This is a genomic window from Rathayibacter sp. AY1B6 (assembly GCF_002932755.1).
Lineage (GTDB): Bacteria > Actinomycetota > Actinomycetes > Actinomycetales > Microbacteriaceae > Rathayibacter.
In genome coordinates this window covers 55,782-112,454 of record NZ_PSWL01000002.1, presented here as the reverse complement: position 1 = coordinate 112,454, position 56,673 = coordinate 55,782, and the positions used below count along the sequence as shown (strand labels likewise).

Here is a 56,673-nt window from a genome sequence, read left to right as displayed (position 1 = left end):
GGATCGTGGCCGGAGTCGTGGACTCGGTCGTGAACGTCGTCGTCCCCTGCTGGTACGAGATCGAGCCCGGACGCAGCAGCACCGTCCGGTCCGGGGCGACCATGCGCACGAAGCCCTCGATGAGGAAGCTGAAGGTGAGGAAGGAGGTGTCGTCGGCCGGCCACGTCCCGCGGAGGACGCGCAGCGGGGAGACCGTCATCAGCACGACGCTCAGATCGGCGGTGCCGAATCCCGAACCGGTGATGCTCGGAACAGTGCCGGGTTTGACGACGATGCGCGGACCGAGATTCTCGAGTTCGCGGATTCCCGAGAAAGCCCAGGAGATCGATGCGACCATCAGGTCCCCCCGGACTTCTCTTGTGGCGCCGACCCCCTGCCGACGCCCTCTGATTATGCAGGGAAAAAGGGTCGCATCCTCCGCCGGGGACCCGTCAAATCCCGCCACCTGATCGGGGGGTGCGCAAGGGGGTGGACAAGGTCGCACGCATACCCTGTCCGGACGAGCCCTCCCGCTCACCTCCATTTAGCCGTCATGTGACGGTTTTCTGCGTGAGAACGCGCTCAGGGCGGCATCCCCTTTCGGGGGACGGTGGTCGCAGATCATTCTCACCGATCCCGACTCGATAAGCAGCCCGATAAGCCCGGCGAATTCCGCCTCACCGGGCCGGGATCGAGAGTCCGGGCGTGTCGTCGGCCGATACGGACGCTCCGCCCGACCTCACTTCGCGCAGCCAGTTCCCGAGAAGGCGCCGCCCGCCCTCAGTGAGGACCGACTCCGGATGGAACTGCACGCCGACGAGCGGAGCACTCCGGTGCCGGACGGCCATCACCACTCCCTCCGGTGTCCGCGCCGTCACCCGCAGCTCCTCGGGAAGGCTCTCGCCGTCGACCGCGAGCGAGTGGTACCGCATGGCGGCAAAGCCGGAGGGCAGGCCGTCGAAGAGCGGATCTCCGTCGTGGAGGACGGCCGACGTCCGGCCGTGCAGCAGCTCCGGTGCCTCCGTGACGGAGGCACCGAGGGCGTGGGCGAGCACCTGGTGGCCGAGGCAGACTCCGAGCAGCGGCTGCCCGGTCGCCTCCGCCCGCTGCACCAACGCCGTCGACGCGGGGACGTCCTCGGGGCGGCCCGGTCCGGGCGAGACCAGGACACCGTCCGCCTCCTCCGCGCGAGCCAGGAGCGCCGCCCTCCCGAGCTCGTCGCCCTCGACCACGTCGACCTCCGCGCCGAACTCGCGGAGGTACGAGACCAGCGTGAAGACGAAGCTGTCGTGGTGGTCGACGACCAGGATCCGCGGGGCCGCGCCGGCGGTCACGAGCCGACGGTCACGTTCCGGTCCAGCACGAGCGACTGCACCCAGGGGAACACCCACTCGTCGAGAGCGACCAGGACCGCCGCGACGAGGACGAGGACGATCAGGAGCCGGACCCACCACGGCCCGGGCAGGAGCCGCCACAGCGCTGCGTACACAGTCAGCCCTCCTGAGCCAGCGAGGCGGCGATCTCGGCGGGGGCGCCCGCGGACCGCGGCTGGAACGAGTCGAAGACGCCGTAGGCGATGATGCGCTCGGCCGTCGAGTAGAGGGGGTTGCAGCTCGTCAGCGTGATCAGGCGGTCGGTCGGAGCCGCGTCCGGAGTCCACGGGACGGGGTCGATCACCTGGACGTCGGAGGGCTGGACGTACTCGAGGTTGCGGAAGCGGTAGGTGTACCAGCCGTCCGCCGTCTCGATGTAGATCGGGTCGCCGAGCTGGAGCTCGTCGATCAGGTGCATGCCTCCGCCGTACGCGCTGCGGTGCGCGGCGAGCGCGAAGTTGCCGGCCTGGCCGGGCATCTGCGTCCCCGGGTAGTGGCCGATGCTCCCCTCGTCGAGCACGTTCTCGGCGTCGATGCCCTCGGCGATCGTGCGCACCCACCCCTCGCCGTACCGCGGGATGTAGAGGTTGCCGAAGGAGGTGTCGAGGGCGGCGGCGGTCGCGATCACCGGTTCCGCCGGAGCGGCCCCGGTCGGAGCGGCCCCGGTCGGCTGCGGGGCCGGAGAGGAGTCGCCCCAGGTCTCGCGGAGCTCCGCCGCCTGCGTCGTCTGCCGGCCGGCGATCACCGCGTCGTTCCACCAGAGCTGCCAGGCCAGGAAGAGCAGGACCAGGACGCCGGCGGTCATCAGGAGCTCGCCGACGACTCCGAAGAACGAGAGTCGTCGGACCGGGCGGGCCCTCCGTCGCTTCCCTCGCGGCCGCAGAGCCGCCCCGTCGGGGTTCTGGGCGGTCATGCGACGAGTCTAGGCGCGAGCCGTGACCGGCTGTGGCGCGTGCTCCGGACCTGTGGAGAGCCCTCCCCAGCCTCCGCCCGAGGAGGGCCGGTGGGACCGCTCGAGCGCCCGCACCGGCCGCTCCGCGAGCGCGCACAGCACCCGTGCAGCCCCGGCGCTCCCGGCCTGGAGCCTCCGCCCGGTACAGTGGTCGGCATGGCACGAGCGACGAAGAGCCCGAAGCCCGAGCGCGACGAAGCCCGGACCGGCGAGAACGCACCGAATCCGGTCTGGTTCAAGCCGGTGATGTTCGGCTTCATGCTGCTCGGGCTCGCCTGGATCATCGTCTTCTACGTGAGCCAGGGCACCCTGCCGATCCCCGATCTCGGCAACCTGAACATCCTGATCGGCTTCGGCATCGCGTTCATCGGCTTCCTGATGACGACGCGCTGGCGCTGAGCCTCCCCGAGTCGTGAACGATGCCCCGTCCGGTCCGCCGACGGGGCGTTCGTCGTCGGTGGAGCGGCTGCGCGCCGTCGGCTGCGTCTTCGCCGAGGAGGAGGCGGGCCTGCTCGAGGAGGCCGCCGGCTCCTCCTCCGACCTCGAGCTGCTGCTCCGCCGCCGCGAGACGGGCGAGCCCCTCGAGCAGATCCTCGGCTGGGTCGCTTTCCGCGGATTGCGCGTCCCCGTCGCACCCGGCGTCTTCGTGCCCCGCGTGCGCACCGAGTGGCTGGTCGACTGCGCCCTGGAGGTCCTCTCGGACGGCGCCGTGGTGCTCGACCTCTGCTGCGGATCCGGCGCCCTCGCCCGGTCGATCGCCGAGGAGCGGCCGGACGTCCGCCTTCTCGCGGCCGACCTCTCCCCCGCCGCCGTCGCCTGCGCCCGCCGCACGCTCGCAGGCCGCGCCGACGTCCACGAGGGCGACCTCTTCGACGCGCTTCCCGCGAGCGAGCGCGGGCGGATCGACGTCGTCGTCGTGAACGCCCCCTACGTCCCCACAGCGGCGATCGCGCTCATGCCGCCGGAGGCCCGGGTGCACGAGCCGGTGCTCACGCTCGACGGCGGCGCGGACGGGCTCGCCCTGCACCGCCGCATCGCTCAGGAGGCGGGCGCGTGGCTCGCACCGCACGGCGTCGTCGTGATCGAGGTCGGCGCGGATCAGGCCGCGGCGAGTGCCTCCGCGTTCCAGGCGGCCGGGTTCGCCACCTCGCTTCGCCACGACGACGACCGTGAGGCGACAGCACTCGTGGCCGTCCGCCGGAGAACTACACCGCTGTAATTATCCCCAGCTGTGGAATCTCCTGTGGAGAACTCCGCGGTCCCCTCCACGCTGCACTCCTCGAGGCGAGGAGGGCCCGGATCCGCGCCAGTGCGCCGGTCTTCCGATGCGCCGCCGTCCCCGAGTCGTCATCCCGAGGAGGACACTCGGGACGTTCTCCCCAGTGTTAACAACTCTGTGGATAACTTCCTCCCCACCTGGTGAGAGCACCTGTGGACAGTGGTGGGGACGGTCGCCGCGGGAACGACGGAGCGGCGGGCCCGGGAGTGCGCGAGGCACTGCCGGACCCGCCGCTGCGGGAGGGAACGGGATCAGCCGAGGACGTAGGCGCCCGCGGTGATCGCCACCAGGCCGACTCCGATGAGCCCGACGAGGAGGTTCTGCGTGCGCCGCTGGGCGCGCTGCCGGGTCTTCGTGAAGACCAGCCCGATGAGCGCGCCCGCCACCAGGCCGCCGACGTGCGCCTGCCACGCCACGTTCATCCCGGGCAGGAAGCCGATGACGAGGTTCAGTCCGACCAGCACCAGCAGCTGCGACGCCTGACCGCCCAGGTGCCGGAGGATCACCAGGTACGCGCCCATCAGCCCGAAGATCGCTCCGGAGGCGCCGATCACCGGGGTCAGCGGGTTCGCGAGGAGCAGGACGCCCACCGAGCCGGCGAACCCGCTCAGGAGGAAGAGGGTGAGGTAGCGCCCGCGGCCCAGCATCCGCTCGAGCACCATGCCGAACACCCACAGCGTGTACATGTTCAGCACCAGGTGGAACGGGATGACGATGAAGAGAGAGGTGCTGTGGAGGAACACCGAGGTGAGCATCCGCCACGGCTCGAACCCGGCGCCGAAGCCGGGGAGCGTGTAGGCGGGGGCGTACAGGAGCGCGTTGACCGCCGGGCCGCCGACGACGGGGAGGATCTCGACGATCCACAGCACGATGCACAGCGCGATGATCGCGTAGGTCACGGTCGGCTGGTCGGCGCGGGTCATCGCCCGCACGCGGGAGAGGAGGGGACCGCGGGTGCGCGGCGCGGTGGCGCGCTGCTGCGCCATGTCGTCCGGGCAGATCACGCCGACCGGAGCGGGCGTCTGGCACTCGCCGCAGATGGTGCGGCCGCACCGCTGGCAGCGCACGAAGCTCTGCCGGTCGGGGTGTCGGTAGCAGGAGTAGGTGCTGCTCGGCGGGACCTGGGTCACGGACGTGCCTCCGGGGAGAACGAGGGCCGGGCCCTCACGGACCCGGCCCTCGAATGAGTGGTGGATGAGGCGATCAGACCTCGGTGATCTCGACGCTCTCGATCACGACGTCCTCGAGCGGCTTGTCACGGCCGTCGGTGGGGACCGCCGAGAGGGACTGCACGAGCTTCTTCGACTCCTCGTCGGCGACGGCGCCGAAGATGGTGTGCTTGCCCTGGAGCCAGGTGGTCGGCGCCACGGTGATGAAGAACTGCGAGCCGTTGGTCCCGCGGCCCGCCTGCTTGCCGGCGTTCGCCATCGCGAGGATGTAGGGCTGGGTGAAGTCGAGCTCCGAGTTGATCTCGTCGTCGAACTGGTAGCCCGGGCCGCCGATGCCCTGGCCGAGCGGGTCGCCGCCCTGGAGCATGAAGTCGGGGATGATGCGGTGGAAGACGGTGCCGTTGTAGAGCGGCTCCTTCGTCTTCGCACCCGTGGCCGGGTGGGTCCACTCGATGTCGCCGGTCGCGAGACCGACGAAGTTGCGGACCGTCTTGGGAGCGTGGTTCCCGTAGAGGTTGACGACGATGTCGCCCTTGTTGGTGTGGAACGTCGCGACTGCGGTGTGCAAAGGCATGCTCGGATTCTCGCACAGCGCGTCTGTAGGCCCCTGCAACGCCCGGTGTCAATGCGCTGGGTGCGCGATGCGGACGCCGATCGATGAGTGGCAGTATTGAGGCGTTCGCTGCTCGTAGCCGATGGAGGACCAACATGGGTCTGTCACGTAAGCACAAGAAGGACCTCAAGCGTCTTCGCAAGAACGCCGAGGCGGTCTGGGGCGAGCAGCAGGAGGTGCTGGCGCACGCGGCCTCCGTGCTCGAGAAGAGCCGCCGCCACGCGTCGAAGTACGCCAAGAAGGAGCTCGTCCCCTTCGTCAAGGACACGTACGACTCGCGCGTCAAGCCGGTCTACGACAACGGTGTCTCGGCCGTCGAGGGCACCTACTCCTCGGCCCGTCACGCCTACAAGCACAAGGTCGTCCCGACCTTCGCCGCTGTGGGCGGCACGGCCGCCGCCGCGTTCGAGGCCGCCAAGGACTCGAAGAACCGCGCGAAGCTCGCCGAGATCTCGAAGGCGCGCTGGGAGGAGCTCACCACTCCCCCCAAGAAGAAGAACAAGGTCGGCACGGTCTTCGCGATCGGCGCCGCGCTGGTCGCCGTCGGCGGCATCGGCTACGCCGTCTGGCAGACGTTCCGCGCCGACGACGAGCTGTGGGTCGCCGAGGACGAGCCGCAGAGCGCCGCGCAGAACGCGGCCTCGACCGCTTCCTGACGTCCTCGTCGCTGGAGCCGGGCCCCTCCGGGGGGTCCGGCTCCTCCGCATGCCCGGGTTAGGCTTCTGCGGTGGACATCCGGGTCGCCGCGTACGGCGTGATCATCGACGGCGAGCGGATGCTGCTCGCACACTGGAGCCAGGGGCCCTGGTCGGCCTGGACGCTTCCGGGCGGCGGGATCGACGAGGGCGAGTCGCCCGCCGACGCCGCGGTCCGCGAGATCTTCGAGGAGACGGGCTACCGCGCCGAGCTCGAGGCCCTCATCGGCGTGGACTCCCACGTGATCCCCGCGCACCGCCGCAGTGATCCCGAGGCCGGACCTCTGCACGCCATCCGCGTCGTCTACCGCGCCCGCATCGTGGGCGGCGAGCTCACCCACGAGGTGGACGGCTCCACGGACGCGGCCGCCTGGTTCCCCCTGAGCGACGTCGAGGAGCTGGAGCGCGTCGAGCTCGTCGATGCGGCCCTCACCATGAACGAGGCCTGGCTCCTCCGCTGACGGTGCCCGGGAATCCCCGGCCGGGCCCCGACGTTCCCCTCGTCGTGATCGTCGAGCTCTACACCTCCGCCTTCTGCGGCGCCTGCCATGCCGCGCGCTCGGTGCTGGAGCGTGCCGCGGAGCTCGTCCCTGCCGCCGAGATCCGCGAGCGCGACGTGGCCTTCCACCCCGTCGAGGCCGAGGCCGCCGGCATCCGCTCGACCCCCACGGTCGTCGTGCGCGGCACGACCGGAGAGGTGGTCTTCCGAGCGGAGGGCGCCCCCTCCCTCCCGCAGGCTCTCGCCGCGCTGGCCCTCGCCCTGCCCGCGTAGGGTGGCCGCGGGAGGACCCATGCACCGTCGCGCCGCGCTCGCGAGCACCGTCGTGCTGCTCGGCGCCCTGGCGCTCTCGGGGTGCGCCTCCGAAGAGCCGGTGACCACGGCCACGGTGGGGCTCGGACGGGGTGGCGAGCGGGGAGAGGTCCTCGGAGTCGTCGTCGTGTGCTCGGGGTCCGTCGACGGCCTCGACCTCGCCGCCTCCGACTCCGCCCCCCTGACCATCGGCGACGGACTGCGGAGAGTCACCCGCTGGGTCTCCCCGTCGCCCGTCACGCAGCTGGGCGCGACCGACCTCTCCGGCACCACGGTGTGGCCGGCCGACACGGTGATCGAGCGGTTCCCGCTCGGCGTCGACCTCGCGCTCGGCGCCTACGCGACCGACCGCTCCGTGCTCGCCCGTCCGGTCGTCTTCACGGCCGAGCAGTTCGACACTCTCTCCGTCGGCGAGATCATCGTCGGCGACATCCGCGACGGGACGTCCGAGACCCTCTCGGTGCAGCAGTTCCTCGGTCTCGCCTGCACGGACCGCTGAGCGGGCGGCTCGGCTGTCCGAGCAGAGGATCCTGCGAAGGGGCGCACCCGTGAGGGGAGAGGAAGTGTGGAGCCTAGGAGATTCGAACTCCTGACATCCTGCTTGCAAAGCAGGCGCTCTACCAACTGAGCTAAGGCCCCGGGCCGGAGACGGGATGACCCGTCTCCGAGAGTCGAACGGCCCGCCACCGCGAGGTGACGGGCCGTTCGGACCGGGTGGGGGTACCAGGACTTGAACCTGGGACCTCTTCATTATCAGTGAAGCGCTCTAACCGCCTGAGCTATACCCCCGGAATGGCCAGAGGAGACTCTACCCGACATCGAGCAGGAATCCCAATCGGCCGGACCGTGCGCCCTACTGGTTGGTGAAGCCGACCAGGAGGCCGCCGGTGATCTTGACGCTGAGGTTGTACAGCAGCGCCACGATCGCGCCGAGCGCGGTGGTGACGATGGTGTTCAGCACCGCGACGACGATCGCGAAGCCCATGACCTGCGGCAGCGAGATGATCGTGTTGAGGTCGAACGCCTCCGCGCCGGCGATGTCCTGCACGAGGCCGTTGACCTCGTCGAACACACCCGTCTGGGCCAGGACCGTGTAGACCAGGTAGACGACGACGATCGTGATGATCGCGAGCGTCAGGCCCAGCAGGAACGAGAGCTTCACGGCCGACCAGAAGTCGACGTAGACGAGCTTCAGGCGGACCTGCTTCGCCGCCGGGCTCTTCGCGGACTTCCTGGCGAGCTTCTCGGCGACGGTGCTACTCATCTACGGACCCATCCTCCTCCGACACCGGAGCGGACTCGGCCGGCGCCGCGGCGTCGGGATCCTCGTCCTGGGCGTCGAGATTGCGTTCGGTGTTCTTGGCGAGTGCGATGATGCGGTCGTCCTCAGCGAATCGTGCGAAGACGACTCCCATGGTGTCGCGACCCTTGGCCGGTACCTCGGCCACCGCAGAGCGTACCACCTTGCCGCTGGCGAGCACGACGAGCACCTCGTCGTCCTCTGCGGTGATGATGGCGCCCACGAGGTCGCCGCGCTTCTCCTCCAGCTTGGCCACCTTGATGCCCAGGCCGCCGCGTCCCTGGAGTCGGTACTGGTCGACCGCGGTGCGCTTGGCGTAGCCGCCCTCGGTGACCACGAACACGAAGCCCTCGTCGCTGACGACGTTGGCGTCGAGGAGGCGGTCCTCCCCGCGGAACGACATGCCGCGGACACCGGAGGTGGAGCGGCCCATCGGACGCAGCGCCTCGTCGGACGCGGTGAAGCGGATCGACATGCCCTTGCGGGAGACCAGCAGCACGTCGCTGTCCTCCTCGACCAGGAGCGCCGAGACGAGCTCGTCGCCGTCGCGCAGCTTGATCGCGATGATGCCGCCGGAGCGGTTCGTGTCGTACTCCGAGAGGGCCGTCTTCTTCACGAGGCCGTCGCGCGTGGCGAGCACGAGGTAGCGGGCCGCCTCGTAGTCGCGGATGTCGAGGATCTGCGCGATCTGCTCCCCCGGCTCCAGCGCGAGCAGGTTCGCGATGTGCTGGCCCTTGGCGTCGCGGCCGGCCTCCTGCAGCTCGTAGGTCTTGGCGCGGTACACGCGGCCGGTGTTCGTGAAGAACAGGAGCCAGTGGTGCGTGGTGGTGACGAAGAAGTGCTCGACGATGTCGTCGGCCTTCAGTTGCGCACCCCGCACGCCGCGGCCGCCGCGGTGCTGGGCCCGGTAGAAGTCGCTCCGGGTGCGCTTGAGGTAACCGCCGCGGGTGACGGTGACGACCATCTCCTCCTCGGGGATCAGGTCCTCGACGCTCATGTCGCCGTCGAACCCGAAGAGGATCTCGGTGCGGCGGTCGTCGCCGAAGCGGTCCACGATCTCGTCGAGCTCGTCCGAGATGATGGTGCGCTGGCGCTCGGGGCTCGCGAGGATCGACTTGTAGTCCTCGATCTCGGCCTGGATCCGGTCGTGCTCGTCGATGATCTTCTGGCGCTCGAGGGCCGCGAGGCGGCGCAGCTGCATGTCGAGGATGGCGCGGGACTGCACCTCGTCGATGTCGAGCAGCTCCATCAGGCCGTCGCGCGCCTCCTCGACGGTGGGGGAGCGGCGGATGAGGGCGATGACCTCGTCGAGCGCGTCGAGCGCCTTGAGGTAGCCGCGCAGGATGTGGATCCGCGCCTCCGCCTCGTCGAGGAGGTACTGGGTGCGGCGCACGATGACCTCGACCTGGTGGTCGACCCAGGCGCGGATGAAGCCGTCCAGCGAGAGCGTGCGCGGGATGCCGTCGACGATCGCGAGCATGTTCGCGCCGAAGTTCTCCTGCAGCGGCGTGTGCTTGTAGAGGTTGTTCAGAACCACCTTCGCCACGGCGTCGCGCTTGAGGACGACGACGAGGCGCTGGCCGGTGCGACCGGAGGTCTCGTCGCGGATGTCGGCGATGCCCGAGACGCGCCCGTCCTTGACCAGCTCGGCGATCTTGATCGCCAGGTTGTCCGGGTTCACCTGGTACGGCAGCTCGGTGACGACGAGGCAGGTGCGGCCCTGGATCTCCTCGATGGAGACGACGGCGCGCATCGTGATGGAGCCGCGGCCGGTGCGGTAGGCGTCCTGGATGCCGCGGACGCCGAGGATCTGCGCACCGGTGGGGAAGTCGGGTCCCTTGATCCGCTGCAGCAGCGCCTCGAGGAGCTCCTCGCGCGTCGCGTCCGGGTTCTCGAGCGCCCACTTCGCACCGGCGGCGACCTCGCGCAGGTTGTGCGGCGGGATGTTGGTCGCCATGCCGACCGCGATGCCGACGGAGCCGTTGACCAGCAGGTTCGGGAACCGGGCCGGCAGGATCGCGGGCTCGCGCGTGCGGCCGTCGTAGTTGTCCTGGAAGTCGACGGTGTTCTTGTCGATGTCGCGGACCATCTCGAGCGCGAGCGGCGCCATCTTGGTCTCGGTGTACCGGGGGGCGGCCGCGCCGTCGTTGCCGGGGGAGCCGAAGTTGCCCTGCCCGAGCGCGAGCGGGTAGCGGAGGCTCCACGGCTGCACCAGGCGGACCAGCGCGTCGTAGATCGCGGAGTCGCCGTGCGGGTGGAACTGGCCCATCACGTCGCCGACGACGCGCGAGCACTTCGAGAACGCCTTGTCCGGGCGGTAGCCGCCGTCGTACATGGCGTAGATCACGCGGCGGTGCACGGGCTTCAAGCCGTCGCGCACCTCCGGCAGGGCGCGGCCGACGATGACGCTCATCGCGTAGTCGAGGTAGGAGCGCTGCATCTCGAGCTGCAGGTCGACCGGCTCGATCTTGTCGTGACCGTGGATCACCACACCGGTCTCGGTGACGATGTCGTCGCTCTCGTCCGGGCCGGTGGGGGTGGTGGGTTCTTCTGCCATGGTCTCTGGTCTCTCAGGTGGGTCCGTGCCCCGGAGGAGCGGGGGCGGCGGTCGCGCTGGGTGTCAGGTGTCGGTGGGTGGTGTGGGGCGAGCGGGTGGCGGTTCGGCGGTGTTGGTGCGGCCCATTGAGGGCCGCCGTCACGTCCTGCAGGTGGCCGGGGCCGCGGCCGTGTGCCGCGGGGCTGCCGCCTTTCGGATCGCGGTGCGATCCGGGCGCCGCCACGCTGAGCGGTCAGATGTCCAGGAAACGGACGTCCTTCGCATTCTTCTGGATGAAGGAGCGGCGGGATTCGACGTCCTCGCCCATGAGGGTGGAGAAGATCTCGTCGGCTGCGGCCGCGTCATCGAGCGTGACCTGGAGGAGGGTCCGCGTGGCGGGGTCCATCGTGGTCTCCCACAGCTCCTTGTAGTCCATCTCGCCGAGGCCCTTGTAGCGCTGGATGCCGTTCTCCTTGGGCATGCGCTTGTTGGTCGCCGAGCCGTGCGCGATCAGGGCGTCGCGCTCGCGGTCGCTGTAGACGTACTCGTGCGGGGAGTTCGACCACTTCAGGCGGTACAGCGGCGGCTGCGCGAGGTAGACGTAGCCGAGGTCGATCAGCGGGCGCATGTAGCGGAAGAGGAGCGTCAGCAGCAGCGTCGTGATGTGCTGGCCGTCGACGTCGGCGTCGGCCATCAGGATGATCTTGTGGTACCGCGCCTTGTCGGGGTTGAAGTCCTCGCCGATGCCGGCGCCGAACGCCGTGATCATCGCCTGGACCTCGTTGTTGCCGAGAGCGCGGTCGAGTCGGGCCTTCTCGACGTTGAGGATCTTGCCGCGCAGGGGGAGGATCGCCTGCGTCTCGGGGTTGCGGCCCTGCACTGCGGATCCGCCGGCCGAGTCGCCCTCGACGATGAAGATCTCGGAGATCGACGGGTCCTTGGACTGGCAGTCCTTGAGCTTGCCCGGCATGCCGCCGCCCTCGAGCAGGCCCTTGCGGCGGGCGGTCTCGCGCGCCTTCCGCGCCGCCATGCGGGCCGAGGCCGCCTGGATCGCCTTGCGGATGATGTCCTTGGCCTGGCTCGGGTTGCGGTCGAACCAGTCGGCCAGCTGCTCGCCGGCGACGCGCTGCACGAACGCCTTCGCCTCGGTGTTGCCGAGCTTGGTCTTGGTCTGGCCCTCGAACTGCGGCTCGCCGAGCTTGATCGAGACGACGGCGGTGAGGCCCTCGCGGATGTCGTCGCCCGAGAGGTTCTCGTCCTTCTCCTTGAGGAGGTTGTTCGCGCGCGCGTAGCGGTTGACCAGCGTGGTCAGCGCGGCGCGGAAGCCCTCCTCGTGGGTGCCGCCCTCGTGGGTGTTGATGGTGTTCGCGTAGGTGTGGACGCTCTCGGTGTAGGCCGTGGTCCACTGCATCGCGACCTCGAGCGAGATGCGGCGCTCGGTGTCCTCGGACTCGAAGTCGATGATCTCGGAGTGCACGAGGTCCGACTTCTTCAGCGAGTTGATGTACTCGACGTAGTCGACGAGGCCCTTCTCGTAGTGGAAGACGTCGGTCCGGTCGCCCTCGGTCTCGTTCTCGCCCTCCCCCTCGAACTCGACCTCGTTCTCGTCGGTCAGCGCGATGCGCAGCCCCTTGTTGAGGAACGCCATCTGCTGGAAGCGCGCGCGCAGGGTCTCGTAGTCGAACTCGACCGTCTCGAAGATGCCCGCGTTGGGCCAGAAGGTGATCGTCGTGCCGGTCTCGTCGCTGGCCTCGCCCTTCTCGAGCGGGGCGTCCGGCACTCCGTCGGTGAAGCTCATCCGGTACACGGCGCCCTGGCGCTTGACCTCGACGTCGAGGCGCGTCGACAGCGCGTTGACCACGGAGGAGCCGACGCCGTGCAGGCCGCCGGAGACCGCGTAGCCGCCGCCGCCGAACTTGCCGCCGGCGTGCAGCACGGTGAGGACCAGCTCGACCGTGGAGATGCCCTCGGTCGGGTGCATGTCGACCGGGATGCCGCGACCGTTGTCGGAGACGGTGACGCCTCCGTCTGCGCGCATCAGGATCTCGATGTTGTCGCAGTAGCCCGCGAGCGCCTCGTCGACGGCGTTGTCGACGATCTCGTAGACCAGGTGGTGCAGACCGCGCGGACCCGTGGATCCGATATACATGCCGGGGCGCTTGCGGACGGCCTCGAGGCCCTCGAGGACCTGGATCTGGTTCGCACCGTAGTCGCCGGACGACTTGGTCGACATGCTCTCGTGCGGAGCGGAGGGGGCTGCTGAGCCGTTCGCGTCCAGGTCGTTCGCTGCGGGTGACGTGGAGTCGTTCGGCTCGTGAGTCATAGCTGTGGAGTTCTCCTCTGACGGTCCGTCGCGACGCGCACGGTGATCTGGAGATCGCCCGCGCGGCGGCGTCACTGCGGTTCGGCGGCCCTCCATTCTACCGCGTACCGGGTCGATCCGAAGCGCTGGACGGCGATCTGAGGCGCGAAAGATCGGCGGTCGACCGAAAATGCGTCCTCAGCCGTAGGTGTCGCGCGGACCACGCCCTGGAATCGACCTGGGACCCTTTTTCCAGTTCGGGACGTCCGGGCCCTGGAAACGGATCGACGCGATCCCCGCCTCGGGGAAGTTCACCGCGATGTGGTTCATGATCTCGATCCGCATCAGCCGGAGCTGCGTCGACCACGCGGTCGACTCGCACGCGACGGTCAGCACGCCGTCGACGACGCCCACCGGAGTCGAGTGCTTCGCGGTCTCCTCGCCGGCGATCGCCGTCCACGACGACATGAGGTCGCCCTGCGCCAAGGGCGCCGTCCAGCCGAGCTTCACGGTGAGGGAGTCGAGGACGTCGCCCAGGTCGTGCGGGTCGCGGCCCTTGCCGAACGGGATCGCGTCACCCTTGGGCTCGGCGCGCTCGACGGTCTTCCGGATGCGGCGCGGGCCGTCGGCGCCGAACACCTCCTTGAGGTGGCGGTAGACGCGGGCGGCCTCGATCCGCACGGTGTGCGCGGCCAGCGCCTCCGGGACGTCGTCGAAGACGGCCGCGGTGATCAGGACCTGCTCGTAGTCGGCGACCACCGAGGCGAGGCGCTCGCGTCGACGCGCGTCCAGCTCGGCGAAGACGTCGTCGAGCATCAGCACTGGATCGCCCATGGGGGAGTCGCGCCGGAGCAGCTCCGCGGCGCCCAGCTTCAGCGCCAGCGCGAACGACCAGCTCTCGCCGTGGCTGGCGTAGCCCTTGGCCGGCAGCGCGTTCAGCTCGAACTGCACGTCGTCGCGGTGCGGGCCAACGAGGGAGACGCCCCGGTCGAGCTCGCGCCGGCGCACCCCGGCCAGCGCGGACGCGAACGCCTCCGCCAGTCCCTCGCCCGCCGCCGGTGACGCGGCGCCCGGCTGCTCCACGGGCTCGCCGTCGTCGTCGACCGCGCCCTCGATGCTCAGGCGGGAGCGGAGCACCGGACGCTGATCGGCACCGGCGACCGCCTCGTACGCGGCGCGCACCGGTCCGCTCAGCTCCTCCACCAGGGTGAGGCGCGACTGCATGATCTCGGTCCCGAGCGCGATCAGGCGCTCGTCCCAGATGTCGAGGGTCCCGAGCTTCGAGGGGTCCCGGACGCCGCTCGCCCGTGCGGACTTGAGCAGCGAGTTGCGCTGGCGCAGCACCCGCTCGTAGTCGGCCTGGACGGCGCTCATCCGCGGGGAGCGGAGGATCACCAGCTGGTCGAGGAAGCGGCGGCGGGCCGACGGGTCGCCGCGGATGAGGAGCAGGTCCTCCGGGGCGAACAGGACGCTGGAGAAGAAGCGCGGGAGCTCGCGCGGCTTGATCCCGCCGCGGTTGATCTGCGCGCGGTTGGGGGAGGAGCGGTTGATCTGCACCTCCGCCAGCAGGTCGCGCTCGCCGTTGCGGAGGCGGGCGCGCACCACGGCGCTGTCCCGGCCGGCGCGGATGAGCGCCTGGTCGCTCGACACGCGGTGCGAGCCCAGAGTGGAGAGGTAGCCGAGCGACTCGACGAGGTTGGTCTTGCCCTGGCCGTTGCGGCCGACGAAGAGGTTCGGTCCGGGCACGAGCTCGACGTCGACCGACTCGTAGTTCCGGAAGTCGCTGAGCGCCAGCTGCGTCACCTGCACGTCGCGCTCCTCTCCTCCACCCGTCGTCGCGGGCCTTCACTGCACCCCCGCGGGCTCCTCGCCCGTCTCGATCGGGCCGATCCGCCCGTTCCGGCGCCCGCCGACCGCTCTCCCACTGTCGGCCAGGCCTTCGTCCCGGATCTCGGTACGCCCCTGCCGGGCTACTCGATCGCCATGACCGGCGGCACCCGTCCCTGCCCTGCGAAGGCGGCCGAAGGCCCGCCGCCCGGTCCTCCCCTGCGAAGGCGGCCGAAGGCCCGCCGCCGCCCGACGTCCGGAGCGAGGTGGAGGCGGCCGGAGGCCCGCCGCCCCCGTGAGAGCATCCCTGCCTCACGGGGGCGGCGGGCCGCAGACCGCCGTCCGTCACCGGCTCTGCAGAACGCGCCCGCCTCCAGAAGCCGACCGCCGTGAGGACTGCCGGAGGCAGTCCTCACCAGCCGACTCAGTCGACCGCTTTCACGGAGTGCCCGCCGAACTGGTTGCGGAGCGCTGCGACGGCCTTCATCGCGGGGGAGTCCTCCTGGCGGGAGACGAAGCGGGCGAAGATCGAGGCGCTGATCGTGGGCACCGGGACTGCGTTGTTGATGGCCTCCTCGATGGTCCAGCGGCCCTCGCCCGAGTCCTGCACGTAGCCCTCGATGTTCTTGAAGTCCGGGTCCTGCTCGAGGGCGCGGACGAGGAGTTCGAGCAGCCAGGAGCGCACGACCGTGCCGCGCTGCCAGGCCTTGAAGGTGCCGGTGACGTCCTTGATGATGTCGCTGCGGGTCTCGAGCAGCTCGTAGCCCTCGGCGAACGCCTGCATCAGGGCGTACTCGATGCCGTTGTGGACCATCTTCGCGTAGTGGCCGGCGCCGACCTCGCCGACGTGGACGAAGCCCTCCTCGCGGGGGCCTTCCGGGCGCAGCGCGTCGAAGACGGGCATGGCGTACTCGACGAGCTCCTTCGGGCCGCCGACCATCAGGCCGTAGCCGTTCTGCAGTCCCCAGACGCCGCCGGAGACGCCCGCGTCGATGTAGTGGATGCCCTTGGGCTTCAGCAGCGCGTCGTGCTTGAAGTCCTCGGTGAAGCGGGAGTTGCCGCCGTCGATGACGAGGTCGCCCTCGCTGAGCTTCTCCGACAGGTCCTTGACGACCGCGTCGGTGATCTCGCCCGCCGGCACCATCACCCAGACGATGCGGGGCGAGGGGAGTGCGGCGATCATCTCGTCGAGAGAGGCCGCGTCCGAGACGTCGGGATTGCGGTCGTAGCCGGTGACCTCGAGCCCCTTGGAGCGGAGGCGGGAGCGCATGTTGTCGCCCATCTTGCCGAGGCCGACGAGTCCGATGTGCATGGTGAACCTTCCTGGATTCGTTGTCCGGCGGGCGAGCGCTCGTCGGGAGCGGGGCGATCGCGGCTCTGCGATCCGGGGAGTGGTCAGCGCAGCAGCAGGTTGGGCTGGAGCAGGTAGCGGTAGCTGTCGCTGCCGGGCTGCTCCCGCGAGGTCTGCGCGGTGATCAGGACGGGGCCGGGCTTGTTGGGGTTCTCGGTCTTCGTGAACGCGATGCGCACGAACTCCGAGTGGACGGCGGCGAGGCCGTCGAGCAGGAACTGCGGCTTGAGGGAGACGACCACGTCGTCGCCGGTCACGATCGCGTCGATGCTCTCGGACGCCTGCGCCTGCTCCGAGCCGATCGCCTCGAGGGTGAGGCCGTCGCTGCTGAAGCTGAAGCGGAGTGCCGCCTCGCGCTCGAGCACGAGCGAGACGCGACGGGTGGCCTCGATGAGGTCGCTGGTCGACATGACCGCGTAGTTCTCGACGGAGGCGGGGAAGAGGCGTTTCACGGGCGGGAAGTTGCCCTTGATCAGCAGCGAGGTGACGGTCTTGCGGTCAGCGGTGAAGGCGATCAGCTCGCGCTCGTCGCGGTTGGTGATCGCGACGGAGACGGTGCCGGAGTGGCCGAAGGTCTTGCCGACCTCCTGCAGCGTGCGCGCGGGAACGAGGGCGGTGAGCGGCTGAGTGGGCGCCGGGTTGTCCCCGTTGTCCCAGTCGATCTCGCGGACGGCGACGCGGTAGCGGTCCGTCGCGACGAGGCCGATCGTGTTCTCGGTGATCTCGAGCTGCACGCCGGTGATGACGGGGGTCACGTCGTCACGGGAGGCGGCGACCGCCACCTGCGAGACGGCGGCCGCGAAGGCGTCGGCCGGGACGAGGCCGGTGGAGGCGTCGATCTCGGGGATGCTCGGGTACTCCTCGACGGGCATCTGCAGGAGTGTGAAGTGCGCCGAGCCGGCCGAGACCGAGACGCGCGACTCCTCCGTGGCGATGCGCACGGGAGCGTTGGGGAGGCGGTTCGCGATGTCGGCGAGCAGACGGCCGGAGACGAGCACAGTCCCCGTCTCCTCCACGTCGGCGGCGATCTGCGTCTGCGCGGACACCTCGTAGTCGAAGGAGGACAGCGTCAGACCCTCGGCGGTCGCCTCGATGAGGACTCCGGAGAGGATCGGCAGGGTCGTGCGCTGCGGAAGCAGCTTGACCGCGAAGGACACCGCCTCGCTGAAGACATCGCGGTTGGCTTGGAACCTCACGAGTACACCCCTGACGAGTCGCGGACGAAGACCGTCGCCCATCGTACCCGCCGGGCTCGGCGAGCTCGGAAGGGGGTGGACCGCCGAGCACTGCCGAGCCGCTGTGGAGAGGTTGCCGGTCGAGGCTTCATTAAAGAGAGAACTGCGTTAACAGTGTTAACACGTGTGGAAACTGTGGAAAACGTTCGAGACCCCTACTCCTGGGTGGGATCGGAGGGACCCGTCCCTGTGGAGGGAGTGTGAGCGCGCCCGTGGACGCCCTGTGGAGCGATCCGGGCCGACCGGTCGCCCTCCACAGGCGGGCCCTCCCGGCGCACAGTCCCGAGGCGGTTGTCCACAGTTATCCACAGGTTCCTCACACTGTGGAAATCGGCCTTCGGAGGCGCGCGAGGCGGCGTGTCCGAGGCGCGCTCGACAGGTCGAGGGAGTCAGCGGACGACGTCTCCGGTCACGACGGAGGCCGTCGAACGCGGCCCCCGCCGTCCGAGCGGCGCAGAAGACGACGGCCGCTCCCTCTCCCCCGCGCTGCTCCATCGGTCGCCGTGAGCGCCACTCCGTGCTGGTCGAGGCGCCGCAGCGCGGCGTACCGGGACCCTCCGACAGGACGGTCTCTCCGATCTCGACGCGCGCCGACACCGTTCAGTGCGTCCTGCTCCTCGCGGCGCGACCACCGTCGCCTCCCCTCAGGCGAGGAGGGATGCGGCGACAGCCGACCAGCGGGCACGGACGTCGATCGGCCCCGGGGCGCACCACCTCACGACGGGCGGTACCGGGGGCCGTCCGACCGCCGGCTAGCGGTTCGTCTTGATGCGGGTGGTCAGCTCGGTGACCTGGTTGTAGATGCTGCGGCGCTCCTTCATGAGCTCCGAGATCTTCTTGTTCGCGTACATGACGGTGGTGTGGTCGCGGTTGCCGAACAGCTGGCCGATCTTGGGCAGAGAGAGGTTCGTCAGCTCACGGCACAGGTACATGGCGATCTGGCGCGCGGTGGCGACGGCCTGCGAGCGAGACGAGCCGTAGAGGTCGTCGACCGTGAGCTTGAAGTAGTCCGCGGTGTGGTTGATGATGTCGACCGGCGAGATGACGTTGTCCTCGTCGAGCGTGATCAGGTCCTTCAGCACGGTCTGCACGAGCGACATGTCGACCGGTGTCCGGTTCAGGCTCGCGAACGCGGTGACGCGGATGAGCGTCCCCTCGAGCTCGCGGATGTTGCTCGACACCTTCGACGCCATGAACTCGAGGATGTCGTCGGGCACGAGCAGCTTCTCGCTGACCGCCTTCTTGCGGAGGATCGCGATGCGGGTCTCGAGGTCGGGAGCCTGCACATCGGTGATGAGGCCCCACTCGAAGCGCGAGCGCATCCGGTCCTCGAAGCCCGTCAGGGCCTTCGGCGGCAGATCGGACGTGATCACGACCTGCTTGTTGTGGTCGTGCAGCTGGTTGAAGGTGTGGAAGAACGCCTCCTGCGTCTCCGCCTTCCCCTGCAGGAACTGGATGTCGTCGATCAGGAGGATGTCGACGTTGCGGTAGCGGCCGTGGAAGGCGTTGCCCCGGTTGTTCGCGATCGAGTTGATGAAGTCGTTCGTGAACTCCTCGCTCGAGACGTAGCGCACGCGGATCCCCGGGTAGAGGCTCATCGCGTAGTGGCCGATGGCGTGGAGGAGGTGCGTCTTCCCGAGCCCGGAGTCGCCGTAGACGAAGAGCGGGTTGTAGGCCTTCGCGGGAGCCTCGGCGACGGCGACGGCCGCGGCGTGCGCGAACCGGTTGGAGCCTCCGATGACGAAGTTGTCGAAGCTGTACTTCGGGTTCAGCCGGGTGTCGGTCGCCGGCACGGTGCGCAGCTCCTCGACCCCGCGGGTCGGCGCGACCGTCGCCGAGGAGGCGGTGATCGGCTCGAACGGGTTCACCGACTCCTGCGACGACGGGGAGCTGAGGGGCTCGTGCTCGATGTCGGGGTTCACCACGAAGGCGAACGTGGTGACGCCGAAGGAGTCGTCGAGGGTCCCGATCGCGCTGAGCAGGGGCACGCGCACGCGCTGCTCGAGCATCCCGCGGGTGAACTCGTTCGGGACCTCCAGGTAGAAGGTGCCCGCCATGATGCCCTTGGGCTCCACGAGCGAGACGAACCCGTAGAGGGGAGCGGTGATCCGCTCGTCCTGGGACAGTGCGCCGAGGATCACGTTCCAGGCGTCGACCATCGACGTGTCGTCTGCCATCTGTCTCCGGTCCTGGGTGCTGTCGCTGTGAAGTCGCTGCGGGATCGCCGCCTCCGCCGGACCCGTCGCCGCCCGCTGCAGGGGCGTCGCGGACCGGGCGCGGAGCCGGGGTCTCGAGTGCCGCTCTCTCCACAGGGTTGTCCACCGGCCTCGAGCGATGCCTGTGCGGGCGCGGGAGGACGCGGATCCCACCTGTGGATAACTGCGGCTCAACACCGTAACGAACGGAGCCGACGGGAGACAAATCCACCACAGCGACACCCGCGTGTCAATGCGCGGAACCCCGTGCCCCGTGTGCATGATCGAGGTTTCGCGCCGTCCACATTTGACCGGTGGCGGAACAGGCCGTAGTTTAAATCAGTTGACGCCTGCCCGGTGTCGTCCGTGCGGCCCTCGCAGGCCGAGCGGATTCCGCAGCCGGGCACCCCTTCTTCCCGGAGGATCCGAGTCTCCGCCCGAGCGGGTGGTGCCGGTTCGCGCCGCGGAACACGTACGTGGAGATCTGATTATGAGCAAGCGAACCTTCCAGCCGAACAACCGTCGTCGCGCCAAGGTGCACGGCTTCCGTCTGCGCATGCGCACCCGTGCCGGCCGCGGCATCCTCAGCGCGCGCCGCGCCAAGGGGCGCACCGAGCTCTCCGCCTAGCAGCGAGCGGTACCGACCAGCGGTGCTGGCCAAAGCCAATCGCATCGTCCACGGAGGCGAGTACCGGACAGTCGTCCGTCGCGGTGTGCGGTCCACAGGACCGCACACCGTCACGTATGTCCGCCGGTCCTCCGCGGGCGGTCCGGCGCGGTTCGGGTTCATCGTCGCGAAGACGGTCGGCACCGCGGTGACGCGCAACACCGTCCGCCGTCGGCTCAAGGCCGTGGCGTTCGAGCTCGTCCCCGAGATCGACCCCGGCACCGAGGTCGTCGTCCGCGCGCTGCCCGGCAGCGCCGACGCGCCCTGGTCCGAGCTGCGCTCCGAGGTGTGGTCCGCGATGGCGCGAGCCGCGCGGAAGAGCGGGGCGTCCTCGTGACCGTCGTACTCCCCCGCCGCGAGGCGCCGCTCGTCCGGCTCGGGTGGGCGATCCTCCTGCTGCCGAGGAACATCGGCGTCCTGCTCCTGATCGTCTACCGGGCGGTCGTGTCCCCTCTCTACGGGGACGTCTGCCGTTACTACCCCTCGTGCTCCGCGTACGCGCTCCAGGCGGTCCAGCTCCACGGGCTCGTCCTCGGCTCCGTCCTCGCGGCCCGCCGTCTGCTCCGCTGCCACCCGTGGGCGGCCGGCGGCATCGACGACGTCCCGACCTCGATCCCCCTGCACCGACCGGCTTCCGGCCGGACCCGCTTCGCCGTGACGCGAGCCGGGTTCGTCGTGGGCCCTCGAAAGGACTGACCCCACTCCATGGACCTCCTCGGCACGATCCTCTGGCCCCTCAAGTGGGTGGTCGAGCTGCTCCTCGTCGCCTTCCACCAGCTGCTGACCTTCACCGGCATGGAGGCGGCCGCGGGAATCACCTGGGTCCTCTCGATCGTCGGCCTGGTCATCGTCATCCGCGCCGCGCTCATCCCGATCTTCGTCAAGCAGATCAAGAGCCAGCGCCGGATGCTCGAGGTCGCACCCCAGCTCAAGAAGATCCAGGACAAGTACAAGGGCAAGCGCGACCAGCTGTCCCGCGAGGCGATGTCCCGCGAGACCATGGAGCTCTACAAGAAGACGGGCACCAACCCGCTCGCCTCCTGCCTGCCCCTGCTGATCCAGATGCCGATCTTCTTCAGCCTGTTCTCGGTGCTGAACGCGGCGCAGCACAGCCAGAAGGGCGTCGGACCGCTCGACGAGACGCTCGCCCGCCAGTTCGGCGAGGCGAACCTCTTCGGCGTCGCACCGCTGCACCAGTCGATCCAGGGCGCACTCGCCGAGGGCGGCCAGGAGCCGGTCATCATCATCGCGGTGATCATGGTCGTCCTCATGACCGCGTCGCAGTTCATCACCCAGCTGCAGATCGTCTCGAAGAACATGTCGCCCGAGGCGAAGGCCTCGCCGACGTTCAAGCAGCAGCGGATCCTGCTCTACATCCTCCCTCTCGTCTTCGCCTTCTCGGGCTTCGCCTTCCCCCTCGGAGTGATGTTCTACTGGCTGACCTCGAACATCTGGACGATGATCCAGCAGTTCATCGTCATCCGGAACATGCCCACCCCGGGCAGCGAGGCCGCCAAGGCCCGCGAGGAGCGTCTGCGCCGCAAGGGCAAGCTGGTCGAGGAGACCACGGCCGCCGGCGACGTCACCCTCGTCGAGAAGAAGGCCGTGCAGCGCACGCAGCCCGTGAGCAGGAACCGCTCCAAGAAGCAAGCCGGAAAGAAGTAGAGCCGTCATGACCGATCCGATGCAGACCATCACCGACGACGCGTCCGCACCTGTGGACGCCGACGCGACCACCGCCGACGAGGCGCCCGAGTCCACGCTCTCGCAGCTCGAGGACGAGGGCGACGTGGCCGCCGACTACATCGAGGAGTTCCTCGACATCTGCGACCTCGACGGCGACATCGACATCGAGGTCCGCAACGGCCGCGCCTACCTCTCGGTCACCGCCTCGGGTGACACCAACCTCCGGGTGCTCTCCCGCCCCGACGCCGTCCAGGCGCTGCAGGAGCTCACGCGCCTGGCCGTCCAGACGAAGACGGGCGCTTTCTCCCGCCTCATCCTCGACATCGGCGGCTCCCGCGACGCCCGCGAGGCGGAGCTGGCCCAGCTGGTCGACCGCGCGATCGAGCGGATCGAGGACGGCGCCACGTCGGCCTCGCTCCCGCCCATGTCGTCGTACGAGCGCAAGCTGGTCCACGACATGGTGGGCGAGCGCGGCTTCGTGTCGGAGTCCCGCGGTGAGGCGCGCGAGCGCCACACCGTCATCACCCGCGGCTGAGCGGAGTGGAGTCGACCCTCGAGCCCGAGCCCGCAGCCGCTGCGGCGATCGCCGGCGACCGATTGCCGCTCCTGCGGCGCTTCACCGAGGCTCTGGCCGCCCAGGGCGAGGAGCGCGGCCTGATCGGGCCGCTGGAGCTCCCCCGGCTCTGGACACGGCACGTGCTCAACAGCGCCCTGGTGGCCCCTCTCCTGCGTCCAGGACTCGTGGGTGACGTCGGCAGTGGCGCGGGCCTTCCCGGGCTCGTCTTGGCCATCGTGCGGCCGGACGTCCGGTTCGTGCTCATCGAGCCGATGGAGCGTCGCGTCGTCTGGCTCCAGGAGCAGGTCGACGCACTCGGACTCGAGAATGTCTCAGTTCTTCGTGCGCGCGCCGAGGAGGCGCAGCTCGCGGAGCCTCTGAACCAGGTGACCGCCCGGGCGGTCAGCGCCCTCTCGAAGCTGATCCCGCTGACCGCGCCGCTGCTGCGTCGCGGAGGCGAGCTGGTGCTCCTGAAGGGCATCAACGCCGAGAAGGAGATCGAGGCGGCGGCCCAGCAGATCCGTCGCTTCCGGCTCTCCCCGCCGGAGGTCGTCGTGCTGGGCGACGGCGTGCTCTCCGAGGTGACGAGGGTCGTCCGGGCTACAGTGGGTTGATCGCCACGACGCCGCAGTGAGCCCCCGACTCCTCGTCCGTCGACTCCTCGGTGCTGCTGTCCGTCCCACTCGCTGAGCGAAGGTTTCACGTGAAACAACCCGATTCCGCCGGTCTGACCGGAGGCTTCGACTCCTCGACTCCCCTGGCCCGGGAGATCGCGGACATGACCCGCCGGCGCGCACTGCTGAACGCTCAGCCGCTGCCGAAGCCCGAGTCGACCCGGGTCATCACGATCTCGAACCAGAAGGGCGGCGTCGGCAAGACGACGACGACCGTCAATCTCGCCGCCGGGCTCGCCCGCGGCGAGGCGAAGGTGCTCGTCATCGATCTCGATCCGCAGGGCAACGCGTCGACGGCCCTGGGCATCGAGCACCGTGCCGAGACGGCCAGCGTGTACGACGTGATCGTCAACGACACTCCCCTCGCGGACGTGGTGCAGAAGAGCCCGGAGTTCTCGTCTCTCTACGGTGTGCCGGCGACCATCCACCTGGCCGGCGCCGAGATCGAGCTGGTCTCGCTTGTCGCGCGGGAGCAGCGGCTCCGCCGTGCGCTCGACCGCATGCTCGACACCATGGACGAGCCGTTCGACTACGTCTTCATCGACTGTCCGCCGTCGCTCGGTCTGCTGACGATCAACGCTTTCGTCGCGGCTCGCGAGGTGCTCATCCCGATCCAGTGCGAGTACTACGCGCTCGAGGGGCTCAGCCAGCTGCTCAAGAACATCGACTTGATCGAGCGGCACCTCAACCCGAACCTCGGTGTCTCGACGATCCTGCTGACCATGTACGACGGCCGCACGAACCTCTCGCAGCAGGTGGCAGCGGATGTCCGGGAGCACTTCCCGAAGGAGGTGCTGCGCGCGGTGATCCCGCGCAACGTGAGGATCTCGGAGGCGCCGAGCTACGGGCAGAGCGTGATCAGCTACGACCCGCAGTCGTCTGGTTCGCTGGCGTATCTGGAGGCCGCCGCGGAGCTCGCGCGGCGCGGAGCCCGCAGGACACTCGAGACGGCACACGAAGGAGAGGCACGCTGATGGCGACCAAGCGCACGGGACTCGGCCGGGGGATCGGCTCGCTCATCCCGACCAGCGACGAGTCGCGCTCCCGGCCCGTCGACGTCTTCTTCCCTGATCAGGTCGGCGATTCGGCACGCGCCGAGGAGCTGCTCGAGGTCCCTGGAGCGCGCCTGGCGCGACTCCCCCTGGCCGACATCACCCCCAACACGGCGCAGCCGCGATCGGTGTTCGACGAGGACGACCTCGCCGAACTGGTCCACAGCATTCGCGAGTTCGGGGTGCTGCAGCCGATCGTCGTCCGGCCCGTGACGGCCCGTGGCGGAGCGAAGTACGAGCTCGTCATGGGCGAGCGCCGTTTCCGCGCCTCGAAGGCCGCGGGACTGACGACCATTCCAGCGGTCGTCAAGGACACGGCCGACGAGAACATGCTCCGCGACGCACTGCTGGAGAACCTGCACCGCGCCGACCTCAACCCGCTCGAGGAGGCGTCGGCCTACCAGCAGCTCCTCAGCGACTTCGGGATCACCCAGGAGGCCCTGGCGACGCGGCTCGGACGCTCGCGGCCGCAGATCTCGAATACGCTCCGTCTCCTGCGCCTGCCGGCCGATGTGCAGGCCCGCGTCGCTGCCGGCGTCCTGACCGCGGGACACGCGCGCGCTGTTCTGTCGCTCGACGACGTCGACCTGATGCGCCGCCTGGCCGACAAGATCGTCCACGAGGACCTGTCCGTCCGCTCTGCCGAGGCTGCGGCCGCGCAGATGAAGGCGCCGCGGACGACCGCGCGTCCCGTGGTGGAGGAGCAGGGCGGGCACTCCGGGCACCTCTCGTCGATCGCGGATCACCTCGGCGACCGGCTGAACACCCGCGTCAAGGTCACTCTGGGTGCCCGCAAGGGCCAGATGGTCATCGACTTCGCCACCATCCAGGACTTGAACCGCATCCTCGCCGAGATCGGCGAGCCCACCGAGGTGTCGCTCGCTCCGTAGGGAGTCGGCCCGGCCGCGGAGTTTCCTGTGCACCGCGGCTGATGAGGACACGGTGATGCTGCGCCCTCGGCGATAGTCGCGATGGCGGCGGTACCCGCTCCCCTCTTCATCACCGTGTCAATGAGACCAGGGCGCTTGTGGCGAACGACGAGATGCCCTGTGATGTGGGCATTCTCGCAGAGAATGTTTCTCGGTGATCGGTAAACCCTGCTCGTTGGCACGTCTCTCTTGTCGAGAATCCCGGGTTTCAGTAGTGCTTCACTGATTCAGGTCGTGATGGCGACGACCTCGCTACGGAACGTCCGTCGGTGTTCGTCGGCCATCCGGTCAGTGGATCTCTGCAGAAATTTGCTCAGGGCGCTTTTCTGGTGTTTGAAGAGGAGCCGGATGCCCTGATCAGGGCCGGCTGCGCTCAGCTTTCATCGCTCACGGGCGTCCGGATCGGGCTCGGCGACTCGCGGCCCAGCGCAGGACGATTGGCTGAAGGAGTCACGTCCAGCCGAGTGAGGCCTCTGGTGCGGATGCGCGATGTTGACCGGCGGCGACCGGCCGCTCGAATGTTTCACGTGAAACGGGTTCCGGCCCTCAGCGGGAGTCGGGAGGTCTCGGTGCCCGTCTACTCTGCCTCGTGCGCGACGGACCTGTCACAGACCCGACGAGTCGACGAGCGGTGAGGGGGCGAGATGAAAGCGGACGGTAGGGCGCTTCAATGTCTCTGATCAGAGTTGGTCCGCCCGTAGTCCCATCATCGACAGGCCACTGTGCAACCAGGGCACCAGTAGCGAGCGATGCGAGTGCCACCGGGGAAACCGTTTCACGTGAAACGGTGGAACGGGGGTAGACACCACTACTGGAGAGCGGCCAGCTTGCAGTTGCCAGAACCTGGCCTCGGCTTCTCCTTTCTCGTCAGGAGTCGCGCTGGTCTGACTCGCCTCGCTCCGCAGCTAAAGGAGCGTTTCACGTGAAACGCACCCGGCCTGGAACTCTCGATGCCCACACGGACGGTCGGCGAGCTGACAGCGATCGGGAGCTCGACGGTAGTCGCGACGAGACTGATCGAGGACTAGACAGTGACTCCTAGTCAGGACGGACTAGTGAGTTCAAAGAATTCAGCTGTCTCATGTCCCTTCGTACTGTCAGTCTCGAGACGCCACAGTGCGTCTCCGCGGTCAGAATGTGGCCGAGCCAGCTGCTCATGGGTGGCGAACCACCTTCGTTGAACAAGGCCTGAGTGGCGTTGATCCTGACTATCGCTAGCGCGTCGTGCGGCTGCTCGACCGACATGGCGAGGGGATACACGAGTCGATGGGTGCCGATATTCGGAGCAGACGATCCCGAGCAGGGCACTGACAGAGGGACGGAGGGCTCTCGATAGGTCGCTACATCGCTAATCGACCGGCATGTCGTCGGCCACACGGAGTCGATGGGAGCCGATCTCCGGTTCGAGGCTTTGACTGACCTGCTTCTCGCTGAGGGATGAACGGTTCGCGGCGCGCCGCAATTCGGCTGGTCGACCGCATGGCGGCGGCTGCGTGGGTGGACAGGACTCGTTCGGCGGACAGGTCCTTGCCCGAGCTGGCGTGGGGGGGTGACGGCCGGGGTCTGGATAAGCGGTTGGGCGTCTCCTTGACCAGGCTTGCGATGGAGAGCGCGCCATCGGTGGATCTCGATACGCCGCGACGCGGCTACTCGGCGAGCATCAGCCGACTCGATGATGGAGTCACTGTTCCCTGACCCGAAGAAGGCTCGTCGAAGAGCACCGTTTCACGTGAAACGGAGCGGAGTCAGGACGCGGCGAGCTTCGCGAGAGTGGAGTAGACGTCGCCGAGGTAGCGGCCCGACGCTTCGATGGCCTGGGGAACGAGCGACGTCTCGGTCATTCCGGGCAGGACGTTCGCATCGAAGAACCAGGGGAGTCCGGCCTCGTCGATGATGAAGTCGAGCCTCGACAGGTGGCGGAGCCCCAGCAGTTCGTGTATCGCCACGGCCACCCGGGACACCTCCTCCGTGATCTCCGGAGCGATCCGGGCGGGGGTGTAGAAGTGCGTCTCCCCCGCGTTGTAGCGCGCCTCGAAGGTGTACTGCCCGGCGACGGGGGCGATCTCCACCGGAGGCAGGGCGAAAGGTCCGTCGCCGAGGTCGAGAACGCCGACGGAGACCTCGGTCCCCTGGATCTGCTGCTCGATGAGCACGACGTCGCCATAGGTGTACGCCTCGACCATGGCTCGCGGGAGCTGCGACGAGTCCGACACGATGCTGACACCCTGGGCCGAGCCGCCCTGGGCCGGCTTCACCACGAGGGGGCCCGGCAGGTGGGCTTCGACCTGCTCCAGGATTCCGGCGGCTCCGAGCTCGCGGAAGGTCTCGCGGGGGAGAGTGACGGAGCGCGGAGTCGAGAAGCCGGCGCGGGCGACGAGCGTCTTCGCGGTGGGCTTGAACCATGCCAGGCGCGCCGCATCCGTCTGCGAGCCGACGTAGGCGAAGCCCGCGGCCTCGAGGAGCCCGAGGAGCGCTCCGTCCTCACCGCTCGCTCCGTGCACGGCGGGCCAGACGACGTCGGGACGCTTCCGCAGGAGCGTCGAGAGGAGCCCGGCGTCCGGTTCGTGCAGGGAGACGCGGTGGCCCATGGCGGAGAGACGGTCCGCGACGCGGCGGCCGGACCGCAGGGAGACGTCGCGCTCGTGACTGATGCCACCGCTGATGACGACGATGTCGAGAGTACGGTCGAGCACAGAGAAATCGGTCATGACCAGGGCTTTCTTATCGAAGGAGCGGTGTCAGGAGACGTTGGGAGGCAGGACGGCGTCGCGCTTGCTCGCGTCGGCGCTGCTCAGCCGGCCCGTGCCCGCGAAGGTCGACAGCAGGTCGAGCTCCCCGTTGATGACCGTGGCGAGGCGGCGGATCCCGTCCCCGATGCGCTCCGGCGTCGGGTAGCAGAAGGAGAGGCGGATGTTTTGGCGTCCGTCTCCGTTGCCGTAGAACGCGGTACCCGGTGTGTAGGCGACGAGCTCCTTCACGGCACGCGGCAGCATAGCCTTGGAGTCGAGCTCCTCGGGCAGCGTGACCCAGACGTAGAAGCCGCCGTTCGGGTTCGTCCAGCTGAGGCCGGGCAGATGGGTCTGCAGGCCCTTCAGCATCGCTTCCTTGCGCTCGCGGTAGACGCCGCGGAAGGTGTCGATCTGTCCGCGCCAGTCGGCCGTCTCGAGGTACTTCGAGATGACCAGCTGACTGAAGGACGACGGGCTGAGGACAGCCGCTTCGTTCGCGAGGATCAGCCGCTCACGGATGGCGTGCGGGGCGAGAGCCCAGCCCACGCGGAATCCGGGAGCCAGAGTCTTCGAGAAGGTGCCGAGGTAGATCACTCCGTCCTCCTCCAGCGAGCGCATCGCCTTCGGCGGGACGTCCTCGAAGTAGAGGAGGCCGTACGGGTTGTCCTCGAGCACGAGGATGCCCTCGGACTTGCAGATCTCGAGGATCTCGACGCGGCGCTCCCAGCTGAGGGTCACGCCCGCCGGGTTGTGGAAGGTGGGGATCATGTACAGGAACTTGATCGTCCTGCCGGCGGCGCGCACGCGAGCGATGTGCTCGCGGAGGGCTGCGGGGATGAGCCCGTGCTCGTCCATCGGGACGTGCTCGACCTCGGCCTGGTACGACCGGAAGATGACCATCGCCGTGACGTAGCTGGGGCCCTCGGAGAGGACGACGTCCCCCGGGTCCAGGAACAGCTTCGAGACGAGCTCCAGCGCGTGCTGAGAGCCCGTGGTGACCACGATGTCGTCCGCGCTGGCGGAGATGCCCTCGAGGGCCATCACATCGAGGATCTGCTCCCGCAGGACAGGGACGCCCTGGCCCGAGCCGTACTGCAGCGCGACGGGCCCCTGCTCCCTCATCACGGTGTCGATGGCACCGGTGATCAGGTCCTGGGGGAGCGCGGACACGAACGGCATCCCGCCCGCGAGCGAGACGACTTCGGGGCGCGACGCGACGGCGAACAGGGCTCGGACCTCGCTGGCGGCCAGACCGGCCGTGCGCTCCGCGTAGGAGTTGTACCAGGGGTCGAGGTTGGTGCCGCGGTTGGTCACGATGGTTCCGCTTCGCTCAGTGGACGGGGTCTCTCCGGCCGGAGCCGGGTGGATCCACAGTACCGGCCGGTCCTGTGCTGCGGCGGGGCGGTCGGGCGCCACCGCAGGGATCGTGGCCTGCGCCTCAACGGGTCTGTTTCACGTGAAACAGGCCGAGGAACGAGGAGAGCCCCCGTCACGACGTGACAGGGGCTCTCGGAGACCGCGCGGGGCGGTCAGGGGGTGCGGACTCAGAGGAACGCGGCCAGGTCGGCCTCGAGGGCCGGCTTCGGCTTGGCGCCTATGACGGTCTTCACGACCTCGCCCTTCTGATAGACCTTCATCGCCGGGATCGACGTGATCTGGTACTTCGCGGCGGTCTGCGGGTTCTCGTCGACGTTCAGCTTGACGATCTCGATCTTGTCGCCGTGCTCGGCCGAGATCTGGTCGAGGATCGGCGCGACCATGCGGCACGGGCCGCACCACTCGGCCCAGAAGTCGACCAGGACGGTCTTCTCGGAGTCGAGGACGTCGGACTGGAACGATGCGTCGGTGACGCTCTTCGCGGTGGACATGGTGTTCTCTCCTTCACGAGTCGGCGGGCTGCCGGCTCCGATGTGCGATGACCGGACGGTCAGCGGGTGATGAGCTCGGCCCGGGGTGAGCCTTCGGTGTGGGCGGTGCCATCGGCGAGAGCAGCGAGGTAGTGCTCCGCGTCGAGGGCGGCGACCGTTCCGGATGCCGCGGCGGTGACGGCCTGACGGTACGTCGGGTCGATCACGTCGCCGGCGGCGAAGACGCCGGGAACGGAGGTCTGGGAGGAACGGCCGACCACCGAGATGGTGCCCTCGGTGGTGAGGTCGAGCTTGCCGTGCACGACGTGCGTGCGCGGGTCGTTGCCGATCGCGATGAACAGGCCGTCGAGGTCGAGGTGGGACTCGGTGCCGTCGACCGTGTCGCGCAGCTTCACGCCGTCGACGTGGTTCTCGCCGGTGATGCCGGTGACCTCGGCGTTCCAGACGAACTCGATCCTCTCGTTGTCGAAGGCGCGCTTCTGCATGACCTTCGAGGCGCGGAGCGAGTCCTTGCGGTGGATCACGTAGACCTTCGCAGCGTGCTTGGTGAGGAAGGTCGCCTCCTCCATCGCGGAGTCGCCTCCGCCGACGACGGCGATGGTCTTCCCCTTGAAGAAGAACCCGTCGCAGGTGGCGCACCATGAGACACCGTGTCCCGAGAGGCGGTCCTCGTCGTGGAGGCCCAGCTTGCGGTAGGCGGATCCGGTCGCGACGACGACGGTCCTCGCCTCGATGCTCTCGCCGGAGCCGAGGTGGACGGTCTTGACTTCGCCCTCGAGATCGAGGGAGGTGACGTCGTCGTAGAAGGTCTCTGCGCCGAACTTCTCGGCCTGGGCCTGCATCGAGGTCATCAGCTCAGGACCGAGGACGCCGTCGGGGAAGCCGGGGAAGTTCTCGACGTCCGTCGTGTTCATCAGGTCGCCGCCGATCTCGACCGACGAGGCCACGACCACCGGGTGCAGTTCGGCGCGCGCCGCGTAGATGGCGGCGGTCCAGCCGGCGGGGCCGGATCCGATGATGACGATGTCGCGCACGGCAACTCCTCGGGGTCTGTACGAGCGGTGACGGGTGGGGCGGGAGCCGAGCACCCGGAGCCGGTCGCTCGAATCGTTCCGCGGCTCCGTGGGCTACAACACATCCTAGGCGGGCACTATTCCGCGGGCCCGGGAGTGTGGCCCGCGTCACGGTGCTGTTGGTTCAGGGGTCCGTGAAACGACCTCTGACCAGGGGTTCACCGGAACAGAATCAGCGGCCCAGTCGGCGGAGCACCGGAGCGAGGACGGCGCGCAGCTCCGGCACCCGGAGGAACCAGAGGACCGCGAAGTAGACGAGCGCCATCACGGTGCCGATCGCCACCATCGAGAGCAGCGGCTCCACGTAGTTCGACACCGCGAAGCCGCCCGCGCGTGTCCCGCCGAGGGCGACCAGGACGCCGTAGCCGGCGGCAGCGGAGGGCACCGCGGCGAGGACGAACTGCGCGAGCCTGACGAGGATCCGCCTTCCTCCCCGGCCGCCGAGCCGGCGGCGCAGGAGGAGGGCCGCCACGAGGGCCTGCACGCAGATGCCGAGCGAGGTCGCAGCGGCGATGCCGACAGCGGTGCGGTCAGCGGGGAGGCGGAGCACGACCAGGTAGCCGGCGACCGCCACCACGACCTGCACCAGGGTGAACAGGAACGGCCGCGCTCCGTCGCTCAGGGCGTAGAACGCGCGCTGCATGATGGCGATCGAGGAGAACAGCGGCAGGGCGATCACATAGGCCATGGCGATCGCTCCGATGGCCTGCGCGTCCGCGAACGAGTCGGTGAAGACGGAGCCGAACGGCACCGCGACCACGACGATCGCGGCGGCGGCGAAGACGAGCATCATCAGCACCAGGCGGAGCGAGGTGGAGACGTCGGAGCGGAACTCCTTCATCTCCCCCCGGGCGGTGTGGCCGCTCATCTTGGTGAAGTACGCCATGGCGATCGAGATCGCGATGACCGAGTGGGGCAGCATGAAGATCAGCCACGCCTTCTGCAGCGCCGCGGCCGAGGGGCCCTCGCCGGAGGCGGTGGAGGAGACCTGGCTCTCGACGATGCCGGCGACGATGGTCAGCAGCACCGTGGCGAACGACCACAGCGACATCCGTCCGGCCGTGCCGAGGCCGACGCCCCGGAAGCGGAAGTCGGGGCGGTAGCTGAGGCCGACCCTCCGCCAGAAGAGCATCAGGAACAGCGACTGGACGACGATGCCCAGCGTCGCGCTCCCGCCGAGGAGGGTGACCATGGCCGGGGACCACGAGTCGACCGGACGGTTCCCCTCGGGATCGGCGCCGAACAGCACCATGAAGGCGATGAGCCCGGCGATCACCACGACGTTGTTGAGCACGGGCGCCCAGGTGAAGGGGCCGAACGAGCCGCGGGCGTTGAGCACCTCGCCGAGGATGGTGAAGAGGCCGTAGAAGAAGACCTGCGGCAGGCACCAGAACGCGAAGGCGACGGCCAGCCGGTACTGCTCCGGCCCGTAGCCGGGCGCATAGAGGCGCACGAGCAGGGGAGCGAGGACCGTGGCGGCGATCGTGGTCACCAGGAGCAGGCCGAGCGCCAGGGTGAGCAGGCGGTTGATGTAGCCGCGGCCGCCGTCGGCGTCGAGGCCCGCCCGCACGATCTGCGGGACGAGGACGGCGTTCAGGGCGCCGCCCGCGATGATCGAGTAGATCGTGTTGGGCAGCAGGTTCGCCGTCGTGAAGGCGTCCGCGCCCGGCGCGACAGCGGCTCCGATCGTGTTCGCCATGACGATCGACATGACGAAGCCGAGGATCCGCGAGACCATCGTGCCGGAGGCGAGGACGGCGCTCGCGCGTCCGAGGGAGAAGCTAGCCACGCGGGTCCGATCGCTGGTCGTCGAGGTCGGGCTGGACCTCGAGCACGGCGTTCGGGTCCTCCTCGTCCTCAGGGGTGTCGCCTCGACGGCGACGGCGGATGTTGCGGAGGATGCCGGCGCCGAAGACGACGACGAGCGCGATCCCGATGACCAGGGTGCCGACGGTCTCCCAGTCGGCGCGGACGCTGGTCGTCATTCCCGTCGGGGTGCCGATGGGGACGCCCTGCGCCGAGGTCAGCTGCAGGCCGAGGCTCGTCTCGCCGTTGCCGACCCGGGCCTTCACGGGGATGAGGACGCGGCCCTGCGAGCGGGCGTCGATCTCCGTGGTCTCGATCGCCTCCTCGTCGATGTCGAGGACGGCGTTGGAGGTGGAGGCCTGGATCCGCACGGCGATCGGCCAGGGGAGCTCGTTGCGGACGTACACGGGGATGCTCGAGTCGCGGGAGACCTGCAGGATGCTGCCGGTCGCGTCGATCGACACCAGCGAGAGCGTCCGGTCGGCCTCGGTCATGGCCGCGCCGACGGCGTCGCCCCAGCCGCTGCCGTCTCCGCGCCAGGTCACCGAGAGCAGCGCCAGCACGTCGTTGCGGCTCTTGCCCGACAGCAGCTCCGGCTCCTGCAGCACGGAGGAGAACGCCTCGACCTCGGAGCCGGCGTCGAGCAGGTCGCGCACCCGGTCGAGCCGCGACTCCGACTCCGGCGAGTCGACGACGCTGGCGCCCTCGGTCGCGGGGACGGCGAGGGCGGTGGAGAGGGCGACTCCGCGGGCCCAGGGCAGCGACTCGATCGCGTCGAGGGTCTCGGAGAGGCGCGCGGCGCCGATCGCGGACCCGCGGCCGAGGGTGAGCACGACGTCCGGCGCGGTCCCCTCCTCCTGCACCTCGGCGAGATCGGTGGCGATCTCGGACATGCGGGCGCGCCACTCGGTGTCGTCGGAGGCGGTGGCGGCCGCGTCGAACGCCTCGGTGAGGCGCGAGTCGGCCACGACCAGGTCCGAGTCGCCGACGGTGGCGCGCGAGGTGGTGGTCACCTTCTCCGGCAGCAGGAGCCCGGAGGAGGGGACGACCGTGCGGTTCACGCCGCTGGCCGCGTAGACACCGAGGTCCGATCCCCGGAGGGTGCCCTCGTCGGGCCACGCGACGCTGCCGAGGGTGGTGCTCCAGTCGGAGGCGAGCAGCGACTCCGTGCTCGGACGCGCCGGCAGGTCCTCGGCCGGCTGATCGGAGTCGACGGCGGCCGTCGGCGCCGGGCTCTCGGTGCCGGGGACCGCGGCGAAGCGGGTGTCGTCGATCGCGTACTCGAAGGAGGTGGGAGAGAGGAGCGTGGAGAGCCCTGCCTGCGCCTGGGCCGAGACGTCGGCGTCGGCGTACGGCAGGGCGAAGCGCTCGTTCGGCACGGACTGCAGCCGGTCGAGCCAGTCGAGGGCCGACTCCGGAGCGGCGCTGCCGAGGACGCGGATCGAGGCGAGGATGCGCGGGTCGACCCCGATCGTGACGCCCTTCCCCGCGACCGCGTCGAGCTGACGGGTGAGGGTCCCCGTGCCGTCGGTGTAGTCGGCGAGGGCCTCGGCCGAGAGCAGGCCGTCGGCCGTGTCCGGCACGGTGAGCGGGACGAGGACGCTGACGCCGGTCTCGCGCTCCGGGGCCGCCGCGTCGTCGGTCAGCTCGACGGCCGTGCGGGCGGTCGAGACGACACCGCCTGGACCGGTGACCGTGACGAGGACGGCGTGGGTGCCGAGCGCGGTGCGGTCGTTGGAGAAGGGGATCTGGTCCACCGGCACGGTGAGGCCGGCCTCGGCGGTGCTGGAGGGCAGCAGGCGCAGCTGAGCGGTCGTCCGGACCGGGTCGGTGTCGTTGTCGGCCTCGGCGTCGAGCCAGTCGTGCAGCTCCGCGCGGGTGTCGAGGGTCGCGTAGGAGAGGGCGACCGTCACGTCGGCGCTGTCGATCGCCTCCGTGGTGCCGTTGCGCACGGCGATCGAGAGCTCGAGGTCCTGGCCGGGCCGCAGGACGCCGTCGCTGCCGGCTCCCGCGGTCGTGGTGACGGTGCCGGGAGCGGGCGTCGAGGTCGCCGTCGCGACGGATCCCGGGGCCGCGAGGGCGGGGGAGGCCACGCCGGACAGGCCGAGCGCGAGGGCGGCGGCCCCTGCCGAGCGGAGCAGGAGGAGGGCCGCCCGCGAGCGGCGGGAGCGGAGGGAGGGGTCGCGCCGATGCATCGGACTCACTCGGCCTCCATGCGGGTGATTCTACGGGCAGCCCTCCTCGGGGCAGGCGGTGCGTCCGCTGTGCGCCCGGTCGGGCCGGTAACCCCCTGGCACGGTCACCGGTCGTCGAGACACCCCCCGCTACTAGGATCGTGCGAATGCACAGCGTCCAGACCGCTCTCGAGACCCTCCGCGCGCTCGCGGGGACGCCCACGGTGGCGCGGCTGGCGGAGGCGTTCGCAGCGCAGGGCCACGAGCTCGCGCTGGTCGGCGGCCCGGTCCGCGACGCCTTCCTCGGCCACGGCGTGCACGACCTCGACTTCACCACCTCCGCGCGCCCCGACGACATCGTGCGGATCGTCGCTCCGATCGCCGAGGCGCACTGGGACATAGGCCGGGCGTTCGGCACGATCGGCGCCCGCGTCGCCGGCGAGACGGTCGAGATCACGACCTACCGCAGCGACAGCTACGACGGGGTGAGCCGCAAGCCCGAGGTCGAGTTCGGCGACTCGCTCGAGGGCGACCTGGTGCGGCGCGACTTCACCGTCAACGCGATGGCGCTGCGGCTCCCGGAGGTCGTCCTCGTCGATCCCTCGGGAGGAGTGGAGGACCTGCTCGCCGGCCGGCTGCGCACCCCCTCCCCCGCCGACCTCTCCTTCGGCGACGACCCGCTCCGGATGCTCCGCGGCGCGCGCTTCACCTCGCAGCTCGGCTTCCGCACCACCGACGAGGTCGAGTGGGCGATGGCCGAGCTCGCCGGCCGGATCGACGACGTCTCGGCGGAGCGCGTGCAGGAGGAGCTGCGGAAGCTCCTCGCGACCGCCTCGCCCCGCGCCGGCCTGGAGCTGCTGGTCGACACCGGTCTGGCCGGTCGCTTCCTCCCGGAGCTGCCCGCGCTGCGCCTGGAGCAGGACGAGCACCACCACCACAAGGACGTCTACACCCACAGCCTCACCGTGCTGGAGCAGGCGATCGCGCTGGAGGAGTCGCGGCACCCCGGATCCGCGCCGGACGTCGTGCTGCGGCTCGCCGCGCTCCTGCACGACATCGGCAAGCCGGCCACGCGTCGGCTCGAGCCGGGCGGGGTGGTGAGCTTCCACCACCACGACCTGGTCGGCTCCAAGCTCGCGATCAGGCGGATGCGCGCGCTGAAGTTCGACAACCAGACCACGAAGGACGTGGCCCGCCTCATCGAGCTGCACCTGCGCTTCTTCGGGTACACCGACGGTGCGTGGACCGACTCCGCGGTGCGCCGCTACGTGACCGACGCCGGGCCCCTGCTCGAGCGGCTGCACATCCTCACCCGCGCCGACGTCACCACTCGCAACCGCCGCAAGGCCGACCGGCTCGCGCACGCCTACGACGACCTCGAAGCGCGCATCGCGGAGCTCGCCGAGAAGGAGGAGCTCGCCTCCAAGCGCCCCGACCTCGACGGCACGCGGATCATGGAGATCCTCGGCCTCGCCCCGGGCCCCGAGGTGGGACAGGCGTACCGGTTCCTGCTCGAGCTGCGGCTGGAGGAGGGTCCGCTCGGCGAGGAGGTCGCGGCGCAGCGGCTCCGCGAGTGGTGGGCGTCGCGCTGAGGCGCTGAGCCGGCACGGACTGCGCGCCTGCCTCGCCCGGCCCCGGAGTGGTGCGCCTCGAGCGGACCCGTCCGGCGCGTCGCGGCGGTCCTGTTGTAGTCTGTACAGGTTGTCCACGACCAGACGCACTCGCGTCCGCGGGAGTGGGCAGATGCTACATACCCTCCTGTCACGGAAATACCGTGGCCGTTCAGTCCGAAGGAGGTGGGTTAGTGACGCATCAGTACGAGATCATGGTCATCCTGGACCCCGAGATCGATGAGCGCACCGTCGCTCCGAGTCTCGACAAGTTCCTCAACGTCATCCGCACCGATGGTGGATCCATCGACAAGGTCGACGTCTGGGGCCGCCGTCGTCTGGCGTACGAGATCAACAAGAAGTCCGAGGGCATCTACGCCGTCGTCGACTTCACGTCGACCTCCGCCGCAGCGAACGAGCTCGACCGTCAGCTGAAGCTGTCCGAGGCCGTCATGCGCACCAAGGTGCTGCGGGCCGAAGAGGGCATCGCCCAGGTCGCGGCCGCCGCGAAGCTCGCCGACGAGAAGGCCGCCCGCAAGGCTGCCAAGGCCTCGGCCGCTCCCAAGGCGTAGCGCTCATGGCCGGCGAGACGATCATCACCGTGGTGGGGAACCTCACCGCCGACCCCGAGCTGCGCTACACGCAGGGCGGGCTCGCGGTCGCGAACTTCACCATCGCCTCCACGCCGCGCACCTTCGACCGTCAGGCGAACGACTGGAAGGACGGCGAAGCGCTGTTCCTCCGCGCCTCCGTCTGGCGCGAGTTCGCCGAGAACGTCGCGGGAACGCTGACCAAGGGCAGCCGCGTCATCGCGACGGGCCGCCTGAAGCAGCGCTCCTACGAGACGAAGGAAGGCGAGAAGCGCACCAGCATCGAGCTCGAGATCGACGAGATCGGGCCCTCGCTGCGCTACGCGACCGCGCAGGTCACGCGCGCCTCCGGTGGAGGCGGACGCGGCCAGGCCGGTGGCGGCCAGGGCAACGGCGGTCAGATCGGCGGCGGCCAGGGCGGCTTCGGCGGCGGCGGTCAGGGAGGCTCCGGCAACGCCGGCGGCAACCGTGGCGGTCAGGCCGAGGAGCCGTGGGCGCCGAGCGCTCCCGCCGGTGGCGACGTGTGGAGCACGCCGGGCAGCTACAACGACGAGACGCCGTTCTGAGCCCCGGCTCGGACACTCTCCTCACCTGAATCACGCCTCCCCCGCACCGCGATCGCTCGCGGCGGGGCAGGGGCGAACCAGAATCTAAGGAAACCACTATGGCTGGAAAGAGCAGCGGCGACCGCCGCAAGCCGATCCGCGGCAAGGGCGCGAAGAACGCGGCCCCCGCGAAGTCGGTCCGCGTGGGTGTCATCGACTACAAGGACGTCGCGACCCTCCGCAAGTTCATCTCGGAGCGCGGGAAGATCCGCGCCCGTCGTATCACCGGCGTCTCCGTTCAGGAGCAGCGCCTCATCGCCCGTGCCGTCAAGAACGCCCGCGAGATGGCGCTCCTGCCCTACGCCGGCAGCGGAAGGTAGGTAACGGTATGTCCAAGGTCATCCTGACCCACGAGGTCGACGGACTCGGCTCGGCCGGCGACGTCGTCGACGTGAAGAACGGGTTCGCCCGCAACTACCTCATCCCGCAGGGCTTCGGCGTCGCGTGGACCCGCGGCGGCGAGAAGCAGGTCGAGCAGATCAAGTCGGCGCGAGCCGCTCGTGAGCACAAGACCATCGAAGAGGCCCAGCACACCAAGCAGGTCCTCGAGGCCAACCGCGTGAAGCTGACGGTCAAGGCCGGCAAGGACGGCCGCCTGTTCGGCTCGGTGAAGACCTCCGACATCGCGGACGCGGTGGCGGCGGCCGGATTCGGCGAGCTCGACAAGCGCAAGATCGTCATCTCGAACGCGATCAAGCACGTCGGCGAGCACGAGGCCGTGGTGCGTCTGCGCGACGACATCCAGGCCACCGTGAAGCTGCAGGTGGTCGCGGCCAAGTAAGGCCGCGAGAACGCCGCGGAGGGCGGTGCGACGGGACTTCCGAGTCCCCTCGCACCGCCCTTCGTCGTTCCCGTTCTCCACAGCTCCATCCACATACACCCTCCGGCGGGACCAACCTTCACTGTGGTCTTGAGACTCTTTTCCCCACACACCTGTGGAAAGCGGGAAATGCCTGGTCAGCGATCGGAAAAAACTTGCCGATAGCCTCTGTTCCCACAGGGTTGTCCACATGTTGCCCACAGTGGGCCCGGCGTTTCCCCTCGGTTCTGCACAGCTCCCTCCACAGGGCGGTTTGCGTGCCCCGGGCGCCGGTCCGTAGGGTGGCGCAGCGCCCCGCGAGGGGTGCGGGCAGGCGCCCGTGCGCCGCTGTCGGAGGTCGCTGGTAGACCGGATCCCGGCACCGGCTCGACCGGACGCGCAGCACCCGACAGGAGGAGGCGAAGGCATGACGATCGCGCACCTGGCGGTACCCGGCTCGGACGGACGGGACGGTCGCGGAGACCGCGGCGAGTCGCGCGGGAACGAGCGGACCCCTCCGCACGACCTCCTCGCCGAGCAGTCGGCCCTCGGCGGCATGCTGCTCTCGAAGGACGCGGTCGCCGACGTCGTCGAGAGCGTCAAGGGCACCGACTTCTACATCCCCAAGCACGAGATCGTGTTCGACGCGATCCTCGCCCTCTACTCGCACGGCGAGCCGACCGACGTCATCGCGGTCACCGACGAGCTCACGAAGCAGGGCGAGCTGCAGCGGGCCGGCGGCGCCGACTACCTGCACACGCTCACGTCGATGGTCCCCACCGCGGCCAACGCGGGCTACTACGCCTCGATCGTCGCCGAGCGCGCTCTGCTGCGCCGCCTCGTCGAGGCGGGCACCCGCATCGCGCAGATGGGCTACCAGGGCGAGGGCGAGGTGCTCGACCTCGTCAACACGGCGCAGGCCGAGATCTACAACGTCACCGGCTCCGAGACGGCGGAGGACTACGTCCCGCTGACCGACGCGGTGACCGTGGCGATCGACGAGATCGAGGCGGCCGCGCACAAGGACGGCAGCTTCACCGGTGTGCCCACCGGGTTCGCCGACCTCGACGACCTGACCAACGGCTTCCACGCCGGGCAGATGATCATCGTCGCCGCGCGCCCCGCACTCGGAAAGTCGACGCTCGCGCTCGACTTCGCCCGCGCCGCGGCGATCAAGCACAACATGGCCACGATCTTCTTCTCCCTCGAGATGGGGCGCAGCGAGATCGCGATGCGCCTCCTCTCGGCCGAGGCGTCCGTACCGCTGCAGCACATGCGCAAGGGAACGGTCGATCAGCGCGACTGGACGACCATCGCCTCCACCCGCGGCCGGATCAACGACGCACCGCTCTACATCGACGACTCGCCCAACATGACCCTGGTCGAGATCCGGGCGAAGTGCCGCCGGCTCAAGCAGCGCGTCGGCCTCAAGATGGTCGTCATCGACTACCTGCAGCTGATGACCTCCGGCAAGAAGGTCGAGAGCCGCCAGCAGGAGGTCTCGGAGTTCTCGCGTGCCCTCAAGCTCCTCGCGAAGGAGCTGCAGGTGCCGGTCATCGCGCTCTCACAGCTGAACCGAGGCCCCGAGCAGCGCGCCGACAAGCTCCCCGCGATCTCCGACCTCCGCGAGTCCGGCTCGATCGAGCAGGACGCCGACATGGTGATCCTCCTGCACCGCGAGAGCGCCTACGAGAAGGACAACCCGCGGGCGGGCGAGGCCGACCTCATCGTCGCCAAGCACCGCAACGGCCCGACCCGCACGGTGACCGTGGGCTTCCACGGCCACTTCTCGCGCTTCGCCGACATTCCGGCGGTCTAGACGTGTGCTACCGACAGGGGCGAATCCCGGTCATGATCTTCCCAATTTGACCTACTCAGTGCGAGGTGCATGCAAGGGCACCGAGGCAAGACCGGACTGCGGCTGGAACCGTACTGTTCAGCATGCCGTGCAATAGCATCGATGACGGCAGACTGCTTCCGACCGCGTCCGAATACAATCGGCGTCGGATCGATCTCGGCCACTCCCCACACTTGCCGGTGAGCCAATTTCCGAAGCGCTCTCCTTGCATCGAAATTGTCGGCGCTCCTCAGCAGGAATGCCATGATCGGACACGACGCCTCACCGGAACAGCGGGTGAACGCCAGCCGCGCCGTGCTCTGAACGGATCCGAACCGGTTGTCGAGAATCCGAGATGTCGCGTCACTCGATCAATAGGTCAAGGGCGCTCCTGGCAACATCGATGAACTTCGATCGATAGCGCTCCAGTGGGTCACCGGGTTGTTCGGATACGCCCAGGGCAACCACGGAATAGACGGCACCGTCGCTCCCCACGGCAACCAGCGTGACCGCCACGACGCCCGGCGAGCTTCCGATCTTCTCCGAGAGCGTCACCAACCCGCGTTCTACAAACGGCGAAGAAGACGCGATCTCGGGTGACCGGAGGATCTGCGACATGTGCGGATCGTCGCGTCCCAGCTCCACGACCGCCCGGTGCGCACTCGCCACGTCTTCAGCGTTCGCGAACCAATCGATGTTGCGTGGCCAGAACGGCGCGCGCTCGATCCATGCCGGGTCCACTGTCAGCGGCTGACTGCTCAACTTCTCAAGAATGCCATGGCGAGCCGCGCTGGATGCCTCGTTCCAGTCGGTCGCGAGCGGCATGTCGCCGCTGAGCGTCAACTGGAACATTTTCCTCGTCGTCAAGAACGGTTCGAGGAGGTCAGGTTGGTGATGCCCGAGATCGCGCACCGCGGCCGACAACCGCTGGGCTCCGACAGCGTCCATGAGAACGTCGGCTGCTGTGTTGTCGCTGATCTGCATCATCAAACGTGAGAGCTCGAACACCGAAATTTCTGTTCCGTCCGGCTCGAGGTGCAGCCGACCGGTTGGGAGACTCTTCTTCCCATCGTCGATCATGAGCACGTCCTCCCAGGAGAGATCCCCTTCTTTGATCGCTTCCACTACAGCTGCCAGAACGTACAGCTTCATCACCGATCCAACCGGACGGAGAACGTCGTGCGCCCGCTCGTGAACCGACTCCGTGTGCGACCCGCGTGTCACCTGCATGAGCAGTGATGACGCAGGAACGAGCGCTTCGAGACGAGCCGCTGCTTCGGCAAAGGATGCAATCGATGGTGATGCAGTGGCAACCGCCGCGTTCACGACGAGCGCTCTGAGCTCTCCGTTCGCGTTCGCGGTGATCTGCAGATCGAGGAGAATGCCAAGCCGATTGCGGACGACAGCAAGAGCTCCCTCGGGTCGAAGTTCGAAGGACTTCACCGTGTATGGGCCCAGGGGCCGAAGGCTCAAATTCACCATGGTGACCAGATGCGCGGTGGACTCCGAGTCGAACGCACCCGCGTCCGATTTCGACTCGACAGCCTCAGTGGTCAAGTCCTCCTCTGCGTTCAGCCGTTCGACCGCCCACAGCATCAGATCTTGGGTCCGGAGTTCCTCAGCGGTCAGGTCTGTGCCCGCTGTCGGAACAGTTTCTGCCAGATTCAGGCTGCATCCGACCAGCACCGAGCACAGGAGGAGCGGAACGGCGAGCTTGCGCCAGTAGGCGTGATCCGTGCGGACTGCGCGCCGGACGCAACCACCCGTGCTCGGCGCCTCACGCCTTTGCCGCGGCCTGGCCGACCGGAGGAATCGCAGCATCACAACACCTCCGATCGCCGAGCGGCATCGTCGTCTCCGAGGATCGATGGAGAGTCGTCCTCGTCACTCGCAGAACCAGGCGAAGCGGAGGACGGGACGAGCTTCATCGTCGCGATCCCGACGGTTGCGATCATGATGATCCCGAAACTCCACAGCCCGATGCTGAGGATGATCCCGACGTGCAATGCGACCGCCAGAATGAACGCGATCCGTCGACCGAAGTCAATGGTCACAACGAGAATTCCGATGCAGATCTCTGCGACGATGACACCCCAGGTGATGACGGCTAAGAGGAGTGGGACTGACGTCGCCCAGTGCAGCACATCTGCGATGAGGCCGCTTGCGCCGAACATGTACCCGCGAGAGATGTAGTACTCGGCCGATCCGTTGGACCAGTCATCGACGTTGAACTTCTCAAATGCACTATTGAGATAGATCAAGGTCACCTGGAGTCGCAGGGCATAGATCCCAGCGAGTGCAACACCTCGACCGACTGGTCCGACGGGCCGGCGCTCCTTGGACCATGCCCATCTCCGATCATCCGCAGCCATGATGAAGATGATGATCACCGAGACGATCGCGGCCACAGAATCGCCGCCATCGGGCAATGAGATTCCGGTGGAGATGGAGATGGAGATCCAGGCATGAACGAACGCCATCACCCTCGGCAGGAACCCGACGAGCACGAGGCCCAGCAAAACAATCATGACGATGACCCGCACGATCGAGGGCACCTCTGGACCACCGATGCAGAAGGCGGAGATGATCCGCGCCCCAGCACAGTAAGGCGCCGGTTCGGCTCCTCCGACCGTTTGCATCAGTGCGCTGAACGGCGTGAAAACGAGGATGGAGATCTGGGCGGCCGCCAGAGCGCCGCGGCCGAGCGTGAAGGCACGCTGCCGAACCTCCAACGATTGCAAGGCGATCTGGAGCCGTAGCGCTGGCCCGGGTCGCTCGTGCATCAGCACACCGCGTCCACGGTCGTGAAGGTCTCGATGGAGTGCATGGGGAGATCGAATTCTCGGTATTCGAAGGGCGTGAACGTCTCTGTGGTCAGAATGATCGGGCCGCAAAGCGTACGGTGAGCGAGGTTCACGGTGATCTTCTGTGGCTGCAATGAACTGGCCTCGGCGAGGCAGTGTTCGCGGGTCTGGCCAGTTTCACACTCGTGCCACTGCCCGACGGCTTCGGAGAGCTGTGCGAGCTCGGGCCCCTGCGCCCGCTGCGCCCTGCTGAGGCCGAAGAGATTCTCCACCCGCCCTTGAGGTGCAAGCATCAACGACGCCATCGTCTCCGCGTCATATGCGGCGATCTCAGTCGCCTGTGGTGCGTTCGTGAAGAACCCCCACCCCTGTGGGGAGACCGTTGTGAATGCCAGCTGCAGGTTCTTGTGCACGTCCGACTCACTTGACAGGACATTGGGCGGGAGCACGAAGTACACGCTTGCCCCGATCCAAACAGCGAGCACGGCCAAGGCTGCCCCGAAGAACCAGACAGCCTTGTCCGCGATCACTCCCCTCTCCCTCGAGCGCGGAGGCAGCCTCACCTACTTGCCGAGAGCCGCAGCGAACTGGGCCGCGCGCTTCTCATGCGAGATCGGGCTCTGCTCAGTGCTCGTCCCCCAGAAATCGATGGTGTTCCAGACCCATCGCACGTTCCCCGCCGCGGCGACCGTCGCCACGGCCGCTCCGGCGACAGCAGCCACGACGACGACGAAGACGATCGATCGCGCCGAGACGAACTCCTCCTTGTCGGGCACGTTGAGCCCCATGACCTCCGCTACGCCGTAGGAGATCTCGGAGAAGTTCTCGAGAGCAACGTCGACGAGACGAGGATCACCGGACTGCAGCGGCACGGTAACGAGCTCGTTGAAGTTCGGTTCGACACCCATGAACAGGGCGTACATCTCGTCTCGTGCTTCGACGGTGACGCTATCCACTTCCGGCGCATACGGCGAGAGTGCCTTGTGGTCCTCGTAGACCGGACCCGAGCCGAGCACCAGGAAGCTGATGATGTCGTGGTCCGTGTACGACGTCATCGTCGCCGCCTCGTGCTGTGCAACAAGGCTCGCGCCGGAGGGCGCCGCAACCGCAGGCAGGTTCCCCGCGAGTACCAACGCTGCCGCACACAGCACCGAGACAGCCGACTTCATCCTGATAGCCAATGTTCCCCCAAGAGTGATGGCCTCGAGCGCCAGGGACGGGCTCGTGGACCAGTGGAGCGGAGGCGAGTTGCCAGCGCCACATCGCGAGCTGCACTTCGCAGACTCGTCGAATCAAACCAAACATGTACGGTGCTTTGTTTCTTGGCGCGAAAATTGGCGCGACGACCGACGGCGCAAACGACGACATACAACCGTGCATGTATGTTTGGTGCATGGTCTTCGGAGTGCTCGTCCTCGTGTTCGCTGCTGCTGCCGTCGTCGCAGCCGTCGAATGCGCCGCCCGAGGGCGACTCGGCCCGAACAACCTGGTCGGGATCAGAGCAGCCTCGGTCATGGCTTCCGATGAAGCCTGGCAGCGGGGCCATCAGGCAGCCCGACCCTGCGTGTGGATCGGCGCACTCTTGGCAGTCACGGGGGGCTCGCTCAGCCTCGTGGTCGACCCCACGCACTCGAACGCGTTCGTGCTCGCAGGCCTGTCGGCGTTTCTGATCTTCGTGCTGCTCGGAAGCGCGATCGCCGTGCGCGCGGCACGCCAGGTCCCCCCGCCGGGCGTCGACGACGACCGGCGAGAAACGCCCCTCCCCTAGCGTCCAGCACGATGCACTCCAGGAGAGCACCATCCCTGTCGATCCGGTGAAACCTTGGCTGATCTACGACAAGGGCTCGGTTGCCGCGGAACTCGAGATGCAGGCAAGGCGCCGGGGCATGCCGTTCCTCCTCGCGGGGCGCGACGGCGCGAGTCTCGACATGCTGGCTGACCGGTACGGCGTCGCGAGGATGCAGCTCGACCTCCGGCAGCGTGCGAGCTCCCTGACGCAACACCTCGACGGCGTCAGCGGGGTGATCAACGCAGCCGGACCATAGTCCTCCACCGCGCAGCCGCTCATGGAGGCCAGCGCGGAAGGTGGCGTCTCCTACACTGACCTGTCGAATGAGAGCCGCACACACGAGTACGCGTGGAAACGGGATGCCCATTGGCGAGAATGCGGCATCGCCGTGGTACCCGGCGCGGGGTTCGGCACGTATCTGGCCGAAGTGCTCGCCGAGCATGCGCTCCGACCGATAGACCAGCCGCAGAAGGTCAGCCTGACGAGCCTCGCGAGTGGCAGGACTTCGAAGTCACCAGGCGTCACAGCTTCGTCGCAGGCAGTTCTCGCTTCAGGAAGCCGGCGCTTCCGGTCCGGGACGCTGGTCAGGCTGAGAGGTGGAAGAGCAGTTGAGACCTCTGAGACGGGCTCTCACCTGACACTGCACACCGGCGACCTGTTCGCTCTGCGGAGGACGACGGCGGCGACCGACATCCAGGTGTTCACCGAGCTCGGGTTGCCTCGCGGCCAGCTCCTCCTGCTACTCCCGCTCCTGCGAGTGCTGTCTTCGCTGCACAGAGTTCGCCCTCTCAGGCTTCCATCACATCGGCGAACGCGGCCTCGGATGCTCACGTCGACCGCGAGCACCATCATCATCAGGCCTCGTCTCCGAGTCACCGTGGAAGGCAGCGCCGGCGATCGTGCATCGATCGTTCTGACTGCTGGGTCTGGAACAGCTTTGGCGGCTGCGATCTGCCTGGAAGTACCGGCAGCCCTCGCAGCCGAGGCACGGTCCGTGTGCATGACGCCGCTCGAGATCCTGGGATCGAATCCGGCGAGACACCTTCCAGGCGTGCATACATCACCAGACCGATCAGAAGATCCGAAGGGACGAGATGCACCACTTTGATGGGCGGCCTTCAGAGGAGATAATCGGCAAGGAGTCCGGCCGATACTTCGGTTCGGGTCATCGACACATCAGGCATACCTTCAGCCAGGTGGCCGAACACGTCGACGGTGACAGGATCCGACTTTCGGCGGTTGGGCAGGCGATCTATCCGCCCCGCTGGTCGCTGGACGCGGCAGGAAATCCCCGCGAGGTGTATCTCAGTTCTATCGATGCGATCAGCCTGGCGCTGAAGACCATCAGCCTGTGTGAGAACACGAATCGCGGAGCCTGGTGGGAAGGGCCGTTCGATGTCACAGGGTTCTCAGTCGTCGCCGGATGTGTGGCGACGACTGATGTGGGCTCTGTCCCCATCGGCATCACGACCGATCACGGCGGACCGCTCGTCAGCACCAGGTCATTGCGGGCTCGTATCGGCGGACTGAACGTCGAATTGGAGTGCGCCCCGAGCCGAGCCCGACCGGGCGCAGCCGAGGTGGCACGCGGCCTCACCCATGCGGCAGCAGGCGACTCGATCCAGATGTCGTCCCGCGTCGATCGCGTGGACCTCGTCGATGGACACCTCGAGGCGTCCCATTCCGTCACGCCATCCCAGGCAGGGTACCCAGCCGCCCCGCCCCGCCTTGACGCCGTCGATGAACTCGTCATGTTCGGTCAGTTGGCCCAAGTCCTCATATACGCCGTCAATGACACCAGCCGCTCCGCTGTACCGAACCTCTGGCTCAGGCGCGCCTCCGTCTCTCGGACGCCCGCTCCGTCCGGCGGCCAGGCTCGATTCTCCGCTCGCACGTCCGTGTGCAGGAACGCCGAGGTCGTCATCGGCGGCCGAACCCTCCGCGACGTGAGGTTGGTCTCGACATCCGAGCACGGTGCGAGCGCCAGCGCGGCGTTCGGCTACTCAGCGTGAACCCTCCCGAACGGGGACCAGACGGCAGAGACGCTGAACCATGGGCCGATAGAGTGGCTTTGGGATCAGTCGGAGGTGCGCGTGGCACAACAGGAACGCGGGATCGCCACACGAGAGGCGATTGTTCTCGGTGGGGCGAAGGTGTTTGCGCGCCTGCACTACTCGACCGCTCGCGTCGCCGACATCCTGGAAGCAGCATCCGTCACGCAGGGTGGTTTCTACTTTCATTTCCGCAGGGGCAAGATCGAGGTGGCGGAGGAGATCATCCGCCGCCAGGACCAGGGCTTCATCCTCCTCCGGGATTCGATTCTGGAGTCGGGCGACGACGGCCTCGCTTCACTGCTCACGCTGTCCCGGTCCCTCGCGAGAGCAGTGCAGCACGATCCAACGGCGCAAGCAGGCCTGCGTCTCGTCGCACAAGCCTCATCTGAATTCCCCGGCGTTGCGAAGTTGCCGGATCCAGTCTGGCTCGACGCGATAGCGTTGTTTCTCGAACAGGCACGAGCTGAAGGCAATCTTCGCGCCGAGGTCGATATCCCGACTGCCGCTCGAGCCGTCGTCTATATGTTCACCGGCGCGCAGACGAGCTCGTTCGTCTCGAACGGTTGGCGACACCTTGAGGCGAGCCTCGAGGCGACACATTGGTTCTTCATGCAAGCGCTCGCCACGCCGGAGTACCTGGCGACCACGAAGAACGCCCTCTAGTGCTTCGCCCGCAGGCATGCATGCGAAACAGCCGCACCGACATCGCCCTGACGCCTCGCTTGTTGCGGCTTCTCCGGCAGCCGGCCCGTTCGAGCAGGCCGCGCAGGGCGGCAGCTCCGACGCCGACCGCGACGCTGAGGATGGCTTCGTGGAGACTGAACCCGAAGTCTGTGCCAACCCGAGCTCGTATGGCCGCCGGGCACTTCCTGTGCGGCGAGGGGCCACCGAATGACCCCATCGCGGCCCCAGATCCGCGGAATCACGTGGGCATGTTCGGAGCGACACGGTGTGCTGGAAACTGCGGCGACACTTACGTGGGAAACCCGCTGATTCAGGGGGCCTGCGGCGACCTTTCGCGGGCGCGTTCACAGACGTGAAGGGCGCCGCTGCCGTCCCCGAGCCCGTCGACGTCCCGCTGGGCGGCGGATCGATCCGCCTGGGTCAGTTCCTCAAGTTCGCGGGGATCCTCTCGGGCGGCGAGGCCAAGGAGGCGGTGGCCGAGGGGATGGTGACCGTCAACGGCGAGGTCGATCTGCGCCGCGGGCGCCAGCTCGCCGTCGGCGACGTCATCGGGTTCGACCGGAACCGCTTCCGCGTCTGCGAGTGAGCGCGGCCCCGTTTCTGCGGCTGGGATCCGCCGAGACGCCTTCGCGCGGGTGAGACACCGCTCAGAGGGCGGTGTGTCGGCGTGTTGAGCGGCGTCTCGGCGCACACTGGCTCCTGGACATCCCGGGACGACAGGAGACGCGCGTGCAGCTCGGCATTCACTTCATGAACTTCACCCTGCCCGGAGGGAGCGCGCAGATCGCGCCGATCCTCGGGGCGACGGCGCGGACGGCCGAGGACGTCGGGTGCGCCTGGTTCACCCTGATGGACCACTACTTCCAGATGGAGCACTTCGCGACCAGCGAGGATCCGATGCTCGAGGGCTACACCTCGCTCGGCTTCGTCGCCGGGCGGACGGAGAAGATGCGGCTCGGGCTGCTCGTCACCGGCGTGACCTACCGCCACCCGGGACTCCTCGCGAAGATCGTCACCACCCTCGACGTGCTCTCCGGCGGACGCGCGATGCTCGGCATCGGCGCCGCCTGGTACGAGCGCGAGCACCTCGGGCTCGGCGTGCCGTACCCGCCGCTGAAGGAGCGGTTCGAGCGGCTGGAGGAGACGCTGCGGATCTGCCGTCAGATGTGGAGCGACGACGACGGGCCGTTCGAGGGGACGCACTACCGGCTCGCCGAGACGCTGAACCACCCGGCTCCGATCCAGCAGCCCGGCCCGCCGATCCTCGTCGGCGGCGGGGGCGAGAAGAAGACGCTGCGGCTGGTCGCGCAGTACGGCGACGCCTGCAACCTGTTCGGCACCGGCGCGGACGACGTGGCGCACAAGCTGGACGTGCTCAAGCGGCACTGCGACGACCTCGGGCGCGACTACGCGACGATCACGAAGACCATCACGGGGGGCGGCGATCCGATCGGCGACCCCGACGGCTTCGTCCGCGCGATGGAGGAGTACGCGGCGCTGGGGATCGACCACGTGCAGCTGGCGCCGGCCGGGCCGGATCCGGAGGGGTACGTCGCCCGGCTGGGCGAGGGCGTGATCGAGCGGGTGGCGGCTCTCGGCTGAGCAGTGCCGGACGGCGCGGCGGCGCGGGTCGCTCGACGAGGTCCGCGGTGGAGGCCGGCGTCGGCTCCGGTCGACCGTGTCCGCTCCGGTCCGCCGGCACCGGGCGCTGCTGGCCGGGGTCGGCTCCGGCCCGCCGTCACCGGGGCGAGGACTCCGGAGGCGGGGGTGTCGCGGAGCGGAGGACACCGTCGGCGGATCCTGCCCCCCGTCAGGGTCGCGGCGTAGACGCGGGCGAGAAGCGCGACCTACGGTTCGAGCCTCCCACCTCGGGTTATTGAGCTCACGCTGACGTGGGCAGATCGCTGGCCTCATGCCGCACGTGTCCTCTCGCACCTCGCTCCGCCGTCATCGGCAGAACCGCAGAAGAGGGGCGATCGGGACGGGTGTCGTCCTCGCCGTCGTCGGAGCCGCGCTCTTCGCCGGCGTCTCGGCGCAGGCGGCCACGGCGCCCGACCTCGGCACGGCGGAGGACTACTCGGTCCTGGCCGCGTCGACCGTGACGAACACGGGGTCGAGCGTCCTCGACCAGAACGTCGGGGTCAGCCCGCTGACCGCCGTCACCGGGTTCCCGCCCGGGCGGACGGACGGAGTGATCCACCGCGGAGACGCGGAGGCGGCGCAGGCCCAGGCCGACGTGGGCACCGCCTACGGACAGCTCGCCTCGCAGGCGACGACCGCGCAGATCGGCGCCGAGATCGGCGGCCGGACGCTGAAGCCCGGGGTCTACACCGCGGCCGGACCGGTCGGAGTGACGGGGACGCTCACGCTCGACGCCGAGGGCGTCAACGAGGCGGTCTTCGTGATCCGCGCCGCGTCGACGCTGACGACGGCGTCGTCGAGCTCGGTGGCCCTGATCAACGGGGCGCAGGCCTGCAACGTCTACTGGCAGATCGGCAGCTCCGCGACTCTGGGCACCGACTCGGACTTCGTGGGCTCCGTGCTCGCCTCGGTCTCGGTCACGGTGACGACGGGCGTCTCCGTCGAGGGCCGCGCGCTGGCCCGCTCGGGAGCGGTCACGCTCGACTCCGATGACTTCACCGAGCCGGGCTGCGAGCCCTCCGACGGTGGACCGTCGCCGACGGCGACGCCGACTGTGACCCCGACGGTCACGCCCACGGTGACCCCGACGGTGACGCCGACGGTGACTCCGACTGTGACTCCGACTGTGACGCCGACTGTGACTCCGACGGTGACGCCGACGGTGACGCCGACGGTGACTCCGACTGTGACTCCGACTGTGACGCCGACGGTGACGCCCACGGTCACGCCGACGGTCACGCCGACTGTGACCCCCACGATCACGCCGACGGTCACGCCGACGGTGACCCCCACGGTCACGCCGACTGTGACCCCGACGGTCACGCCGACTGTGACCCCGACTGTCGCCCCCACGGTCACTCCGACCGTGACTCCGACTGTCACCCCCACGGTCACCCCGACCGTGACCCCGACTGTCACTCCGACGGTGACCCCGACTGTCACTCCGACGGTGACTCCGACTGTCACTCCGACTGTGACGCCGACTGTGACCCCCACGATCACGCCGACGGTGACCCCCACGGTCACGCCGACTGTCGCCCCCACGGTCACTCCGACGGTCACTCCGACGGTGACTCCGACGGTGACTCCGACGGTCACTCCGACGGTCACGCCCACGGTGACTCCGACGGTGACTCCGACGGTGACTCCGACGGTCACGCCGACGGTGACGCCGACGGTGACTCCGACGGTCACGCCGACCGTCACTCCCACTGCCACCGCGAGCCCGACCGCGACGCCCACGCCGACCGCGACCACAGCGCCGCGCCCGGCACCCTCGCACGCAGCGATCGTTCCCGCCGCCGGCTCGAACGGACCCCGCGGACCGGCCCTGGCCTCGACCGGAGTCGATTCCGCAGCGACGGCGACCGCCGGAGTGCTCGGTCTGCTCGCCCTGGTCGGCGGCGGCCTGATGCTCCTCACCCTCCGACGCCGCGGTGAGCGCACCGGCAGCTGATCCCGGATGACCACCGGCAGCTGATCACCGCCAGGCCGTGCGCCGGACTCCCGAGGGGTCCGGCGCACGTCTGCGCCCACGACTCCGCTCCGCTCGTCTAACGGGCGTCTCTCGGATGCCCGCCCGACCTGCTCCTCCGTCGCTCCGCCGCTCCGCTCCGCCGCTCCGCTCCGTCGCTCGAACCACCGAGACGCCCCGGTGACGGCGGTGTCTCGGGTCACAGGGTGGCGTCTCGGCGGAGCGCGCCCGCGAGAACGCAGGAGTTGTCGTACTCGGCGTCGAGTGCGACAACTCCTGAGGACTCGCGGCGGGCGGGCGGCCTCGACGAGGAGGTCCCAGTTGTCGAAGCCGACGACGGCGACGTCCTGCGGCACGCGCCGGCCGGTCTCGCGCAGATGATCGAGAGTGCCCCGGGCGATCTGGTCGCTCGCGCAGATGATCGCGTCGAGGTCCGGATGCGCGCGCAGCAGCGTCTCGGCGCACTGGCGGCCCCAGCTCTCGGACCACTGCCCGAAGAGGACGCCGCCGCCGACCAGCGGGAGCCCCGCCTCCGTCAGCGCCTGCTCGACGCCCCGGGCGCGGTCGTGCGCGGCGGTGTAGCTCGGCTCGCCGTTGACGAGCGCGATCCTGGTCCGTCCGCGCTCGATCAGGTGGCGGGCGGCGAGGACGCCGGCCTGCACGTTGTCGGGCGTGAAGGAGGAGTCGCGGGGATCCTCCGAGGGCGCGTAGGCGTAGACGACCGGCACCGGGATGGTGCGCGTGATCGAGGGGCGGGGGTTCGTCGTCCGGCCGAGCACCACGATCCCGTCGACGCGCTTGGCGAGCAGGTTCTTGATGTGGTGCTGCTCGCGGATCGAGTCGCCGCGGGCGTCGCAGAGCAGCACCGACGTCGACCCGGCGCCGAAGGCGTCCTCGGCGCCGAGCAGCACGGGGAGCACGAAGCGGTTGTCGAGGTCGTTGGTGAGCATCCCGATGGTGCCCGTGCGCCGGGAGTTGAGGGCCTGCGCGAACGGGTTCGGGGTGAAGGAGAGGGCCTCGGCGGCGTCGAGCACGCGCTGGCGGGTCTCGGCGCGCACCTGGTCGCGGCCGTTGAGCGCCTTCGAGGCGGTGGCGATCGAGACGCCGGCGGCGGCCGCCACGTCTGTGAGCGTGATGGTGCCGGTGGGCTTTCGTGGTGACACCGGTCCTCCGTTCCGGGCCCGACGGGCCGCCGCGTCGATCCTCGCACGACTCCGCGGAAAAACCGAAAAGACCGAAAAGGTCGCTTCTCTTGACGGACCGCCCCCCTCTGCCTAGGTTTACCCGACAGAAAGTAGTTTCGGCCCGGCGCAGACGATCGGGACGACTGCCGAGGAATCCGTCAACGACGAAGGGATCATCCGTGAAGACGAGGAAGCACGCTCGGGGCCTCGCCGCCGCCGTCCTGCTGGGAACGGCCGCCGCCGCACTGACCGGCTGCGCGAGCGGCACAGGGGGCGACTCCGGCTCCGCCGCGGGAGGCAGCTACACGTTCTGGGATCCGTACCCCCAGTTCGACGAGACGTCCGACTGGGCGAAGCTCATCGACTCCTGCGGGACCGAGGCCGGCGTCACCGTCGAGCGCACCGGCTACGACACCACCGACCTGACCAACAAGGCGCTGCTCGCGGGCCAGCAGGGCAACTCGCCCGACCTCCTGCTCGTCGACAACCCGGTGGTCTCGACGCTCGCCGAATCGGGGATCCTGACCACCACCGCCGAGAACGGACTCTCCACCGACGGCATCGATGCGAACATCCTCGCCGCCGGTCAGACCGGCAGCGACACCTTCGGAGTGCCGATCGGCGCCAACACGCTCGCGCTGTACTACAACAAGGCCGTCCTCGAGAAGGCCGGCGTGGACGTCTCCTCGATCACCGACTGGGCGAGCCTGACCGACGCGCTCGAGAAGGTCACCGCGTCCGGAGGCAAGGGCATCACGTTCTCGGGCATCGGCACCGAGGAGGGGACCTTCCAGTTCCTGCCGTGGTTCTGGGGCTCGGGGGCCGACCTGACGCAGCTCGACTCGTCCGACGCCGTCGACGCCGTCTCGCTCTGGAAGGACTGGCTCGACAAGGGCTACGCGCCCAACTCCGTGATCGGCAACACGCAGACCACGAGCTGGCAGGAGTTCGAGACCGGCGAGTACGCGTTCGGCGAGAACGGCACCTGGCAGCTGGCCAACGCGAAGGCGTCGGGCATCGACTACGGCGTCCTGACCATCCCGTCGAAGGACGGCGGAGCGGCCCCCGCACCGACCGGAGGCGAGTTCCTCACCCTTCCGATGCAGTCGGACACGGCGCGCTACGAGACCTCGAAGAAGATCGCCGAGTGCCTGACCTCCACGGAGAGCCTGGTCACGACCGACAACACGCTCTCGTACATCGCGCCGACGGCCGAGGCGCAGCAGGAGCAGGTCGCCGGCAACGCCGACCTCGAGCCGTGGGTCACCGCCGTGCAGGCCGCGAAGGGCCGCACCTCGGACGACCTCGGGACGAAGTACCCGAAGATCTCGGAGCAGCTGTGGGGCGCGGTGCAGACCGTGCTCAGCGGCTCGCAGTCGCCCGAGGACGCCCTGAAGGCCGCCCAGTCGGCCGCCGAATCCGCCACGAAGTAGGACGACCGGGGGCTCCTGCTCCCCGAACGAGGTCCGCCCGGCCGGTGCTCCGCGCACCGGCCGGGCGGACGGGAGAGACCATGACCACTGCCACCGAGACCGCCCGCCTCCTGCGGCGCGGCACCGAGCCGCCGGCCCCGCCCGCCCCGGCCGCCGAGAGCCGCCGGCGCCGCTGGCGCCCCGAGGGCGGCCGCCTCGTCGCCTGGGCGTTCCTCGCTCCGCTCGTCGCCTACCTGCTCGTCTTCTACGCGTTCCCGCTCTACCGCAACCTCGAGCTGAGCCTGAAGGACTACACGGTCCGCTCGTTCGTGCAGGGGAACGCGCCCTTCGTCTGGTTCGACAACTACGTCCAGGTGTTCCAGGACGCGACCTTCGGCCCGGCGCTGCTGCACACCGCGGTGTTCACCGGCGTCTCGCTCGTCTTCCAGTTCACGCTGGGGCTGGCGCTCGCCGTGTTCTTCTACCGCCGCTTCCCGCTCGCGAGCACGCTCCGGGCGCTGTTCCTGGTGCCGTGGCTGCTGCCGCTGATCGTGTCGGCGTCGACCTGGTCGTGGATGCTGAACAGCGACTCCGGCATCGTCAACGCGTTCCTGGAGTCGTTCGGGATCGGGCAGATCAACTGGCTCACCTCGCCGAGCACCTCGCTGATCGCGGTCCTGATCGCGAACATCTGGATCGGCATCCCGTTCAACCTGGTGATCCTCTACTCCGGCCTGCAGAACATCTCGCAGGACCTCTACGAGGCGGCCTCGCTCGACGGCGCGACCGGCGCCCAGCAGTTCTGGCGGATCACGCTGCCGCTGCTGCGCCCGGTGTCGGCGATCACGATCCTGCTCGGCCTCGTCTACACGCTGAAGGTGTTCGACATCATCTGGATCATGACGAAGGGCGGCCCCGCCGACTCCTCGACCACGCTCGCCACCTGGACCTACCAGCTCGGCTTCGGCTCGATGCTGCCCGACTTCGGACCGGCCGCGGCGGTCGGCAACCTGCTGATCATCCTGGCCCTCGTCTTCGGTCTCGTGTACATCCGCGTCCAGCGGAAGCAGGCCGACTCGTGACCGCGCGCCGCCCCTGGTACCTGACGGTGGTCGGGATCGCCCTCACGGCGATCATGCTGTTCCCCGTCTACTGGATGATCAACGTCTCCCTCACCCAGACCGGCTCGATGCGGAAGGATCCGCCGGACTGGTTCCCCTTCTCGCCCACGTTCACCGGCTACCAGGCGGTGCTGAGCGAGCAGCTGCCCTACCTCGGCACGAGCCTCGTCGTCGGCCTCGGCACGGTGCTGCTGACCGTCGCCATCGCCGCCCCCGCCGCCTACTCGCTGGCGAAGCTGCGGCCCCGCGGCGGGCAGGCCCTCTCGTTCGTGCTCCTGATCGCGCAGATGATCCCGGCGATCATCATGGCGATGGGCTTCTACGCCATCTACCTCAACCTCGGGCTGCTCAACTCGATCCCGGGCCTGATCGTGGCCGACTCCACCATCGCGGTGCCGTTCGGCGTGCTGATCTTCACGGCGTTCATGTCGGGGATCCCCGACGAGCTCACCCAGGCGGCCCGGATGGACGGAGCGAGCGCCTGGCGCACCTTCACCTCGGTGATCATGCCGATCAGCCGCAACTCCGTGGTCACCGTCTCGCTGTTCGCGTTCCTCTGGGCCTGGTCGGACTTCATCTTCGCCTCGACGCTCGACAGCGGCGGGAAGCTCCAGCCGATCACCCTCGGCATCTACAAGTACATCGGCAACAACAACCAGGAGTGGAACTCGATCATGGCGACCGCCGTGGTCGCCTCGCTCCCGGCCGCCGTCCTCCTCGTCGTCGCCCAGCGGTACGTCTCAGCGGGAGTCACCGCCGGCGCCGTCAAGGACTGACCCGTCCCTCCAAGGAGACACCGTGACCCTCACCGCCCCCACCGCCACCGCCCTCGGCGGCCCGGTCGCCCCCTCGCGGAGCCTGCTCCGGCCGCTCCGCCAGGACGAGATCCGCCTCACCGGCGGCTTCTGGAAGCACTACCAGGACCTCAACTCCTCCGCCGTCATCGAGCACTGCCGCTCGTGGATCGAGCGCGTCGGCTGGGCCGGCAACTTCGACCGCGCGGCCGACGGCTCGATCTCGTCCGCCGAGGGCGGCGACGCGCACGCGGGCATCGAGTTCGTCGACTCGGAGGTCTACAAGCTCCTCGAGGCCATGGCCTGGGAGCTCGGCCGGAGCGACGACGCCGGGCTGCAGGAGCGGTACGACGACCTCGTCGCGCGGGTCGCCTCCGCGCAGGATCCGGACGGGTACCTGCACACGAGCTTCGGCCGGCCCGGCCAGCGCGCGCGCTACTCCGATCTGGAGTGGGGCCACGAGCTGTACAGCTTCGGGCACCTCATCCAGGCCGCTGTGGCGCGGCTGCGGACCGGGCACGACGACCTCCTGCCGCAGGTCGCCCGACGGCTCGCCGACCACGTGCACCGCGAGTTCGGGCCCGACGGGAGGGTCGCCGTGTGCGGCCACCCCGAGATCGAGCCGGCGCTCGCCGAGCTGGCGCGGGCGACGGGGGAGGAGCGCTACCTCGAGCTCGCCCGCCTGTTCGTCGAGAGGCGCGGCACCGGGACGCTGAAGCCGATCGCGTTCGGCGCCGAGTACTTCCAGGACGACGTGCCCGTCCGCGACGCGGAGGTGCTGCGCGGCCACGCGGTGCGGGCGCTCTACCTCGCCTCCGGAGCCCTCGACGTCGCGGTCGAGACCGGCGACGCCGAGCTGGAGGAGGCGGTCCGCCGCCAGTGGGAGGCGACCGTCGAACGGCGCACCTACGTCACGGGCGGGATGGGCTCGCACCACCAGGAC

At 68.9% G+C, this 56,673-nt stretch carries 54 protein-coding genes, 2 tRNA genes and 2 pseudogenes (2 of these 58 running past the window's edge); 31 read left to right on the top strand and 27 right to left on the bottom strand.

Annotation, left to right across the window (positions count from 1 at the left end):
* The 4 genes from C5D08_RS01500 to C5D08_RS01490 form a co-directional block, all read right to left on the bottom strand.
* Nucleotides 1-337: the 5' portion of a helix-turn-helix domain-containing protein gene (locus C5D08_RS01500; RefSeq protein WP_181110299.1), read on the bottom strand. Its footprint begins 653 nt before the window's first position; the window shows 337 of its 990 coding nt (coding positions 1-337); the start codon lies at nt 335-337; its stop codon lies beyond the left edge, outside the window.
* A 319-nt stretch (nt 338-656) separates the two neighbouring features.
* Nucleotides 657-1,313 carry an aminodeoxychorismate/anthranilate synthase component II gene (locus C5D08_RS01495; RefSeq protein ID WP_104275491.1) on the bottom strand — a complete coding sequence of 219 codons (657 nt, stop codon included), beginning with the start codon at nt 1,311-1,313 and terminating at the stop codon, nt 657-659.
* The gene (locus tag C5D08_RS16835; protein WP_167299010.1) at nt 1,310-1,468 is read right to left on the bottom strand and encodes a hypothetical protein; all 159 of its coding nucleotides are present in this window, start codon (nt 1,466-1,468) and stop codon (nt 1,310-1,312) included. Before C5D08_RS16835 ends, C5D08_RS01495 begins: the two co-directional genes overlap by 4 nt.
* 2 nt (nt 1,469-1,470) lie before the next feature.
* On the bottom strand, nt 1,471-2,265 hold the full coding sequence (locus C5D08_RS01490) for a class E sortase (protein ID WP_104275490.1): 795 nt from the start codon (nt 2,263-2,265) through the stop codon (nt 1,471-1,473).
* A 195-nt stretch (nt 2,266-2,460) separates the two neighbouring features.
* Between C5D08_RS01490 and C5D08_RS01485 the strand changes: the two genes are divergently transcribed.
* Complete coding sequence (locus C5D08_RS01485; protein WP_104222667.1) at nt 2,461-2,703, top strand: cell division protein CrgA; 243 nt, start codon at nt 2,461-2,463, stop codon at nt 2,701-2,703.
* 13 nt (nt 2,704-2,716) lie between these two features.
* On the top strand, nt 2,717-3,523 hold the full coding sequence (locus C5D08_RS01480) for a putative protein N(5)-glutamine methyltransferase (RefSeq protein ID WP_181110297.1): 807 nt from the start codon (nt 2,717-2,719) through the stop codon (nt 3,521-3,523).
* 311 nt (nt 3,524-3,834) lie between these two features.
* Here the strand turns inward: C5D08_RS01480 and C5D08_RS01475 are convergent, their stop codons facing one another.
* Both C5D08_RS01475 and C5D08_RS01470 read right to left on the bottom strand, forming a co-directional pair.
* On the bottom strand, nt 3,835-4,713 hold the full coding sequence (locus C5D08_RS01475) for a rhomboid family intramembrane serine protease (protein WP_104275488.1): 879 nt from the start codon (nt 4,711-4,713) through the stop codon (nt 3,835-3,837).
* Between the two features lie 73 nt (nt 4,714-4,786).
* Nucleotides 4,787-5,326: a peptidylprolyl isomerase gene (locus C5D08_RS01470; RefSeq protein WP_104222669.1), complete on the bottom strand. Its 540-nt coding sequence runs from the start codon at nt 5,324-5,326 to the stop codon at nt 4,787-4,789.
* A gap of 134 nt (nt 5,327-5,460) precedes the next feature.
* Between C5D08_RS01470 and C5D08_RS01465 the strand changes: the two genes are divergently transcribed.
* From C5D08_RS01465 to C5D08_RS01450, 4 genes are all read left to right on the top strand, one after another.
* Nucleotides 5,461-6,021, top strand: a complete 561-nt coding sequence (locus C5D08_RS01465; protein WP_104255643.1) for a hypothetical protein — start codon at nt 5,461-5,463, stop codon at nt 6,019-6,021.
* 71 nt (nt 6,022-6,092) lie between these two features.
* Nucleotides 6,093-6,521, top strand: coding sequence for an NUDIX hydrolase (locus C5D08_RS01460; protein WP_104222671.1), 429 nt, complete (start codon nt 6,093-6,095; stop codon nt 6,519-6,521).
* Between the two features lie 44 nt (nt 6,522-6,565).
* Complete coding sequence (locus C5D08_RS01455) at nt 6,566-6,832, top strand: glutaredoxin domain-containing protein (RefSeq protein WP_104275556.1); 267 nt, start codon at nt 6,566-6,568, stop codon at nt 6,830-6,832.
* A 19-nt stretch (nt 6,833-6,851) separates the two neighbouring features.
* Nucleotides 6,852-7,370 (top strand): hypothetical protein, encoded by a 519-nt coding sequence (locus C5D08_RS01450; protein WP_104275487.1) that lies wholly within the window; start codon nt 6,852-6,854, stop codon nt 7,368-7,370.
* A gap of 67 nt (nt 7,371-7,437) precedes the next feature.
* Here C5D08_RS01450 and C5D08_RS01445 read toward each other — a convergent pair.
* From C5D08_RS01445 to dnaA, 10 genes and pseudogenes are all read right to left on the bottom strand, one after another.
* Nucleotides 7,438-7,510, bottom strand: a tRNA-Ala gene (locus C5D08_RS01445).
* 76 nt (nt 7,511-7,586) lie between these two features.
* Nucleotides 7,587-7,660: transfer RNA gene (locus C5D08_RS01440), tRNA-Ile, on the bottom strand.
* A gap of 64 nt (nt 7,661-7,724) precedes the next feature.
* Complete coding sequence (locus tag C5D08_RS01435) at nt 7,725-8,135, bottom strand: DUF3566 domain-containing protein (RefSeq protein ID WP_104222673.1); 411 nt, start codon at nt 8,133-8,135, stop codon at nt 7,725-7,727.
* The gene (gene gyrA, locus C5D08_RS01430; protein WP_104275486.1) at nt 8,128-10,728 is read right to left on the bottom strand and encodes a DNA gyrase subunit A; all 2,601 of its coding nucleotides are present in this window, start codon (nt 10,726-10,728) and stop codon (nt 8,128-8,130) included. Before gyrA ends, C5D08_RS01435 begins: the two co-directional genes overlap by 8 nt.
* Nucleotides 10,729-10,960: 232 nt before the next feature.
* Entirely contained in the window at nt 10,961-12,940 is a 1,980-nt protein-coding gene (gene gyrB / locus C5D08_RS01425; RefSeq protein WP_219812881.1) for a DNA topoisomerase (ATP-hydrolyzing) subunit B, read from the bottom strand.
* A 267-nt stretch (nt 12,941-13,207) separates the two neighbouring features.
* Nucleotides 13,208-13,648, bottom strand: coding sequence for a DUF721 domain-containing protein (locus tag C5D08_RS17245; RefSeq protein WP_104355598.1), 441 nt, complete (start codon nt 13,646-13,648; stop codon nt 13,208-13,210).
* An 18-nt stretch (nt 13,649-13,666) separates the two neighbouring features.
* A pseudogene (recF, locus tag C5D08_RS01420) lies at nt 13,667-14,818 on the bottom strand (DNA replication/repair protein RecF); the annotation flags it as partial.
* Between the two features lie 442 nt (nt 14,819-15,260).
* Nucleotides 15,261-16,148: a phosphogluconate dehydrogenase (NAD(+)-dependent, decarboxylating) gene (gene gnd, locus C5D08_RS01415; RefSeq protein WP_104222677.1), complete on the bottom strand. Its 888-nt coding sequence runs from the start codon at nt 16,146-16,148 to the stop codon at nt 15,261-15,263.
* 83 nt (nt 16,149-16,231) lie between these two features.
* Complete coding sequence (gene dnaN / locus C5D08_RS01410; RefSeq protein WP_104232992.1) at nt 16,232-17,383, bottom strand: DNA polymerase III subunit beta; 1,152 nt, start codon at nt 17,381-17,383, stop codon at nt 16,232-16,234.
* Nucleotides 17,384-18,174: 791 nt separating this feature from the next.
* Complete coding sequence (gene dnaA / locus C5D08_RS01400) at nt 18,175-19,479, bottom strand: chromosomal replication initiator protein DnaA (protein WP_374953958.1); 1,305 nt, start codon at nt 19,477-19,479, stop codon at nt 18,175-18,177.
* Between the two features lie 628 nt (nt 19,480-20,107).
* Here dnaA and rpmH point away from each other — a divergent pair.
* The 8 genes from rpmH to C5D08_RS01360 all read left to right on the top strand — a co-directional run bounded on the left by rpmH (nt 20,108) and on the right by C5D08_RS01360 (nt 25,142).
* Entirely contained in the window at nt 20,108-20,245 is a 138-nt protein-coding gene (rpmH, locus tag C5D08_RS01395) for a 50S ribosomal protein L34 (protein WP_055784512.1), read from the top strand.
* A gap of 22 nt (nt 20,246-20,267) precedes the next feature.
* The gene (gene rnpA / locus C5D08_RS01390) at nt 20,268-20,621 is read left to right on the top strand and encodes a ribonuclease P protein component (RefSeq protein WP_104275482.1); all 354 of its coding nucleotides are present in this window, start codon (nt 20,268-20,270) and stop codon (nt 20,619-20,621) included.
* Nucleotides 20,618-20,980 (top strand): membrane protein insertion efficiency factor YidD, encoded by a 363-nt coding sequence (gene yidD / locus C5D08_RS01385; RefSeq protein ID WP_258067185.1) that lies wholly within the window; start codon nt 20,618-20,620, stop codon nt 20,978-20,980. Before rnpA ends, yidD begins: the two co-directional genes overlap by 4 nt.
* A 9-nt stretch (nt 20,981-20,989) precedes the next feature.
* Complete coding sequence (yidC, locus tag C5D08_RS01380) at nt 20,990-21,949, top strand: membrane protein insertase YidC (protein ID WP_104275481.1); 960 nt, start codon at nt 20,990-20,992, stop codon at nt 21,947-21,949.
* A 7-nt stretch (nt 21,950-21,956) separates the two neighbouring features.
* Entirely contained in the window at nt 21,957-22,505 is a 549-nt protein-coding gene (locus C5D08_RS01375; protein WP_258065251.1) for a R3H domain-containing nucleic acid-binding protein, read from the top strand.
* A 5-nt stretch (nt 22,506-22,510) separates the two neighbouring features.
* Nucleotides 22,511-23,140 carry a 16S rRNA (guanine(527)-N(7))-methyltransferase RsmG gene (rsmG, locus tag C5D08_RS01370; RefSeq protein WP_104275480.1) on the top strand — a complete coding sequence of 210 codons (630 nt, stop codon included), beginning with the start codon at nt 22,511-22,513 and terminating at the stop codon, nt 23,138-23,140.
* Between the two features lie 89 nt (nt 23,141-23,229).
* Nucleotides 23,230-24,174 (top strand): ParA family protein, encoded by a 945-nt coding sequence (locus C5D08_RS01365; protein ID WP_374953957.1) that lies wholly within the window; start codon nt 23,230-23,232, stop codon nt 24,172-24,174.
* The gene (locus tag C5D08_RS01360) at nt 24,174-25,142 is read left to right on the top strand and encodes a ParB/RepB/Spo0J family partition protein (RefSeq protein WP_104275478.1); all 969 of its coding nucleotides are present in this window, start codon (nt 24,174-24,176) and stop codon (nt 25,140-25,142) included. Before C5D08_RS01365 ends, C5D08_RS01360 begins: the two co-directional genes overlap by 1 nt.
* A gap of 1,784 nt (nt 25,143-26,926) precedes the next feature.
* On the opposite strand, the gene C5D08_RS01355 is transcribed toward C5D08_RS01360, so the two are convergent.
* From C5D08_RS01355 to C5D08_RS01330, 6 genes are all read right to left on the bottom strand, one after another.
* The gene (locus tag C5D08_RS01355) at nt 26,927-27,889 is read right to left on the bottom strand and encodes an ATP-grasp domain-containing protein (RefSeq protein WP_104275477.1); all 963 of its coding nucleotides are present in this window, start codon (nt 27,887-27,889) and stop codon (nt 26,927-26,929) included.
* Between the two features lie 30 nt (nt 27,890-27,919).
* A complete protein-coding gene (locus C5D08_RS01350) occupies nt 27,920-29,224 on the bottom strand; it encodes a PLP-dependent aminotransferase family protein (RefSeq protein ID WP_104275476.1) in 1,305 nt (434 codons plus the stop codon).
* Between the two features lie 230 nt (nt 29,225-29,454).
* Entirely contained in the window at nt 29,455-29,778 is a 324-nt protein-coding gene (gene trxA / locus C5D08_RS01345; protein WP_104222687.1) for a thioredoxin, read from the bottom strand.
* Nucleotides 29,779-29,837: 59 nt separating this feature from the next.
* Nucleotides 29,838-30,812 carry a thioredoxin-disulfide reductase gene (trxB, locus tag C5D08_RS01340; RefSeq protein ID WP_104275475.1) on the bottom strand — a complete coding sequence of 325 codons (975 nt, stop codon included), beginning with the start codon at nt 30,810-30,812 and terminating at the stop codon, nt 29,838-29,840.
* Nucleotides 30,813-31,023: 211 nt separating this feature from the next.
* A complete protein-coding gene (murJ, locus tag C5D08_RS01335) occupies nt 31,024-32,640 on the bottom strand; it encodes a murein biosynthesis integral membrane protein MurJ (protein ID WP_258067184.1) in 1,617 nt (538 codons plus the stop codon).
* Nucleotides 32,633-34,852, bottom strand: a complete 2,220-nt coding sequence (locus C5D08_RS01330) for a DUF6049 family protein (RefSeq protein WP_104275474.1) — start codon at nt 34,850-34,852, stop codon at nt 32,633-32,635. The genes murJ and C5D08_RS01330 overlap by 8 nt, the downstream gene beginning before the upstream one ends.
* Nucleotides 34,853-34,998: 146 nt before the next feature.
* Between C5D08_RS01330 and C5D08_RS01325 the strand changes: the two genes are divergently transcribed.
* From C5D08_RS01325 to dnaB, 6 genes are all read left to right on the top strand, one after another.
* Nucleotides 34,999-36,423 carry a CCA tRNA nucleotidyltransferase gene (locus C5D08_RS01325; RefSeq protein WP_104275473.1) on the top strand — a complete coding sequence of 475 codons (1,425 nt, stop codon included), beginning with the start codon at nt 34,999-35,001 and terminating at the stop codon, nt 36,421-36,423.
* A 212-nt stretch (nt 36,424-36,635) separates the two neighbouring features.
* The gene (gene rpsF, locus C5D08_RS01320) at nt 36,636-37,013 is read left to right on the top strand and encodes a 30S ribosomal protein S6 (protein ID WP_068207796.1); all 378 of its coding nucleotides are present in this window, start codon (nt 36,636-36,638) and stop codon (nt 37,011-37,013) included.
* Between the two features lie 5 nt (nt 37,014-37,018).
* Complete coding sequence (locus C5D08_RS01315) at nt 37,019-37,597, top strand: single-stranded DNA-binding protein (protein ID WP_104222691.1); 579 nt, start codon at nt 37,019-37,021, stop codon at nt 37,595-37,597.
* A 98-nt stretch (nt 37,598-37,695) separates the two neighbouring features.
* Nucleotides 37,696-37,956: a 30S ribosomal protein S18 gene (rpsR, locus tag C5D08_RS01310; RefSeq protein ID WP_055784551.1), complete on the top strand. Its 261-nt coding sequence runs from the start codon at nt 37,696-37,698 to the stop codon at nt 37,954-37,956.
* Between the two features lie 8 nt (nt 37,957-37,964).
* Entirely contained in the window at nt 37,965-38,417 is a 453-nt protein-coding gene (gene rplI, locus C5D08_RS01305; RefSeq protein ID WP_104275472.1) for a 50S ribosomal protein L9, read from the top strand.
* A gap of 445 nt (nt 38,418-38,862) precedes the next feature.
* Nucleotides 38,863-40,254 carry a replicative DNA helicase gene (gene dnaB, locus C5D08_RS01300; RefSeq protein ID WP_104225797.1) on the top strand — a complete coding sequence of 464 codons (1,392 nt, stop codon included), beginning with the start codon at nt 38,863-38,865 and terminating at the stop codon, nt 40,252-40,254.
* A gap of 381 nt (nt 40,255-40,635) precedes the next feature.
* Here dnaB and C5D08_RS01295 read toward each other — a convergent pair whose 3' ends face one another.
* The 4 genes from C5D08_RS01295 to C5D08_RS01280 are packed head-to-tail and all read right to left on the bottom strand — an operon-like array spanning nt 40,636 to nt 44,245.
* Nucleotides 40,636-42,093, bottom strand: coding sequence for a serine hydrolase (locus C5D08_RS01295; RefSeq protein WP_146086125.1), 1,458 nt, complete (start codon nt 42,091-42,093; stop codon nt 40,636-40,638).
* Entirely contained in the window at nt 42,093-43,055 is a 963-nt protein-coding gene (locus C5D08_RS01290; protein ID WP_258067212.1) for a sporulation-delaying protein SdpB family protein, read from the bottom strand. The genes C5D08_RS01295 and C5D08_RS01290 overlap by 1 nt, the downstream gene beginning before the upstream one ends.
* Nucleotides 43,055-43,606 (bottom strand): SdpA family antimicrobial peptide system protein, encoded by a 552-nt coding sequence (locus tag C5D08_RS01285; protein WP_181065488.1) that lies wholly within the window; start codon nt 43,604-43,606, stop codon nt 43,055-43,057. Before C5D08_RS01285 ends, C5D08_RS01290 begins: the two co-directional genes overlap by 1 nt.
* Before the next feature lie 33 nt (nt 43,607-43,639).
* Nucleotides 43,640-44,245 carry a hypothetical protein gene (locus C5D08_RS01280; RefSeq protein ID WP_146086124.1) on the bottom strand — a complete coding sequence of 202 codons (606 nt, stop codon included), beginning with the start codon at nt 44,243-44,245 and terminating at the stop codon, nt 43,640-43,642.
* Between the two features lie 224 nt (nt 44,246-44,469).
* Between C5D08_RS01280 and C5D08_RS01275 the strand changes: the two genes are divergently transcribed.
* The 7 genes and pseudogenes from C5D08_RS01275 to C5D08_RS16830 all read left to right on the top strand — a co-directional run.
* Entirely contained in the window at nt 44,470-44,844 is a 375-nt protein-coding gene (locus C5D08_RS01275; protein ID WP_181110221.1) for an SdpI family protein, read from the top strand.
* Between the two features lie 46 nt (nt 44,845-44,890).
* Nucleotides 44,891-45,121, top strand: coding sequence for a hypothetical protein (locus C5D08_RS01270; protein WP_104275467.1), 231 nt, complete (start codon nt 44,891-44,893; stop codon nt 45,119-45,121).
* A gap of 940 nt (nt 45,122-46,061) precedes the next feature.
* Nucleotides 46,062-46,877 carry a hypothetical protein gene (locus C5D08_RS01265; protein ID WP_374953956.1) on the top strand — a complete coding sequence of 272 codons (816 nt, stop codon included), beginning with the start codon at nt 46,062-46,064 and terminating at the stop codon, nt 46,875-46,877.
* Nucleotides 46,878-46,958: 81 nt separating this feature from the next.
* Nucleotides 46,959-47,582 carry a TetR family transcriptional regulator gene (locus C5D08_RS01260; RefSeq protein WP_181110219.1) on the top strand — a complete coding sequence of 208 codons (624 nt, stop codon included), beginning with the start codon at nt 46,959-46,961 and terminating at the stop codon, nt 47,580-47,582.
* Between the two features lie 373 nt (nt 47,583-47,955).
* Nucleotides 47,956-48,189, top strand: a complete 234-nt coding sequence (locus tag C5D08_RS01255; protein ID WP_104275464.1) for an RNA-binding S4 domain-containing protein — start codon at nt 47,956-47,958, stop codon at nt 48,187-48,189.
* 143 nt (nt 48,190-48,332) lie between these two features.
* Nucleotides 48,333-49,205, top strand: coding sequence for an LLM class F420-dependent oxidoreductase (locus tag C5D08_RS01250; RefSeq protein ID WP_181110217.1), 873 nt, complete (start codon nt 48,333-48,335; stop codon nt 49,203-49,205).
* A gap of 310 nt (nt 49,206-49,515) precedes the next feature.
* A pseudogene (locus tag C5D08_RS16830) lies at nt 49,516-50,178 on the top strand (ice-binding family protein); the annotation flags it as partial.
* Here C5D08_RS16830 and C5D08_RS17240 read toward each other — a convergent pair.
* Nucleotides 50,085-52,340: a LacI family DNA-binding transcriptional regulator gene (locus C5D08_RS17240; RefSeq protein WP_258067210.1), complete on the bottom strand. Its 2,256-nt coding sequence runs from the start codon at nt 52,338-52,340 to the stop codon at nt 50,085-50,087. The pseudogene C5D08_RS16830 and the gene C5D08_RS17240 overlap by 94 nt on opposite strands.
* Nucleotides 52,341-52,582: 242 nt before the next feature.
* Here C5D08_RS17240 and C5D08_RS01235 point away from each other — a divergent pair, with 242 nt between their 5' ends.
* The 4 genes from C5D08_RS01235 to C5D08_RS01220 all read left to right on the top strand — a co-directional run.
* Entirely contained in the window at nt 52,583-53,836 is a 1,254-nt protein-coding gene (locus C5D08_RS01235) for an extracellular solute-binding protein (protein WP_104275463.1), read from the top strand.
* A gap of 80 nt (nt 53,837-53,916) precedes the next feature.
* Nucleotides 53,917-54,897, top strand: coding sequence for a carbohydrate ABC transporter permease (locus tag C5D08_RS01230; RefSeq protein ID WP_104275462.1), 981 nt, complete (start codon nt 53,917-53,919; stop codon nt 54,895-54,897).
* Nucleotides 54,894-55,712, top strand: coding sequence for a carbohydrate ABC transporter permease (locus C5D08_RS01225; protein WP_104275461.1), 819 nt, complete (start codon nt 54,894-54,896; stop codon nt 55,710-55,712). The genes C5D08_RS01230 and C5D08_RS01225 overlap by 4 nt, the downstream gene beginning before the upstream one ends.
* A 22-nt stretch (nt 55,713-55,734) precedes the next feature.
* Nucleotides 55,735-56,673 carry the start of a glycoside hydrolase family 127 protein gene (locus C5D08_RS01220; protein ID WP_104275460.1) on the top strand. It continues 951 nt past the right edge of the window, so only the first 939 of its 1,890 coding nucleotides appear in the window; the start codon lies at nt 55,735-55,737; its stop codon lies beyond the right edge, outside the window.

What these genes read in the sequence shown, in the direction of transcription:
- C5D08_RS01490 (WP_104275490.1), bottom strand. Translation starts at nt 2,265, where the DNA reads ATGACCGCCCAGAACCCCGACGGGGCGGCTCTGCGGCCGCGAGGGAAG.
- C5D08_RS01485 (WP_104222667.1), top strand. Translation starts at nt 2,461, where the DNA reads ATGGCACGAGCGACGAAGAGCCCGAAGCCCGAGCGCGACGAAGCCCGG.
- C5D08_RS01470 (WP_104222669.1), bottom strand. Translation starts at nt 5,326, where the DNA reads ATGCCTTTGCACACCGCAGTCGCGACGTTCCACACCAACAAGGGCGAC.
- C5D08_RS01465 (WP_104255643.1), top strand. Translation starts at nt 5,461, where the DNA reads ATGGGTCTGTCACGTAAGCACAAGAAGGACCTCAAGCGTCTTCGCAAG.
- C5D08_RS01450 (WP_104275487.1), top strand. Translation starts at nt 6,852, where the DNA reads ATGCACCGTCGCGCCGCGCTCGCGAGCACCGTCGTGCTGCTCGGCGCC.
- C5D08_RS01435 (WP_104222673.1), bottom strand. Translation starts at nt 8,135, where the DNA reads ATGAGTAGCACCGTCGCCGAGAAGCTCGCCAGGAAGTCCGCGAAGAGC.
- gyrA (WP_104275486.1), bottom strand. Translation starts at nt 10,728, where the DNA reads ATGGCAGAAGAACCCACCACCCCCACCGGCCCGGACGAGAGCGACGAC.
- gyrB (WP_219812881.1), bottom strand. Translation starts at nt 12,940, where the DNA reads ATGTCGACCAAGTCGTCCGGCGACTACGGTGCGAACCAGATCCAGGTC.
- gnd (WP_104222677.1), bottom strand. Translation starts at nt 16,148, where the DNA reads ATGCACATCGGACTCGTCGGCCTCGGCAAGATGGGCGACAACATGCGC.
- dnaA (WP_374953958.1), bottom strand. Translation starts at nt 19,479, where the DNA reads ATGGCGGGCACCTTCTACCTGGAGGTCCCGAACGAGTTCACCCGCGGG.
- rpmH (WP_055784512.1), top strand. Translation starts at nt 20,108, where the DNA reads ATGAGCAAGCGAACCTTCCAGCCGAACAACCGTCGTCGCGCCAAGGTG.
- yidC (WP_104275481.1), top strand. Translation starts at nt 20,990, where the DNA reads ATGGACCTCCTCGGCACGATCCTCTGGCCCCTCAAGTGGGTGGTCGAG.
- C5D08_RS01375 (WP_258065251.1), top strand. Translation starts at nt 21,957, where the DNA reads ATGACCGATCCGATGCAGACCATCACCGACGACGCGTCCGCACCTGTG.
- C5D08_RS01360 (WP_104275478.1), top strand. Translation starts at nt 24,174, where the DNA reads ATGGCGACCAAGCGCACGGGACTCGGCCGGGGGATCGGCTCGCTCATC.
- C5D08_RS01355 (WP_104275477.1), bottom strand. Translation starts at nt 27,889, where the DNA reads ATGACCGATTTCTCTGTGCTCGACCGTACTCTCGACATCGTCGTCATC.
- trxA (WP_104222687.1), bottom strand. Translation starts at nt 29,778, where the DNA reads ATGTCCACCGCGAAGAGCGTCACCGACGCATCGTTCCAGTCCGACGTC.
- C5D08_RS01330 (WP_104275474.1), bottom strand. Translation starts at nt 34,852, where the DNA reads ATGCATCGGCGCGACCCCTCCCTCCGCTCCCGCCGCTCGCGGGCGGCC.
- C5D08_RS01325 (WP_104275473.1), top strand. Translation starts at nt 34,999, where the DNA reads ATGCACAGCGTCCAGACCGCTCTCGAGACCCTCCGCGCGCTCGCGGGG.
- C5D08_RS01315 (WP_104222691.1), top strand. Translation starts at nt 37,019, where the DNA reads ATGGCCGGCGAGACGATCATCACCGTGGTGGGGAACCTCACCGCCGAC.
- rpsR (WP_055784551.1), top strand. Translation starts at nt 37,696, where the DNA reads ATGGCTGGAAAGAGCAGCGGCGACCGCCGCAAGCCGATCCGCGGCAAG.
- rplI (WP_104275472.1), top strand. Translation starts at nt 37,965, where the DNA reads ATGTCCAAGGTCATCCTGACCCACGAGGTCGACGGACTCGGCTCGGCC.
- dnaB (WP_104225797.1), top strand. Translation starts at nt 38,863, where the DNA reads ATGACGATCGCGCACCTGGCGGTACCCGGCTCGGACGGACGGGACGGT.
- C5D08_RS01295 (WP_146086125.1), bottom strand. Translation starts at nt 42,093, where the DNA reads ATGCTGCGATTCCTCCGGTCGGCCAGGCCGCGGCAAAGGCGTGAGGCG.
- C5D08_RS01290 (WP_258067212.1), bottom strand. Translation starts at nt 43,055, where the DNA reads ATGCACGAGCGACCCGGGCCAGCGCTACGGCTCCAGATCGCCTTGCAA.
- C5D08_RS01280 (WP_146086124.1), bottom strand. Translation starts at nt 44,245, where the DNA reads ATGAAGTCGGCTGTCTCGGTGCTGTGTGCGGCAGCGTTGGTACTCGCG.
- C5D08_RS01275 (WP_181110221.1), top strand. Translation starts at nt 44,470, where the DNA reads ATGGTCTTCGGAGTGCTCGTCCTCGTGTTCGCTGCTGCTGCCGTCGTC.
- C5D08_RS01230 (WP_104275462.1), top strand. Translation starts at nt 53,917, where the DNA reads ATGACCACTGCCACCGAGACCGCCCGCCTCCTGCGGCGCGGCACCGAG.